The following is a 57,514-nucleotide window of genomic DNA, read 5'->3' on the forward strand; positions in this document are numbered from 1 at the left end:
CCGCCGACCTCGGAGCCGCGGGCGATCAACACGACGCCGAAACGTACGGTCGATCGCCCGTCGGACTCCTCGATGTGGTCGGTCAGCATCTGCCGGTAGCGCGGCTCGAAGACGCGCAGCGGCAGCTCGCCGCCCGGCAGCAATGCGGTGCCGAGCGGAAAGATCGGCGAGACGAATCGCTCGCCGGCCGGAATGGACGGGCTCAGAGGGCTACTCCGTCAGGCCTTGGGGCGCGCGTCGAGGACGACTTCGAACTCGAGCAGGTCGGCACCCGAGGCGACGGGCTTGGCACGCTCTCCGGCATGCGCCTCGCGGGCCGGGCCGGATGCCCACGCCTGGAAATCCTCCTCGGACTCCCACTGCGTCACCACGAAGTAGCGGTCGTCGCCCTTGACCGGACGGAGCAGCTGGAAACCGAGGAAGCCCTTGGACCCGTCGACGGAATGGGCGCGGTTGGCGAACCGCTTCTCCAGCTCGGGTCCGGCGCCTTCGGGAACGGTGATTGCATTGATCTTCACAACAGACATGCGTCCACCATAGGCGTTGTGGTTGCGGCCGTGACGGTGTTGCCCGGCTCCGAAGGGTGGTTCGGGCGGCTACAGTTTCGGCCATGTTCGACATCCAGGCGATCGGCGAGATCGGGCTCCGCGACCACGGCGGGCCGAGGGTCGCGGATGACGCACGCGGTTCGCTCGACGTCGATACGCCGGCGCGGCCGATCGTGCTGTTGCACGGGCTGATGGGACGGGGTCGCACGTGGCGGAGGCAGGTGCCGTGGTTGCGTCGTTACGGTCGGGTGTTCACCTACGACGCCGCCTTCCACACCGGGGCTGACGTCGAAGAGCCCGGCAACGCAACGGAACTCGCGACCGAACGGTTCGTCGCCGACCTCGCCGAGATCCTCATCTGGATCGACCGCGGGCCGGCGGTCCTCATCGGGCACTCGATGGGGGCGCTCCACGCCTGGTGCGCGGCGGCCGAGTACCCGGAGCTCGTCACGGCTCTCGTGGTCGAGGACATGGCCCCCGACTTCCGTGGCCGGACCACCACCAACTGGACGCCGTGGTTCGAGTCGTGGCCCGAGCGTTTCGATTCCGTCGACGAGGCGATCGCGATGTTCGGCCCGGTCGCCGGCCGGTACTTCTACGAGGCCTTCGACGACGGCCGGCTCCACGGCCGGATCCCGTTGTGGCGCGCGATCGCCGACGAGTGGGGGGTGCGCGACTTCTGGTCGCAGTGGCAGGAGGTCGCGGTGCCGTCGCTGGTGATCGAAGCCGAGCACACGGTGACACCGCCCGGCCAGATGCGTCGCATGTGCGAGGTCAACGAGCACGCGCAGTATCTGCGCGTGGACGGTGCCGGACACCTCGTCCACGACGATGCGCCGCACGTGTATCGCGGTGCGGTGGAGGCGTTTCTGTCGGGGCTCGACACCTGACCCGCCATATGGGTCGGGGCGCACACGATGGCTCGTGCGCGCCCCGAGAGGTGGATGAGGATCAGGCGGGATCGGCGGGTGCGATCGGTGCGCCGTTGAGTCGACGCCAGCAGTGCACCAGGAACAGCTGGGCGACCGGGGCGGCGACGATCAGTCCGACGTAGCAGACGAGTACGCCGACGAGGTTGATGGCGTACGTGACGAGCAACGTGATGATCGAGTCGCCGACCTTCGACTTGGTCAGCTCGAACGACGTCTTCATCGCGTTGATGGGCGAGAGGCTCTTGTCGATGGTCGCGACCACCGAGAACATCAGGAAGAACATCGCGATGATGCCGGGGATGATGCACAGTGCGTAGCCGATCGCGGTGATGATGCCGACCAGGATCGCGGTGCCGACGACCGGCCCGAATCGGATCGGGGTCAGGAACGACTTCGCGGTCACCGGTTCGCCGTTGGCAACGCGCACCGCGCCCGAGATGATGCTCGCCTGGATGTAGAGGAGGCCCACGATGAACACGGCGTACACGAGCGCGAGCAGGACCGAACCACCGAAGCCCAGCGACGTTTCCTCGTAGTAGAAACCGTTGCCGTAGTCGACCCTCTCGGTGGTGCCGAAGAGTGCCACCGCCGAGAATCCCACCGCGATGAGTGCAGCACCGAGCAGGAACACCGCGAGACCCGGCAGGATCATCGCCCCGGCGTTGTTCTTGAACTTGTTGAAGGCCCACGAGAACGCCTCGCCCACATCGACCTTGGTGCCGGGGACGCCCGGACCGCCGGGGTAGGCGCCCATTTCCCCGTACTGCGGTGCACCCGGGGGCGGCGGGGGCGGTGCCTGACCGTACTGCGGCTGGCCGTACTCGGGCTGCTGGCCGTACTGAGGCGGTTGCTGCCCGTACCCGGGCTGCTGCCCGTACTGGGGCGGGGTCGGGGGCTGCTGACCGTACTGCGGAGGCTGGCCCGGCTGGTTCGGGTCCGACGGCGGGACAGGAGGATACGGCGGCTGACTCATGGATCGGGACATTAGCAACGATTCAGGCGTAGCGGGAGACTATGCCCGAACGATCAAATGACTGGTCATCGATGTTGGCACGGATTATGGGCGCTCGTGGGCGAGTTGTCTTCTCGGCGTCGCCCGGTGTTTCCCGACCTGCGGTGACGCCGGTGGTCGGGCGGACTCAGCACTCGCCCGCCAGACAGTAGCGGCCGTCGGCGGTGATCTCGACGAGACCGTCGACGAGCAGGGAGTCGAGGGCGCGGTCGCGCTGTGCGGTGTCGCTCGTCCACACCACGTCGAGCTTCGCCCGTTCCACCGCACCCGTGGTACCGCGCAGCACATCCAGCAGCAGGCCACGGACCTGGCGGTCGGTGCCGGCGAACTTCTGGGTCTTCCGCGGTGGGCCGGTGTGAGCGGGCCGGCCTAGTCGGACCCAGGTGCAGTCGACGAGAGGACAGTTGTCGCACTTGGGGTTCCGGGCCGTGCACACCAGCGCGCCGAGTTCCATCAGTGCCGCCGAGAACCGCGGTGCGCTGGCTGCGTAACCGGTGGCGGCGGAGCGGGGGAGGAGCACCTCGGCGTCGTCGAGGTCGCGGCGCGACGGGTTACCCGGCTGCTCGCGACCGTGCACCGCCCGCGCGATCACCCGGCGGACGTTGGTGTCGACGACGGGAACGGCCTGACCGTAGGCGAAGCAGGCGACCGCCCGTGCGGTGTAGTCACCGATTCCGGGGAGGGTCAGCATCGTCTCGACGTCCTCGGGCACCCGGTCGTCGTGATCGCTCGCGAGGACCTTCGAGCACTCGTGGAGGCGTAGCGCGCGTCGGGGATAGCCGAGTTTGCCCCAGGCACGGAGAACCTCGCCGGCGGACTCGGCAGCCATCGCCGACGGCACCGGCCATCGCTCGACCCAGGCCCGCCACGGCTCCAGGACGCGGGACACCGGGGTCTGCTGGAGCATGATCTCGCTGACGAGGATCTGCCACCCGGTACATGCCGGATCCCGCCACGGCAGGTCGCGCTCATGGGTATCGAACCAACCGATCAATCGTTCGGGTGGCACACTATTGAGCATGATCGGAAAGACACCACGTGAGGCCTGGCGCATTCTGCGCGATGGAAACGACCGTTTTGTGGCCGGAGAATCTCAACATCCGAGCCAGGGTATCGAGGATCGAACACGACTCGCCGACGGGCAGTACCCGCACGTGGTCCTGTTCGGTTGCGCGGACTCCCGCCTGGCCGCGGAGATCATCTTCGACCAGGGACTCGGCGACATGTTCGTGGTCCGCACCGCCGGTCACGTCATCGACTCGGCGGTGATGGGCTCGCTCGAGTACGCCGTCGAGATTCTCGACGTCCCGCTGATCGTCCTCCTCGGCCACGACAGCTGTGGCGCGGTGAAGGCGACCCTCGACGCCCTCGACGACCTCCAGATCCCCGGCGGCTACATCCGCGACGTCGTCGAACGCGTCACGCCGAGCATTCTGGCCGGACGCAGTGAGGGCCTGACCCGGGTCGACGAGTTCGAGGCCCGCCACGTCGTCGAGACCGGACGTCTGCTCATGCAGCGCAGCCGGATCATCGCCGACCGCATCAGCACCGGCAAACTGGCGATCGTCGGCTTGACGTACAAGCTGAGCGAGGGCCGGGTGAGCCTCCAGGGCGTGTTCGGTGACATCGGCGAACATCCCCGGGCCGAAGCGGTGCCCGAGAGCGCCTGACCCTCCGAGCGGCCCCGAGCCTGAAGGCGAACTCTAGACTTTGCCTGTTCGGGGCCGCTTTTCGGCCGCGACACGCCGCACGTGATCAACCGGAAGTCAAGACCCGGCCGTTAGCGTTGTGGGCGTGATCGAACCCCAGGGCCCGCTGCCACCCGAGATCTACTGGCGACGACGCGTTGTCGCCGGGGGTGGTGCGCTGGTCATCGTGGGGCTGGTCGTCGCCCTCATCGTGTGGATGACCTCCGGTGGAGACGCTCCGCAGAACACCGCGGCCACCGCGTCCGCGTCGAGCAGTGCGGCTCCGTCCTCGGAGTCGGCACCGCCGTCGTCCGAACCGTCCGCCGCCGGCGACGCCGGTGCCGGGGGTGCTCCGGGCGGCAATGCTCCCGCGGGTGGAGGAGTACCGGGCGGTGCGCCCGCATCGGCGTCCTCACCTCCGGAATCGGCGAGTCCAGCCGGTGCACCGGGAGGTCCCGCGGGACCCAACCTCTGCCCGGATCAGGCAATCTCGGTGGTCCTCTACACCGACAAGCCGACATACACGATCGGTCAGCAACCGGTCTTCACGATCGTCACCACCAATGCCGGGCTGTCCGAATGCACCCGCGACGTGGGCAAGTCGGTCCAGAACGTCATCGTCCGGACTCTCGACGGATCGCGCACCCTGTGGTCGGCGCGGGACTGTTCGCCGCTGGACACGGTGAACAACGTGGTCCTCAAGCCCGCACAGCAGGTCAAGGACACCATCACCTGGTCGGGTACCACCAGTAGCCCCGGCTGTGAGCGTCCGCGGACCCAGGTGCCCGCCGGTTCGTACTCCGCCATCGGCAAGATCGGGGAGCGCGAGTCGTTCCCGATCACCTTCAACGTGGTCGCCCCGGCGCAAGAGCCCTGATCGTTCTCGTCGGGCCGCTAGTCGTAGCGCTCGATGCTCGTCTCCGCGAGGCGGGACAGTCCCTCGCGGATGTGCCGCGCCCAGATGCTCCCGATGCCCTCGACGGCCTGCAGATCGGCCGACGTGCTGGCGAGCAGCGCCTGCAGGGTGCCGAAGCTGCGAACGAGGCGGTCCACGTGCGCGAACTGCAACCGTGAGATGCGGGCGAGCAGCCGGTAGCCGCGCGGACTCATGGCGTTGTCCTGGGCCTCGATGGTCGTCGGGTAGCCGAAGGCGCCGGCGAGCTGGGTGAGGTCGAGCAGATCGGCGTCGCTGAGTCCCTCGATGACCTCGAGGGCTTGGCGCACATCCTCGGCGGTGGCCGGTTCGGGGCTGGCGAAGTAGTCGCGGACGAGGAGTTCGCGCATCGTGTCGTTGTCGCTGATGAGCTCCTCGAGCTGCAGGCTCACCTGCCGGCCGTTGGTGCCGAGCTCGAGGACGTACTCTTCGATCTCCACCGACACGCGCCGCACCATCTCCATCCGCTGTGCGGTCGACATGGCGTCGCGCAGCAGCACGTAGTCCTCGATCTCGGCTCGCGACAGCGCGGCGATGACCTCGTCGAGGCGTGCCTTGTACCGCTCCAGGGTCGCCAGGGCGACGTTCGCGCGCGAGAGGATGGGGTCGGGGCTCTCCACGACGCGGCGAGCGCCGTCGACGTAGACGCTGACGATCGACATCGAGGCACTGACCGAGATCACCGGATGGCCGGTCTGGATCGCGGTGCGTTCGGCGTTGCGGTGCCGGGTACCCGACTCCTCGGTGGGGATCGACGGATCCGGCACGAGCTGGACGTTGGCGCGCACGATGCGTTTGCCGTCGGTCGACAGCACCACCGCCCCGTCCATCTTCGCCAGCTCGCGCAGCCGCGTCGGGGCGAATTCGACGTCGAGGTGGAAGCCGCCGTCGCAGATCTTCTCCACGTCGGAGTCGTGCCCGATCACGATCAGGGCGCCGGTGCCGCCGCGCAGGATCCGTTCCAGGCCGTCGCGCAGCGGGGTGCCCGGCGCGACGCGCGCCAAGGTCTCGCGCGTGAGCTCGGACTTCACCGCATCGGTCAGCACTGTTTTCCCTTCGGCAGCCGAATCTCCCCGGGACGGGCGACTCGCGTCTGCGCGGGTCGTCGACGGTGACTAGGGTACCGGGATGTGAAGAGCAGCAGTTTTGTGGTGCCCGACGAGCTCGACGTGCTCGAGCGTCATCCGAAGACGGCCAAGCCCGGTGAGGTCATGCGACCACACAACTTGATGTGCTTCGGCTGCGGCGCGGAATCCCCGCACGGTCTGCACCTCGAGATGTACGCCGGCGAGGGCTTCACCGTGGAGGCGAAGATGCCTGTCGAGCAGTGGATGGAGGGTGGGCCGGGCGTGATCCACGGCGGCATCCTCTCCAGTGCGCTGGACGACGTCATGGGTATGACGCCGCGACTCCTCGGCCCGCCCGGGGTGACCGTCCACCTCCAGGTTGATTTCTTGCAGCCGATACCGGTGGGCAAGACGCTTCATCTCCGCGCGGAGATCCTGGGCCGGCAGCGGCGCAAGATCTACACCGAAGGTGTTGCGCACCTGGGTGATCCGGAGCGGCCGGTGGCGCGTGCGAACGGTGTGTTCGTGACCGTCGACGTCCGGGAGCACTTCGCCGAGCACGTCGAGAACAGTGCGAAGGCGGCGGAGTATCTGGGCGGCAAACCGCAGCTCTGACGAGGGGTCAGAACGGCGCGTCCACCGGGTCGGAGTCGCGCAGGTGAACGGCGTCGCCGAGGTTGGCGACCCGGAGGATGCGAATGCCCTTCGGGAGTTCCTCGTCGGTGGCCGCGGGGATGATCGCCTCCCGGAAACCGAGTCGCTTGGCCTCCGCCAGGCGGCGAGCGACCGCGGAGACCCGACGGATCTCGCCGCCGAGACCGACCTCCCCGATGACGACGGTCGACTGGGGGACCGGTCGCTGGGTCAGGGTGGAATAGACCGAGAGCGCGATCGCGAGATCGGCAGCGGGTTCGGTGACTCGCATGCCGCCGACGGTCGAGAGGTAGACCTCGGACTTCGCCAGTTCTTTGCGGCCGGCGCGCGCCTGGAGGACGGCGAGGACCATCGCCACCCGGTTGAAGTCCAGACCTGACACCGCCCGACGGGGGTTCGACATCTCGGTGCCGTTGGCGAGTGCCTGGACCTCGCCGACGAGCGCGCGTTTGCCGTCCATCGTCACCATGGTGACGCTGCCGCTCACATCCGAATCCCGTTGGTGCAGAAAGATTCCCGACGGATCGGGAACCTGGTGGATGCCGTCGTCGCGCTGTTCGAAGCAGCCGACCTCGTCGGCTGCGCCGAAGCGGTTCTTCACGCCCCGGACCATGCGCAGCGTCGAGTGCTTGTCGCCCTCGAAGGCGAGTACGACATCGACGAGGTGCTCGAGTGAGCGGGGGCCGGCGACCGCGCCCTCCTTGGTCACGTGGCCCACCAGGATCACCGCGATGCCCCGGTTCTTCGCCAGTGAGACCAGCGCGGTGGTGACGGCACGGATCTGCGTGACGCCACCGGTGACGCCGTCGGCGCCGGATGCCACGACGGTCTGGACCGAGTCGATGATCATCAGCGTCGGGCGCACGGTGTCGGCGTGGCCGAGGATGGTCGCGAGATCGGTCTCGGCGGCGAGGTAGACGTTGGGGTGCACCGCGCCGGTGCGCTCGGCCCGCATCCGGACCTGTCCGGCCGATTCTTCGCCGGTGATGTACAGCGCGACGCGATCCTTGGCGGCCCAGTGTTTGACGGCTTCGAGCAGCAGCGTCGACTTGCCCACGCCGGGTTCTCCGGCGAGCAGGATGACCGACCCCGGGACGACGCCGCGCCCGAGGACGCGGTCGAGCTCACCGATACCGGTCGGCACCGCCGCCGACGACTCGGCGTCGACCTCGGTGATGCGCAGAGCCGGGCTCGACGGTGCCACCGCGGCGGTCGTCCGCGAGGACGTGGGCACGCCGGCGACCTCGTCGATCGATCCCCACTCGCCGCATTCGGGGCAGCGTCCGACCCATTTGGCGACCTGGTGACCGCAACCGGTGCAGCGATACGAGGATTTGGGTTTTGCCACCCGGTCAGCCTAGGCGGGCGCACCGACAAAACAGACGAGGCCCGGCGGATGCCAGGCCTCGTCGTGTGTGTTCCGGGGAGGGGTCAGTGCCCGCCGCCCTCTTCGCTTCCGGTCTCCGGAGCGCCGCCCTCGGAGTCCCCGGGGCCGGCCTCGCCGTGATGCTGGTTGTAGAACGTCGGCTCCGCGTTGCGGGCGACGTCCTGGCGCTCGAGCTTCGCGCCGGCATCGACCGGGGGCTGCACGGTGGTCTCACCGGCGGGGACCCACGAGCCGTTGCCCTCGCGCTTCTCGAAGACGAACGTCAGATCGGTGGTCAGTCCGCTGGCGACGGTGTCACCGGCGTTGGTCAGCTCGGCGGTGACCTTCTTCTCGCCGTCACGCGTGGCGCCGACGGGTGTGCCGCCGCGCAGGGCCTGGCCCGGCGGGATGACGCGATCGGCGGAGTCGCTGCCCTCGACGAACTCGATCGACCCCTTCTCGGGCTTGATCTCCTTCAGGCGGTAGTAGACCGTCGGGTCGGAGTTCGCGACGACGAACGCGATCTCGAAGGGCCCGCCGTTGCCGAAGACGGTCGGTGCGTCCTTCTCCGGGTAGAGGATCTGCACGTCCCGCAGCTGCAGCGAGTCGATGTTGACGTTCGCGCCGTTGACGGCGGGCAGCTGGTTGGCGGTCTGCGAGATCTGTCCCGCACCGCAACCGGTGGTGCCCAGGGCAACGGCGATGCCGATCGTGGCTACTGCGGTGGCCAGACGAGATGGCCGAACCGCCGACCGCCGTGCGGATAGTGGAAGCACTGACACCCGATCCTCCCAGGTCAAACGAAGTCGAATTGCAGCGCGCGAAACCCTGCACTACGCAGCGTAGTGGGGGCCGTGCGGAAAAGTCCGCCCGGGTGCCCGATTCGTGTCCGCGCGGGCGTGTCCACCGGGTCGGCGAAGGGGTCCGGTCGGCTGCCCCGGGCCAGGTGTTGCGTGATGCCCAACACGCTGCTACGGCACCCCTTGCCACCTCGGAAGAGGCGGCACTGAAACCGGTTCACCGCGTTGACCTGCACCGTTGGGTGGGGCCCTCGGAACGCCCGTGCTAGACTGGGTTCACTCGAAAGGGGCAAGGAACATTGAATTTCAAAGTTGGCGACACCGTCGTTTACCCCCATCACGGTGCTGCTCGGGTCGAAGACATCGTTACCCGGACCATCAAGGGTGAGCAGATCGAATACCTTGTTCTCAAGGTTGCCGACGGTGACATGACCGTTCAGATTCCCTCGACGAAGCTGGAATACGTGGGCGTCCGCGACGTGGTCGGGCAGGAAGGTCTCGACCAGGTCTTCCAGGTGCTGCGGGCCCCGCACACCGAAGAGCCGACCAACTGGGCACGGCGCTTCAAGGCGAACCAGGAGAAGCTCATCTCGGGCGACATCATCAAGGTCGCCGAGATCGTGCGCGACCTGTGGCGTCGTGAGCAGGACCGCGGACTGTCGGCGGGTGAGAAGCGGATGCTGACCCGTGCCCGTCGGGTCCTCGTGGACGAGCTGTCGCTCGCGCAGAACACCGATGACGAGAAGGCGACCAGCATTCTGGACGAGGTCCTCGCTGCCGCCTCCTGACGTCGGGTCGTGCCTGGCTCAGGAAACCAATTGACCACCACGCCGGACGATTCCGGCGCAAAAGTCTGCGTCATCATCCCGGCTGCCGGGTCGGGAACCCGACTCGGCGAGCCGGTTCCCAAGGCTTTCGTCGACCTGTGCGGTGTCACCATCATCGAGCGTTGCGTCGACAACATCCCCGACTCGCTCGGGGCGTCGATCGTCGTCGTGGTACCGGCCGACCTCGTGGAGCGTGCTCGAGAGCTGCTCCCCGGGGTCGTCGTCGTGTCGGGCGGTGCCCATCGGTCCGATTCGGTGCGCGCGGGTATCGCCGCCGCCGACGCTGCACAGATACTCCTCGTCCACGACGCGGCGCGGCCGCTCACACCCGCTCATGTCTTCACGAGCGTCGTGCAAGCCGTGGCCGCCGGTCACCCCGCAGTGGTTCCCGGGGTACCCGTCGTCGACACCCTCAAGCAGGTCGCGCCGGACGCGAATGGACTCGAACTCGTGACCCGGACCGTCGACCGCGAAGAACTCCGCGCGGTGCAGACCCCGCAGGGTTTCACCCGCGAGGCGTTGCTGCGGGCACACGCCGACGACTCCGGTCTCGCGACCGACGACGCCGGCCTCGCCGAACGCTGCGGAATCCCCGTTCACGTCGTCCCGGGAGACCCTCTCGCCATGAAGATCACCACACCGTGGGACCTCCGTATCGTCCGGAGCGTCGTCGGGGAACCGACTCCCGGTCCCGAGGCCCGACGATGAGGGTCGGGATCGGTACCGACGCGCATCGGGTCGACTCCTCAGCCGAATGCTGGATGGTCGGCCTGCACTTTCCCGACGAGCCCGGTTGTGAGGGCCATTCCGACGGCGACGTCGGCGCTCACGCACTGTGTGACGCGGTGCTCTCGGCCGCCGGACTCGGCGACGTCGGCTCGGTGTTCGGCACCGGGCGGCCCGAATGGGAGGGCGTCTCGGGAGTCGCGATGCTCACCCATGTGGCCGAGCTGATCGCCGCCGAAGGGCTTCGCGTCGTGAACGCCGCCGTCCAGGTGATCGGCAACCGGCCCAAGATCGGTCTGCGTCGTGCGGAGGCGCAGGAAGTGCTGTCGGCGGCCGTCGGCGGACCCGTGTCCGTGTCGGCGACCACCACCGATGGTCTCGGGATGACCGGTCGGGGCGAGGGGATCGCCGCGGTCGCCACCGCGCTCCTCGACGACGCCTAGTTCGGTTCGTCGACCGCAGCGCGGGGAGTCGGCTCAGCGCGACGCGGTGTCCAGCAGAATCTCGCAGGCACGGTCGACGGCATCGGCCGGCGGCGTGAGTTCTCGGCCGAGACGCGCGGCCGCCGCGGCCACCGCCGGATCGGTGAGCGGGTCGAGGTCGGATGGACCGAAGCGTGCCAGCTTGTTCCCGGAACCGGCGCCCGCCCGCCGAAGGGCTGCCGCCCACATCGGCTGATCCGCACTGAGCCAGGCGATCACCGACGGGATACCCGCCCGGGTCGCCGCCGCAGTGGTGCCGGCGCCCCCGTGGTGCACCGCGCCGCGACACCGGGGCAACAGGGCCTCGTGGTCGACCGGCTGGTCGAGGTGTAGAAGCCGCTCATGTCGGGGGAGTTCGTGATCGGTGTGCCCGATGACCCGCAGCCCGCGATCGAGGAGAGTGGTGACGATTCCGCCGATCTGTTCGGCGGTGATCTTCATGCTGCCGAAGCCGACGTAGACGGGTTCCTCGCCGGCGGTCGCCCACTCGACCGCATGTGAGGTGGCGTCGTCGCCGTTCAGGAGCGCGGCACGAGTGTCCTTGTCCGGCAACAGGAATCCGACGAGCGGACGTTGCGGCCCCCAGTCGCTCTCCAGCCCGGGGAAGAGGGCGGCATCGTAGGCCTGGACCTCCGGTCTGCCCTGACGCCGAAGTCGGCTTCCCAGTGGGCCTTTCGCCGGCGGGAGGCCGAGTTCGGTGCGCAGTCGGCGATCCGCCGAGCGCGTGGTCATCCAGTACGTCTGGTCGGCCAGCCACCACAACGCCCGGGAGACCGGGCGCGGGTTGCTTCGGTATCCGACGTCCACTCCCGCATTGGGCCGCAAGGGGCAGTAGTGCAACGGCGCGAACGGGATCCCGCGGCTCTCGGCGATCGCATCGGCGCGATCCTGTGCCAGCGGGCCGGTCACGAGAATGTCCGAGACATCCGCGAGTTCACTCATCACCTGCTCCGAGGTGGCGCGACCGTGGTCGGCGACCTCGCGTAGGGCCGCTAGTCGCACCTTCGGGTTCTTCGACTTCAGTCGCTGCTTGACCAGCGGGCCGGCCAACAACTCGCCCGTCGAGGGCGCGAGCACCCGGGTGTCCAGGCCGGTGGCGGCCGTCAGCTCAACCAGATCCTCGGGGACCGCGAACCGGACCTCGTGCCCGCGCCGGGCGAGTTCGGCGCCGACGGCCACCGCCGGCTGGATGTCGCCGCGGCTGCCGTGAACCGTGAACGAAATCCTCATGCGCCCCAACCGGTTCCGTGCAGCCCCCAGGCTGCGAGCTCGTCGGTCAGCAGGCTGCGCATCATCGAGGTGTCGGGGATGCGCACCGGGTCGAGCGAGCTGACACTCAACATCACGTGGTCGTCGTTGATCCCGAGCCATCCGCTGATACCCCCCTTGCGGTCGCGCAGTTGGGTCACGTCCTCGGTCACGGTGACGGCCCGGATCGCCATCGTGGCGCGGGTGCCGGTGCCGAGCGTGACGAACTCGTCGGGCATCGGACCGAAGTTCGACGCCAGACACAGCGGGGTAGTGGCGTTGGCCGCGAGGCGTCGGGCGATGGAGTCGTTCACTGCTTGCAGGATGACCGCGCTGTTGGCCACCGCGCTGGACTTCTCCGCCAGACGGCCGTAGGCCTCTTTGCAGGCGACGCGGACATCGGTCAGGTCCTCGTACCGGCCGGGCGCAACCTCGACGAAAGCCGTCGCACCCGAGGTCGCGTTGGCGCGTCGGTCGCCATCCGTACGGGTGGAGACCGGCAGCGACACCGGAACCACGTCGCCGTCGGAAACCCGGCCGCAGCGTTTCAGGATGCCGACCATCAATGCTGCGAACAGACTGTTGTCCGTGCCACCGCGCGACGTCGCCGCTGCCGCGTAGTCGGCGTGCGGGATGAGCACGGTCGCGTTCGGCGTGGCTTCGGCCTTGGTCAGGTCGGTGTCGGGGGCGGGGTTGTCCGTCACCCGGGCGGGCGATTCCGGTGATCCCCCTCGGCTCTCGCGCCACACGCGGTAGGCGGTCGTGCCCGCGGTGCGGAGCAGGTCCGCTGCGTCGAGCACGTCGTCGGCGATCCCGGGCGTGGTGCCGGGGAGATAGGGGGTGGCGTTGACCGCCTCGACGATCGCGGAGGTACCCGCACCGCCGTCGGCGATGACGTGAGCAATCGTCAGCGATACCACGACCGAGGCATCGTCGACGGTACGCGCGACGGACAGCCGCCAGGCGGGACCGTTCACGATGTCGAGCGGGTCGAGAGCCCGGGCGCGACCCCACGCCTCTTCTCCGCCGGCCGGCAGGGGCTCGGTGTCGATGGCGAAGTCGCCTGCGTCGTGCGTGTAGCGCCAGTAGGCCCGTCCCGGCCCGCGGCGACCCCCGACCAGCCGGCCGAGACGTCCGCGACGCAGTCGCTCGGCCACCGACGCGATGGCGTCGACGTCGATCGTGCCGGGGAACCGCCAGAGCGTCTGCGTGACGACGGGAAGATCGAGCACGACGTCCATCTTCACGAAGAGGTCGTCGTCGGGTGTGAGCCGATCCACAGGGACGTCCCGGCTGACCCGGGTGGACCGGTCAAGGGGTGCGAGTTTCATGTCTGCAGCTGCCGTTCGTGCATGCAAAAGTTCGGTGATCGATGTAGACGATGGTCCAGGAATCACGGTCATCGGTCCCGGCGGCTGCGGTGCGGCGCATGGCCGTACAGGCCGACAGGACACCGCAACCCTACCCGAGGCCCTCGGGTTCTCCGGGTCCACGGCGGCTCGGCGTCGAGTCACCCCGAGCGGGCGATTACGTCCCTGATTTTCGCTGATCCCCCGGGCGTTTCTTCGTTTGTTCAACTATCAATTCGACGCGAAGCAGGTTACTGTCGTCATCACTGTGAGGCGCGCCTAACTTCGGTGGCCTTCAGCATCTTGTTGCCATCGGGTCATTCCATTGATCCTTTCGCAGAATCCGGAGGACGCGACGACATGACGGGTGCCGCCCGCCGTACATCAGATCGCCGCGTGGCATCGCAGACCACCGCTCTCATCGCCGTACTGGCGGCTGCGCTGACGGCCTTTGCCGGTCTCGCGCAGGCGGGCGGGGCGAATGCGACGCCGGCTCGTTCGACCATCGAGCGCGTCGTGGCGGAAGGCCCGCACTCCCACGGTGTGTACGTCTACTCCGCAGCCATGCAGAAGACCGTCAAGGTGCAGGTCGTGACACCTGAGGCATCGGCTGGGCCCCGCCCGTCGCTGTACCTGCTCGGTGGTTTGGGTGAGGAGAACCCGGAGAAGAGCATCTGGACTCTGAAGACCGACGTCGCGGGCTTCTACGCCGACAAGAACGTCAACGTCGTCATGCCCATCGCGGGCAACGGCAGTCTCTACACCGACTGGCAGCGCGACGATCCTGTGCTCGGTCGCTACAAATGGGAGACATTTCTCACCCGCGAGTTGCCCCCGCTGATCGACGAACGCTTCGACGGCAACGGTGCACGTGGTCTCGCCGGACTGTCCATGGGGGCCGGCGCCGCGCTGGTCCTCGCCGTCCGGAACCCCGGTTTCTACGACGCGGTCGCCGCCTACAGCGGGTGCTTCACGACCACCGGACCTGCTGGTCAGGCATACCCGCGAGGCATCGTGACCGCCTTCGGCGGCAACCCCGACAACATGTGGGGGCCGCCCTCCGACCCCGCCTGGGCCGCGCACGACGTTCTCATGCGGGCCGCCGGTCTGAGAGGCACCGAGGTCTACGTCTCCACCGGGACCGGACGGCCTGGCAAGTACGACGCTCCCGGTTATCCTGGCAACGACAATCCGACCGATCGTCAGGTCGTGGGTGGTGCGATCGAGCTCGGCGCGCTGTGGTGTACGCAGCAGCTGCAGGCCCGACTCGGACAGTTGAAGATTCCCGCCACGATCCGATATGTCGATCCCGGCACGCACTCGTGGCCGTACTGGGTGGACCAGCAGCGTCAGTCCTGGCCCACGATTGCACGCGGATTGGGTCTGTGACAGTGCGCGGATCCCATACGGACCGGATGAGGAGGTGGGTCTCCGACGGCTGTCGCCGGCGGAACTGACCGGTACTCGACGCGCCGGGGCGGCTTCAGGGGAGGAGCCGAGCATGAACCATCAGGGGGCCAGAACGTGTGACAACACGAGAGGTTGTGATGGAATACACCGAACTGACCGACTACTCGATGCCCGGCGGAACCGTCACCGCCTGGGAGCCCGCGGTTGACGCGTCCGAGTGGCAGAGCGATTCACGACAATTGTCGTACATGCACCTCGAGCACGCCCGACGTGCGGTTCGTGAGGGCTCCGACTGGTACAGCCAGTGGATCGGGACCGCTTTCCGGATTCAGCGTCCGCTCGATCGTGATGCGTTCTCGCGCACGCTCGTTGCGTGGTACCGCAGGCATGAGGCGTTCCGGACCTCGGTGCGCGTCCACGATGCCGGGCACCCGCAGGGCGACCTGACCCGCATCACCGTCGCCGCCGATACGATCTCGGTGCACGAGCGGGCGTTCGGGTCCGATCTGGAACCCGCCGAGGTCTCCGAACTCGTCACCGAATACTTCAACACCACCGTCACCCCGCTGGCGTGGCCGCACTGCATTGCGGTGACGGTCGAGACGCCCGGCGACGACGATGGTTTCCTCGTCGTGTTCGCCGCCGATCACACGGTGATGGACGCCTACACCCAGGTGTTCGCGATCCGTGAACTGACCGCGCTGTACCTCGCCGAGGTCACCGGCGAGCCGCACGGACTCGCGGCATTCGGCAGCTACCTGGACTTCAGTGACGCCGAGCGTCGTCTCGGTGAGCAGATCGACGCCAACAACGCAGCGGTGAGCCAGTGGCGCACCTTCTTCGACGACACCACCACCGCCGTACAGCCGGAGTCGATCCCGCGGTTCCCGCAGTTCGACGTCCCCACCGATGCACCGCGCACCATCGCGGCTCAGCGGACCCCGGACGAGGGCTTCCAGGCCACCCTGTCGGACTGGCTGCTCGACGCCGCCGACACCAAGCGATTCGACGCGATCTGCAAGGCGGCCGGGTCGTCGATGACCGCCGGCATCTACACCGCGCTGTCGATGACATCGGCGGCCCTGACCGGTTCCGCGGATCTCCGTTTCATCAGTCCGATCCACACCCGCAACGCGATCGAGTGGGGCGAGGCGGTTGGCTGGTTCGTCGGGATCATCCCGGTGGCCGTCCGTCCGGGCCGGCCGCTGAAGTTCACCGACGCGCTGACCGCCGTCGCGGCCACCGCGGCCCAGTACAAGGATGTGGGCGCTGCCCCGTTCGCGCCGGTCGCCGAGCTGATCGGTGGGGACGTGACACCTCCGGGATTCGTGGTGTCCTACATCGACCTTCGACACGCGGAGGGCTCGACCGAGTGGGAGCCGCGTGCGGCACGGGTGCTGCGCAGCGCGACCCGCGAAGCCGACGAGGTCTACTTCTGGATCAACCGCATCCCCACCGGCGTCAACGTGTCTGCCCGTTTCCCGGCCGCGAACGCACCTGCTGTCGAGGTCTTCCTGTCGACGTTCCACGCGACGCTGAAGGAGATAGTCGCCGAGGGCGATTGCGAGTATTCCTACCGTGCGGGTGCGGTGGACGGACCCACCGGTATCGACCGCGCGGTCCTGTCCGCCGGAAGCCCGACAGGCGTCCTCGGCAGCTGATGTCGGGAACGCTGCAGTCACGCGACATCCCTCCCCGGTTCAGCGATTCCGGGTCGCTGGTCGCTCGGCTCCGCCCACACCTGACCGGTGGGCGGGCCGTCGAGTGGGAGCTGCGCGATCCGGACCGTGTTGCGAAAGCAGCGCAACGCTGGGGCGACGGGGTGTCGTTCCTGCAATCCGACCATCTGGCGACGATGGCCGCCAAACGCCGGGAGGGCGAGGCGCACCACGGATTCATCGTCGCCGCAACACGATTCGATACTCCCTTGGTGCCCGATGCCATGTCGGCCGCGCTGACCGACTTCGTTCGGCGCCATGAGGAGTTGCGCGCGCACTATCGCTCGGGTCCGGCAGGGCACGAGCGATGGGTGTCGCCACCGGACGAGGTCGAGATCGTCACCGCGGACCGTGAATCCGTCCACGTGGACGACGCCGAACTCGGTGACTGGGTGGGCGGCCGGGCCGTCGAGACCGCTTGGTCCGATCTGGTTCCGGGTTCGTGGTGGGGCGCGACCTGCGACGACAACGGCTTCACGTTCTTCGTCTCGACGGATCATGCCCGGGGCGACGGATATTCGTTGGTCCTCGCGATGTTCGAGATCGTCGAGCTGTACCGGGGCCACTGTGCCGGCGAGCCCGCAGAGCTGGCGCCGGCCGGATCCTTCGGGGACGCGGTGCTGGCGGAACGCCGGATCGCGGCCTCACTCGACCCCGCCGACGATCGTGTCGCGGTCTGGCGGGACGCACTGGTGCACAACGACGGTCGTACGCCGAGCTGTCCGCTCGACCTCGGGCTCACCGACGGGCTGCCGAAGCCGTCGGTCACGGCACAGACAGTGCTGCTCGACGCCGAGGCTCTCGCTCGCTGCGATGCCCGGATCGCCGCGACCGACGGCAGCTTCTCCGGGCTCATCTATGCGGCGCTCGCGGAGTGGCACCGTCGAATGACCGGTCGTGACCGGTTCTTCGTGTCGACCGTGCTGGCCACCCGTGCGCCGGAGCACTTCTGGACGCAGGGCTGGCTGTGCAACTTCGCGCCGATCTCCGTCGAGGTACCGAACATCGGAGACGTCGATTTCGACGACCTGGTGCGCGCGGCCGCCCAGAGCGTTCGACTCGCCCGCGGCGCGGCCGAGATCCCCGCGCACGCGGTGCTCGCGCAACTCGCCGGAGAGGGCGTCTTCCGCGGACTCGACGGAAGTCCGTACATGGTGTCCTACACCGACCTCCGCCGCCTGCCGATCGGTGACGACCCGGTTCTGAACGGGACACAGCTGTTGACCGGACTCGGTCCCACGCGCAACGCCAACCTCTGGTTCACGCGGACGGCGACCGGACTCGACGTGGTGTCGCAGATCCCCGACAACGACGTGGCGCGAACATCGATCCTCGAGCAGTTCGCGACCCTGCGCGAAATCCTGGCTGAGTACGCGGATGCGGCCGAGTACGCGACGGAATCGGTTGTGCGATGAAGCTCTCGAGTTCCGAATCGTGGGCGGTCGAGCCGGGCGAATTGGTGTGCTGGCGTGCCGTACCGGGCGGGGCGGCCGCCCGGTCGAGCGTACCGGTGTCGGAGAACGAGCGATTCCACCTCGCGTCGATCGCCGCGGGGCAGCCGGGCTGGATGGCGCTCACCCTGGATTTCCCGGAACGGATCGACGTCGACCTGCTCGGCGAGGTCGTCGGGACGATCATCGCCCGCCACGACGCGCTCCGCAGTCACTACGTGCAGACCGGTGACCTCGTCACCCGCCTGTTGCACCCGGGCGTCGACGTCAAAGAAGAGTTCCGGCAGGCGGACGACGGGCTCTCGGCACCGGCATTCGCCTCCCGACTGGCCGAGTACATCGGCGCGACCTGCAATCCCTTCGAACCGATGCCGCACTTCCTCGCGGCGGTGACCCGCCCCGGCGGCACGACGCTGGTGTGCGCCTTCGACCACTGCTACGTCGACGCGCGATCACTGGCCGTCGTGTCGACCGAGATCTGCGAGCTGCTCGCCGGTCGCGCGCCGGCACCGGCGGAGTCCGGCCTCGACGCACTCCGGATCGTCGCGGAAGCCGAGGCATCGGTGACCGCCGACGATCCGCGCCTGAGTGGCTGGGAGCAGTTCCTCACCGCGACCGGCTGGACGGTTCCCGAATTCCCGCTCGACCTCGGGGTCGCCGCCGGGGAGAGCCTCCCCGTCCACACGATGGTGCGGACGCTGATGTCCGGCGACGACGCCGCGACGTTCAGCTCGACGGTCCACCGGCGCGGGGCCCGTACCTATCCGGCCGTGCTCACCTGTGCCGGCATGGCCATCAACGCCGCCGGCGGACCCGATGAAGTGGCCACCGTGGTGCCCACCGGGGCCGGGGCGGGGCCGGGCTGCGTGAGTTGGTCGGTGGGCAACGCGCCGATGCTGATCAGCGCGACCGGCGACCTGTACGCGGCCATGTACCGGAACACGCGACGCCTCGCGGCGGCGCTCCCGCTGGCGGAGATCGGACTGACGCCGGTGTACGCGGCCTTCGGCGATCGCCTGCGCCCCGGCCGAAGTGACGTCTTCATGATGTCCTACGTCGACTACACGCGGCTGCCCATGCCGCGTGGCGACGTCGTCGTCCGGCAGATCTCGAGTCAGAAGCCGACCGACACCGCCCAGTGGTGGTTCTGGCGTGACCGCGACGGCATCCACGTCCGGGTGCGGTACCCGCACACCGACCGGGCCGTGGCGGTCCTCACCGACACACTCGACACGATGCAAGCGCTGGTCGGCACCGTCCTCGACCCGGTTCTCGCCGCCGACGCGGGCTGATGGCTTTCCGGCTCCGGAACGGGTCTCGTCCGGCCACTCGGGCGGTCGGTGGCCCGTCCGTGGTCCGGTAGGATGGCCGGTCGTGACCCTGCGCCTTTTTGACACCAGCTCCCGAGAGGTGCGCGACTTCGTGCCGCTGCGCCCAGGCCAGGCATCGGTGTATCTGTGCGGCGCGACGGTGCAGGGTGTTCCCCATATCGGCCACGTCCGCAGCGGTATCGCCTTCGACATCCTGCGCCGCTGGTTGAGCCACCAGGGCCTCGACGTGCTGTTCGTCCGCAACGTCACCGACATCGACGACAAGATCCTCCGCAAGGCCGCCGACGCGGGCCGTCCCTGGTGGGAGTGGGCCGCCACGCACGAGCGCGCCTTCGACGACGCCTACCGCGCGCTCGGCGTCCTGCCGCCGTCGGCAGAACCGCGGGCGACCGGCTTCGTGACCCAGATGGTCGAGTACATGCAGCGCCTGATCGAGCGTGGCCACGCCTACGTCGCCGACGGCAACGTCTACTTCGACGTCCGGAGCCTCCCCGACTACGGCGCACTGTCCGGGCACAAGCTCGACGACGTGCACCAGGGCGAGAGCGCGGGCACCGGCAAGCGCGACCACCGCGACTTCACGCTGTGGAAGGCGGCCAAGCCCGATGAGCCGTCGTGGCCGACCCCCTGGGGCCCAGGACGCCCCGGCTGGCATCTGGAGTGCTCGGCGATGGCCACCAGCCTGCTGGGGGCCGAGTTCGACATCCACTGCGGCGGCATGGATCTGGTGTTCCCGCACCACGAGAACGAGATCGCCCAGGCGCACGGCGCCGGAGACCCGTTCGCGCGGTACTGGCTGCACAACGGCTGGGTCACCATGGGTGGCGAGAAGATGAGCAAGTCGCTGGGCAACGTGGTGTCGATCCCCGCGATGCTGCAGCGCGTCCGTGCCGTCGAACTGCGGTACTACCTCGGCAGTGCGCACTACCGGTCGATGCTGGAGTACTCGCCGGGTGCGCTCACCGAGGCGGCCGCCGGTTACCGGCGGGTGGAGTCCTTCGTCGAACGTGTCGCCGCCCGCGTGGGCGATGTGGTCGTCGGCGACATCGACCCCGATTTCGGTGACGCGCTCGATGACGATCTCGGCGTCCCGGCGGCTCTCGCGGTCGTGCACAACGTCGTCCGTCAGGGCAACACCGCACTCGAATCGGGTGACGGGGCGGCCGCGCTGGCCGCCGCATCGTCGGTGCGGGGCATGATGGGGATCCTCGGCGTCGACCCGCTCGACGATCAGTGGGCCGGTGCGGCCGACGACTCGGCCGCCACCTCTGCACTGGACGTGCTGGTGCGCGCCGAACTGCAACGGCGCGCCGACGCGCGTTCCGCCAAGGACTGGGCGACCGCGGATGCGGTCCGGGATCGTCTGGCCGAGGCCGGCATCGAGGTGACCGACACCCCTGATGGTGCACAGTGGGCATTGAAGGGTGAGGCGTGATGGCAGGAAATTCCAAGCGTAAGGGTGCGATCCGCAAGTCGGGCACCAAGAAGGGGCAGGTCGTCGGGTCCGGCGGCCAGCGGCGACGCGGTCTCGAGGCCCGCGGCGCCACCCCGAAGGCGGTCGACCGCCCGTACCACCCCGCTCACAAGCGGGCGAAGGCCGCGGCGAAGTCGGGCACCGGCCGGGGCGGCGTGCGCGGGAAGGACGAGGGTCCCGAGTACGTGCTCGGCCGCAACCCCGTCGTCGAGTGTCTGCGTGCGGGCGTGCCCGCGACGGCGCTCTACATCGCCACCAACTCCGAACCGGACGAGCGTGTCGCCGAGGCGGTCAAGATCGCCGGCGATCAGGCGATCTCCATCCTCGAGGTCGGCAAGCCGGAGCTGGACCGGTTGTCCACCAACGGAATGCATCAGGGCATCGCCCTGCAGGTGCCGGAGTACGAGTACACCCATCCGGACGATCTGATGGCCGACGCCAAGGCCAGCGGCACCCCGCCGCTGCTGGTGGCGCTCGACAACATCACCGACCCGCGCAACCTGGGTGCGGTGATCCGCTCGGTGGCCGCCTTCGGCGGGCACGGCGTGGTGATCCCGGCGCGACGCAGCGCGAGCGTGACCGCGGTGGCCTGGCGGACCAGCGCCGGTGCCGCCGCACGACTCCCGGTCGCGCGTGCCACCAACCTCACCCGGACGCTCAAGGACTGGGCCGACTCCGGGGCGCAGCTCGTGGGTCTGGACGCCGGCGGCGACGTGACCCTCGATGACTACGACGGCACCGGTCCGACGGTGATCGTCGTGGGATCGGAGGGCAAGGGCCTGTCGCGCCTCGTGCGCGAGAGCTGCGACTCGATCCTGTCGATTCCCATGGCCGGGGAGGTCGAGAGCCTCAACGCGTCGGTCGCGGCTGGCGTCGTGCTCGCCGAATTCGCACGCCAGCGCCGGCGGTAGTCCGCGCGCCGGTTCACGACCGGGTGAGACCGACCTCGACACCGGCCTGCGCGAGTGCTTCGCGAACCGCACGGGCGTGGCCGACCGCGCCCTGGGTGTCGCCGTGCAGACAGATCGAATCGGCGTCGACCGCGACGACCGTGCCGTCGATCGCCGTCAGGCGTCCGGTGGTGGTCATCTCGACGACCCGCCGTGCGATCTCCGCGCTGTCGGAGAGGACGGCGCCACGCTCGGTGCGCGGAACGAGTGTCCCCGTGGGGGTGTAGGCGCGGTCGGCGAAGGCCTCGGTGATGATCCGCAGCCCGGCGCGTTCGGCGCGGGCCAGAATCTCCGAGTTCGGTAGCCCCATCATCGCCAGACCCGGGTTCACGTCGCGCACCGCAGCGACCACCGCGTCGGCCTGTTGCTCGTGGTGGACGACCGTGTTGTACAGCGCGCCATGGGGTTTCACGTAGGTCACCGATCCGCCGACGGATCGGGCGAGGGCGTCGAGCGCGCCGATCTGATAGACGAGGTCGGCGATCAGGTCCGGCGTCGACATCTCCATGAACCGGCGGCCGAAGCCGGCGCGGTCGGGATAGGAGACCTGGGCGCCGATGCGGACACCGGCGGCCACGGCCGCCCGGCACGTCGCCAGCAGGTCCGCGGGCGTCCCCGCGTGGAAACCGCACGCGATGTTGGCGCTGGTCACGATGGTCAGCATCGTCTCGTCGTCGCCGACTCCCTCGCCGAGGTCGGCGTTGAGATCGATGCGAGCGCGTGCCGGTTCGACGGTGGCCTTGTCGGAGCGGGCCTTGTCGGCGGTCATGGGCCACATTCTAGATCTGCGCCGGTTGAGCAGACGTAACAGGCGATTCGTCTACGGTGGGGGTATGGCACTGCTCGACACCAAGGTCACCACGGTCAACGGCGTCGTCGGTGGCGCACAGGGAAGGCGGCTGCGCCGCGGCACGATCAGCTGGCGAGGCATTCCGTTCGCCGCGCCCCCGGTGGCCCACCGCCGGTTCCGCGCGCCCGAACCGGCCCACGACTGGCCCGGCGTGCGTGACTGCACCAGACTCGCCAAGGCAGCCATCCAGGAGAAGCGGTTCACCGCCGTCGCGCCGGGGAAGTTCGCGCCGATGGCCGAGGACTGCCTCACGCTCAACGTCTTCTCACCCGAGGTCGCGTCGTCGACGGCGCGGCCGGTGATGGTCTTCATCCACGGCGGCGCCTTCATCCTCGGTACCGCCGCGACCCCGCTCTACGACGGCGCCTTCCTGGCCCGTGCCCAGGACGTCGTCGTCGTGACGATCCAATACCGTTTCGGTCCCTTCGGTTTCCTCGATCTCTCGCAGTTCGCCACGGACGACCGGCCGTTCGACACCAACGCGGGTCTGCGCGACCAGATCGCCGCGCTGCGATGGGTGCAGGACAACATCGCCGCGTTCGGCGGTGACCCCGACAACGTGACCGTCTTCGGCGAGAGCGCCGGTGGGTCGTCGGTGCTCGCCCTGCTGTCCGCTCCGGAGGCCACCGGCCTGTTCCATCACGCCATCGCGCAGAGTCCCGCCCCGGAACTCGTGGTCGAGCAGGACGCCGCGACCGTCTACGCCGACGAGTTCGTCCGGATCCTCCGCGATCCGCAACGTCGGAACACCTCGATGGAGCGCACCGAGGACCCCATCGACCTGGCCGAGGCGCAACGCCTTCTCACCACACCCAATCCCGCATTGCTGCTCGAAGCGGGCAACCGTCTCATGCGGTTCGCGACCAAGTCCTCGGGCGGGTCCATCCCGTTCGCGCCCGTCGTCGACGGCGATCTGCTGCCGCGCTCGCCGCTCGCTGCGGCCGCCGACGGCCTGACGCTGCCGGTGCCGCTGGTGATCGGCAGCAACAAGGACGAGGGGAGACTCTTCGCGAAACTCTGGAATGTCCTGCCCGATTCCGAACGCATGCTGATGCGGGTGGAGGACGAGGAGGTCCGCCGCGAGATCGCCGCCCACTACTCCAACGGCGACCGCGACCGGATCCGCCTGGCCGGTGACTCGATCTTCTGGGCACCGATGAGTGCCTTCGCCGACGGGCACAGCAAGGTCGCGCCGACCTACGTGTACCGCTATGACTATCGGACCAAGGTCCTGGACGCGACGGGCTTCGGCGCGACCCACGCGACGGAACTGTTCACCGTGTTCGGTGCCTACCGCGCGCCGATGGGCGCGGGGCTCGCGATCGCGGACTGGCCGGGCACGCGTCGTGTCACCGACAGCGTGCAGGGCCGCTGGGCTGCTTTCGCCCGCACCGGCGACCCCGGTCTCGGCTGGCCGGGCTACACGACCGCCGAGCGGAAGGTCCTGGTCATCAACGACCCGGACCGCGTCGTCACCGATCCCGACACCCTGCGGCGCCAGGCCTGGAACCGGGTGCACGCACCGTCGCAGGCCTGACCGCCGACGCGACCGGTCACTCCGGTAGCCACTCGGTGGGCGGATCGGCCGCGAGGAACGACAGCACCAGCGGGTTGAACGTTTCGGGTGCCTCCACCGGGAGGATGTGGGTCCCCGGCAGCACCGCGAGCCGAGCGTGCGGCAGCGTTCGGACGATCTCCAGCGCGTGCTCCATGCGTACCAGCCCACGATCGGCGACCACCAGCAGCACCGATGCCGGTACGTCGGCGAAATCGGCCACCGCATAGTCGGGTTCGGAGGCGAGCATCCGGATCGTCTTGTCGTAGACGACGGTGAAGTGCTCGGGACCATCGGGGGATATCTCGACGTGGTGGGTACGCAGGTACTCGACGGTCACCGGATTGCGGTCCATCACCAGTTGGACGAATCGGTCGATCCGGCGACCACCGGGATTGAGGTAACCGCCGACGGCCACCACGCGGTTCACCAGATCGGGACGGTCCCGCGCGATGACGAGTGCGACGGCCGCACTGTCGCCCCAGCCGACGAGATTCGCCGGACGTCCGACGACCGTTTCGAGATAGGCGATCGTGCGTTCGGCGATGGACGCACAGGTGAAGTCGCTGGCGGTGTCGGGACTGTGACCGTGACCGGGCCGTTCGGGCATGAACAGCAACAGTCCGGCGTCGAGGAAATCGGAGACCTGCGCGCCCCAGGATGCCGCCGAGGCGAAGATGCCGTGCAAGAGCACGGTCGGCGCGCCCTGTGGGTTGCCTTCGGAGAAGTGCCACAGCGTCGTCCCGGCGACATCCACATACACGCCGCCGTCGATCTCGTCGCCGACGTGAACTGGGCGCATGCTGGTCCTCTGGTCGGGTGTTCTCGGGTGCTCCGAGGCCATCGTCGCAGACAACGCTGCGGCTCCGTGGAACGTTCGCGACTCGCAACGACATCGGTGCGCGGATCGGATGAAAGGTGTCGAATCGGACACCCTGCGCCGGCTTCCCTACTCAGGTGTGGTGCGATGTGAGGGTCGGGGTCGCGTGAGGAGAACGGAGAATTGCACGTGTCCTGCCTGGGTCGCTGGAAACATGCGGTGGGCGTCGGATTGGCGGGCCTGCTCATCGCGGGTAGTGCATCGGTGGGAGCCCTCTCGGCGTCACCCGCGGTCGCCGTGCCCGGTGACCCGCCACCGCCGTTGAGTCTTCGAGATCTCGGCTCGTCATCGACGATCGCATTTCCGGGGCAACAGGGAGAGGTCAGCCTCTCGCTCGCCGTACCGCCGAACCTCACCCCCACCGAGATCCGCGGGACCGTCCAGTTCCCGTCGTTCGTCACCGGCGGGAATGTCGATGTGCTGCAAGGTGATCGACTCATCTCGCGGACGCCGATCGACCCGGCGGTGAATTCGCCGATCGCCCTGTCCCTCCGAGGTCTGCGCCTCGACCGGAATTCCGCCGACATCGTCCTGCGCACCTACCTGCGCACCGCCGGTTCCTGTGAGTTCGACGCCGACAACCGATTCCGGATCGTCAACGCGGTCGTGGCCTACGGCGGCCGGGAGGCGACACCGGCGAGAGTCGCCGGATTCCTGCCCCCGATCCTGCGCGCCCTGACCATCTACGTCCCCGAGGATGTGAAACCCGCGGAAGGTGCCGCGGCCGTGCAACTCGCGACCGCGGTGGTCGCGAACTACGGTTCGGCGGCCGTCGACATCCGGACCGCGTCGCTGCCCCGGAACGAGACCAGGCCGGCCGCTGCCGTCGGCCCGCTCGAACGGCAGGTCGTCATCAGTACCGATGCGCCGACCGGCCTGAGTCTCGGACCGGGAGCGGGATGGCCGGTCCTGAGAATCGGCGGCAACCCCGAGGAGCTGGCGACGCAGGTGCAGTTCCTCACCTCGGATCTGTCGAGCATCGCGATGAGTTCGGCTGCCGTGGCCGGAGCACCGTTTGCCGCACCGCAACTCGCGCCGGCGGTCAGCACACTGGCCGACCTGGGTGTCGGCGATCAACTGGTCACCGCTGCCGCGGGATGGCCGTCGATCTCCTTCGGGATCGACCAGGCGAGACTGGGACGACCTTCCAAGGACGTCCGAGTCCAGTTGTCGGGCACCTACACCCCGCTCGGCGGTCAGATCGCGGTGACCGTCGGGCCGCGGGTGATCGCCTCCGTGCCCGCGGAGCCGTCCGGCAGGTACAACACGTGGGTCGACATCCCGCACGATCTCCTGGCGCGGTTCACCGAGATCACGGTGACCTACAACCATCCCGACGTCGGGGAGGGATGCGGCACCGGGACACGGACTTCCCTCAGCCTCGCCTCGAGCGGAGAGGTCCGATCCGAGGTCGCCGACCCGCCGCAGCCGTCCGGCTTCGCCTCCCTCCCGCAGGCACTCATGCCCCGTACGGCGCTGGCCTGGACCGACGGCGGCGTCGACGACGTCCGCCGCGCGGTGGCGCTGATGACCGGATTGCAGCGACTGTCGACGGTCCGACTCGGCATCGACGTCATGCCGGTCGCCGACGCCATGTCCTCGAACGGTCCGGTCGTGATCGTCGCCGCCGACGGACAGGGGGTACCCGAGTTGCCGCTCCCCGTCGAGGCGACCGGGGGCACGCTCTCGGTGCTCGACGCCGACGGCGAACGCTCGAACGTCGTCCTCAATCCGGCCGTACGTTTCGGATCGCTACAGGTCGCGCGGCAGGACGGACGGTCGGTCCTGCTGGCGACGTCCACCGGGACCGCAGCCGACCTCGATGCCTTACTGACCTGGCTGGACGCCGACCCCGACCGGTGGCCGTCCCTCGCGGGCGACGCCGTCCTGCAGGTGGCCGGTCAGCAACCGGTCGTCGTGGTCGCCGACCAGGTGGCACCGGATCGATCCGAGTCGTCGAGCGGGACCTCGTGGGGCACCGTCGCCGTGGCCGCGGTGGGCGTCGTGGTGGTGGCGGCAGCACTGGCGACCTTCCTGCTGCGGCGTCGGCGGCGCACCTCTCCCGGGGACTGAACGCGCATGGCCGTGACCGCCTCACAGGTCGTCGCCATGGCGACACTCTCCCGTCCCGAGACGCCGCTGTTCGGCGGTCACCCATGGCGGGTCATCGCGTTCCGGTGGGTGCTGCTGGTGGCGTGCACGGGGTTGGGCTTCTGGAACACCATCGCGGCGGTGATCGACGAACTGCGGGCACAGACACTCATCCTGTACGTGCCGGTGCTGGTGGTCCTGAGCCTGATCGCCGTCGTCGGGGTCTCGTGGCGCGACTTCGACGAGCCGCCCATCCACGACCGGCAGACCGACGTGATCGTCGGGATCGTGGTGATCGTCCTGGCGGTGACGGGCAAACTTCTCGTCACGCCGCGCTACGGGCGGGCCTATCTGACGTCGCACATGGATCTGCTGGCGCTGTGGATGTTCGTGCTCGGAGCGTCGATCCTGCTGTTCGGTCTGCGGCCGGTCTCCCGCTACAAGTGGGCCTGGCTGGTGTTCCTGCTCATCTTCCCGATCCCGGTGCGCGTGTTGGTGCTGACACTCGGCGGCACGTCGCTGGCCGCCGGATTCGTCCTGGTGCTGATGGCTGTCGCCGCCACGGCGGTGGCGGTGGGCCGCACCTGGCGACGCAAGGCGGTCGCGGCGCTCATCGCCGGTGCGGTGGGTCTTCTCGCGCTGCTCGTGCTCAACGCACTCGAGGCGCCGCGCACCGTGCTCGTCCCCGGGCCGGCTCTGATCGCGGCCGTCGTGACCGTGGGGATCATGCTGGTCAGCTACCGGCGCCGCGGCGGACGGAGATGGTCACCGCCGGCGCGGGGGGAGGTCGAGGAACCGACGGTCGTCTTCGTCGGGCGGCCCGTGCTGGTGGTGGTCCTCGCGGCGATCGTGCTGGCGTGCATACCCACCCCGCCGGTCGGCAGCACCTGGCAGAGCAACACCTACCCGCAGCTCGAGATCGGCGGACAGCTCGACATCCCGCCGGGCTGGCGGCAGGAATCGGTTCGCACGTACGGCTGGGTCACCCGCTTGTACGGTCCGGGTGCGGTCCTCAACCGACAGGTGCTCGTCCAGAGCCGGGGGAGCCGGGCGTTCGACAAGTTCGCGCGCCCGCGCCGTGTCGTCGTCGACAGCGTCGACACCCGGCGACCGCTCGCGCTCGAGGTGTATCCCGACATCTTCCGCTACGACCTGTCCGACGAACGCTCGAGCGAACCCGTCGACGTCGCGTTGCCCTTCGGAGTTCGCGGGCGGATGTGGAGTGTCGTCGACGACGCGAGATACCTGACCTACACGGTGGTCTCGTGGTGGTGGAACAACGGGCGCCGGACGCAACAGGTGATGATCTGGGCCGTCGACGATCATGAGGCGACGGCGTACTTCCCGGAGCCGCGGATCACCATCCTCGCCAACCTCAACTCGCTCATGACGATCATGTTGCGCGGCAACGCCGTTCTCCTCGACACCGATCCGCAGTTCAAGGATCGCGATCTCCTGGTGGGCCTCGCCGGCGGGCTGGTGCGGTCACAACTGGTCGACTCCGCGAGGGCCGAGCCGTGACCATCGACGAACGCGACGCCGACGCGCCGGGGGTGGCACGCAGCACGCGGCCCCGGCGGCCGGTCGCCGAACTGCTCGCCGACGAGGACTACCGTGCGGAAGCGCTCCGCGACGCCGTCGACCGGTTGCGCGAGGCCGATGCGGACATGTCGGCATCGATGGCGTTCAACCGGATTCAGAAGATCATCGGGTTCACACTGCTCGGCGTCATCGCGGTGCTGATGGTCTTCTTCCCGGTGGGGACCTGCGCGGTACTGGTGTCGACGGCGACCGTCGCCTACGTCGTCACTCTCGCCGATCGGCTGGTGATCTTCCGGCGGGGACTGGTCAACGGGGCCATCCGGGTCAGCGACGAGCAGGCCCGGTCGATCCCCGACGAGGAACTTCCCCGCTACACGGTCCTCGTCCCCGCATACGGTGAGCCCGAGGTGGTCGGCGACCTCGTCGCCGCGATGGAGACCATCGAGTACCCCCGCGAGAAGCTCCAGGTCCTACTGCTGCTCGAGGAGGACGACGAGCCGACGATCGAAGCCGCACGCGGGGTCGAGGCGAATGGCCTTGTCACCGTGGTCCTCACACCGCCGGCACAACCGCGAACCAAACCCAAGGCGTGCAATTTCGGCATGCACTTCGCGACCGGCGACATCGTCACCATCTTCGACGCCGAGGACAAACCCGATCCCCTGCAACTGCGTCGTGCGGTCTACGTGCTGAACAACTCCGACGACGAGTCGGTGGTGTGCGTCCAGGGCAAGCTCAGCTTCCACAACGTCCGCGACAACATGCTCACCGAGTGGTTCACCGCGGACTACGGGATCTGGTTCGGCTTCCTGCTGCCCGGGATGATGGTGAGTCGGGCTCCGATTCCGTTGGGCGGCACGTCGAATCACTTCAAACGCGATGTGCTCGACCGGATCGGGGCGTGGGATCCCTTCAACGTCACCGAGGACGCCGACCTCGGGGTGCGGATCGCCGACCACGGTTACCGCACGGTCGTGCTGGACTCGATCACGCTGGAAGAGGCCAACGTCGACGCCATCAACTGGGTGCGCCAGCGATCCCGTTGGTACAAGGGCTACATGCAGACCTGGCTCGTGCACATGCGTCACCCGGTCAAGCTGTGGCACATCCTCGGGCCCGTCGCGTTCGTCCGGTTCACGCTACTCATTGCGGGCACGCCGTTGATCGCGTGCGTCAACATGGTGTTCTGGCTGATCCTCGCGCTGTGGATCGCGGGGCAGCCGCTGATCGTCGTCGACCTCTTCCCGGGACCCATCTACTACCTCGCGCTCGTCTCGATGCTGCTGGGCAACGGTGCGGCGATATACATGAACCTGATCGCGATCCGGGAGGACGACCGGAGCGAACTGCTGTTCTCGGCGTTGCTGATCCCGCTGTACTGGCTGATGATGAGCGTCGCGGCCATCAAGGGCATGTGGCAGATCCTGGTCAATCCGTCGTACTGGGAGAAGACCTTCCACGGCCTGTCGACCAGCCATCAGGGATCCGCGGCGGACGATCCCGGTGAGCAGGGCGCACACGGCACGAGTGGGGAAGAGCCCGGAGGCGCCACGTGAACCGGCGGCTTCGGGTCGGGGTCCTCATCTTCCTGGCCGCCTGGTTGCCGTATCTGATCATCGGGGTCTATCTGGCGACCGAGGTGCACCTCTTCTTCGGTGATGCGTTGTCCAGGGTCCAGTCGGCGCAGAGCGTGTTGTTCAGCCGGACACCGCATCTGTCGGCCATCGGCTTCGTCTTCACCCCGCTGACCGCGGTGGTGCAACTGCCCCTCGTCGCGTTGAGCCCGTGGTGGCCGGAGATGACCACCCACGCGCTGTCGGCGGTGATCATGTCGTCGATGTTCATGGCCGGTTCGGTCGTCCAGATCTCGGGTATCGCTCGCGATCGGGGTCTCGATCCGGTTGTCGCCGCGGTCTTCACGATCTGTTATGCGGCGAATCCGATGGTCGTGCTGTACGGCGCCAACGGGATGAGCGAGGCGCCGTACCTGTTCTTTCTCGCCTGGGCGTCGCGCCGCCTGATCCGCTGGGTCTCCACCGATGACGTACATGAGCTCGTCGTCGCGGGAATCGCGCTCGCACTGTCCTACCTCACCCGCTACGACGGCGGGGCGGCCGCGCTGGCCGCCGGATGCGTCGTCGGATGGGTCACCTACCGCCGCCGCGACGGGCGAAAACGTCTGTCGCGAAGCCTCGTCGACATCACCCTCGTCGTCGCCCCGAGCGCGCTGGCCTTCCTCGCCTGGGCGGCGACCGGCTGGCTGATCACCGGGAACGCGTTCGCACAGTTCACCTCCGAGTACGGCAACGCCGCCATCATCGCGCAATCCGGCGGCAGCGGATCGTCGACGACGAGCGAAGCCATCTGGTTCTCCATCACCGAGTTGGCCATTCTCGCGCCGCTGTTGCCGATCCTCGTCGTGGGGCTGATCGGCGTGCGTGCGCGGCGCCACCGGCTGTCACCCCTGTTGCCGGGGCTCATGATCGTGGCGGTACTGGCCTTCCAGGTCTTCGGCTACGCGCGGGGTTCGACCTTCGGCTTCCTGCGGTTCTACATGACGGTGATCCTCCTCGCCGCCATCGTGGCGTTGATGTCGGTCCCGCTGCGCCGGCCGATCCCGATGCGTCGCGCGGGCGCCCACGCGGACCCGGCGCCTGTGCGGCCCTACGCATCGCGGTGGGGGTACACGATCGCGTGCACCGTGGCCATCGTGGTGATGGCGTCGGCGCTGCCCGTGACCGCGATGGGGATGACGTCACCGAAGTACGCCCCGCAGGAATTCGCGCTGGGATCGGTGGTGAACCCGCAACCGGATTCGGTTCAGCAGAAGTACCTCGACGAACAACGCGTGGTCCGCTCGTTCTCCACCGAACGTGCTCTGGCCGAGTACCTCGACGGGCTTGCCCTACCGGACGGTTCGGTCCTGTGCGACACCGTCTACGGATTCGCGGTGGTCGTGCAGTCCGAGCGGCCGCGACAGTTCGTCATCCCGTCGGACCGGGACTTCGCCCAACGGCTCAACGCTCCCGCGGACCTCGGTGTCAGGTACTTCCTCACCGTTCCGGTCGAGGGTCGAGGTGTGGCGGATGCGATCAACCAGCGATATCCGACCATGTACGAGAACGGTGCCCAGATCGGGGCACTCGTCCTCGAGGCGCGCAACGACGGTGCGGACCTGCCGGATTGGCGTGTCTATCAGATCATGAGATGACGACGATCAGCGCGCGTGGTCGCGCACGACCTTCCACGCGGGATCGTGTGGGCCGATGTCGTAGGTGCATTCCGATGTGCGGGGGTCGGGTACATACGACCACAGCAATGCGCCCGCGGTTCCGGCGTCGCGCTGGCGGGTGATGATGGCGTCGAGCTGCCGCGCCCGGGTGGACAGCGGCAGGCACGATCCGGCTTCGATGCCGATCTCGTTGACCACCAGTGGTTTTCCGAGCTGACGCGACTGTGTGATGCGTGTGGGCAGATTGCTGCCGCGCGCTCCGGAGTGCGTGCCGGAGCTGTAGTCGTGGAAGTCGAGTACGTCGATCCCGCTCGACCCGGCGACCTCCGCATAGGCGTCCCCGGCGATCCCGCACTGGTCGCCACCCACCAGTCCGGAGAAGATCGGTCGTGCGTCGTCGAAGGAACGGAGGTGCGCACCGGCCTGATCGAAGAAGTCTCGCAGCACCGCGGTGGCGTCGTCGGGGCACACCCGGTTCCGCCAGTCGCAGGCGGTGCCGCAGCTGCTGGCCTCCGGTTCGCCGACCAGTTCCCAGCCGATGATCGACGGTTCGTCATGCCACCGGTTCACGGCCGTCTGCACCCACTCGGCATAGGTCTGGTGACTTCGCGACTTCTGGGTGCGCCAGCCGTTCACATAGAAGCCACGGTCCTTGAACCGGCCGTCCTCGCAGTCTCCCGATCCGCCCGTGAGCACCGGCAACACCAACTGCCGATGACGGGAGGCGGCCGCGAAGACCCGGTCGAGCGGTCCGAAATCCATAAGCCCACTGCGCTTGTCGACGACAAAGGACGAATACAGGTTGAAACGGGTGAGCGCGCGCGGCGGCAGTTGCGCGAAATAGTCGTCGAGATCGACCTCCGCGCCACAACCGGTGTTGACCGACCAGTCCGTGCCGAGCTGGTAGGCGTTGAAACCGACGGGCCACCAAGGCTTCCCGTCGAGGGTGAGGCCGGTGGGCGTGGCGCGGACCCGGTGGGACTGGGTGGACTCCGGTGGACCGGCCAGCGGGGTGAGGGCGCAGCCGGTCATGCAGATCAGTCCGCCGAGCACGACGACCAGGGCGGCGGCGAGCATCCGCATCGTGCGCCGGTGTCTCACAGCTGCAGGCTACTCGTCGCCTAGGGTGGCGTCATGAGGAGTACGTCGATGGCACAAACGAGGGCGCGGATTTTCGCTTCTGCCTGCGCCGGTGGTGTCGGCGTCGCGATCGTCCTCGGCGGATGTGGTTCGACCGAACCCGCCGGTACCGGTGCCCCGATCAGCGCGACCGCGAGCAGTACGACACCGGGCGGTGTCACGTCCAGCGGTGTCACGTCCAGCGGTGTCACGCCCAGCGGTGTCACGGCGGGAGCAGCCACGACGACCCACGGTGCGAGCGACTCGCCGACCACTCCGACGGTGATTTACCGGGCACCCTTCATCGAACGCGTCGAATGGACCGACACCGAGGTCGGTCCCAGCCTCTCGGTGTTCCCGACCACTTCCGGCCGGTACACGCAGGACCCCACGGCCATGGCCGCGGCATGGCGGGAGGTCGTCGGACTCGACGCCGGCGCGGACACCCCCGGCATGCAGGCACAGTTCGACTGCCACTGGCGTTTCGCGCGGATCGTCGAACCCGAGAAACCGAGCTGGAACCTCGAACCGGGACGCCCCGTCGTCACCGAAGAGGACATGATCGGCGCCCGCTGCAATCCAGGGTTCGCCGAGGAGTACTGACGCCCAGGAGTACTAGCGCGTGGCGTGCACGCGGCGTGAGCCGATGAAGCGGCACACGACGTAGATCACGAACGAGATGATCGTGACGAACACCGAGACCGGGAGTTTAGGCGCGAGTGACATCAGCAACCCGCCGACCGCGGCGATCTCGGCGAAGACGACCGACAGCACCAGAGCCCGAGCCGGATTCGCGGTCACCCGCGCCGCCGCCGCACCCGGGGTGATCAGTAGCGACATCACCAGCAGCGCGCCGATGATCTGGACGCCCTGGGCCGCCACGAGTCCCATGATGACCGCGAAGACGACGGACAGTGTCCGGACGGGCACGCCATGCGCTTGCGCGACCCGCGGATCGGTGGATGCGAACAGGAGCGGTCGATAGATCACCGCCAGCACGGCGACGACCACGGCGGTGGTGATCGCGATCGCCACGAGGCCGTCGATCCCGACGCTGACGACCTGTCCGGTCAGCAGCGCGAAACCGGTACCGATGCGGCCGTAGAGGGCGAGGAACAGGACACCGATTCCGAGGCCGAACGCCATCACGACACCGATCACGGAGTCGCGTTCGCGGGCCTTGTTGCCGAGGAACCCGAACACCGCGGCCGCGATCACCGCACCGATGACACCACCGAGATTGACACTGAAGCCGATCAGCAGAGCGGCCGCCGCACCCGTCACCGACAACTCGCTGCAGCCGTGGACCGCGAACGACATCTGCCGCGCCACGATCAGCGGTCCCAGCAGCCCGCCGAGCAGTCCGAGCAACATCATCGCGAGCAGCGCCTGCTGCATGAAGTCGTAGCCGAGCAGGTTCACGGTTTCGGAGAAGTCCCAGAGGTCGCTGAACTGACGTTCGACGGCCAGCGAGGTCACGCTCATGCGGACTGGCTTCCGGTCTCGGCGATGTCGACGCAGTGGTGTGCGTCCTCGCCGCCGATCACGATGAGTCGACCGTTGACCCGGAGCACCTCGACGTCGCTGCCGTACAGCTCGCTGAGCGTCTCGGTGGTCATCACCTCGTCGGGGGTGCCGATGCGGAACCGTCCGCCGACCAGATAGAGCACACGATCGACGTAGGGGAGGATCGGGTTGATCTCATGCGTGACGAACACGACCGCGGTCCCGGCCCGACGTCGACGCTGGTCGATGAGGTCGACCACGACCTGCTGATTGGTGGGATCCAGGCTCGCCAGCGGCTCGTCGCACAAGAGCAGAGCGGGATCGCTGACGACGGCCTGGGCCACGCGCAGTCGCTGCTGTTCGCCGCCGGAGAGGACGCCGAGCGGGGCGTCGGCGTAGGGGAGCGAATCCACCGCGGCGAGCGCCCGGTCGACGAGTTCGCGCCTGCGCGACCGGCCGCGCAGGCCGAGTCCCCACCGGCCGCCGTCGACTCCGAAACCGACCAGGTCCCGGCCGCGGATCGCCATGGGGTCGGCGTCATCGGCGTGTTGTTGCGGGATGTAGCCGATCGCGTCGGTGGTCGCGACGGTGCCGCTGTCGAGGGGGTACTCGCGCAGCAGGACACGAAGGAAGGACGTCTTGCCGGAGCCGTTGGGACCGAGCACGGCGACGAACTCACCCGGGCGGATCGTCAGGTCGAGGTCGTCCCAGAGCACGCGGTCGCCGAAGCCGAGTCGCGCACCCGAGAACGTCACCACCGGGTCGGTGCCCACCGTCATCGCGGTCACTTCTTCTCGGTGCCGAGGGCTGTCGCGAGCGCGTCGATCTGTGCGCGCTGCCAGGCGAGGTAGTCGGTGACGCCGTCCGGGAGGGTCTCGGTGAACTCGACAACCGGCACCTTCGAGGACTTCGCGACGTCGAGCATCGCGTGGGTCACCGGGTCGATGGCCTGGACGTTGTAGATCAGGACGGCGACACCGCGAGATGCGAGAAGATCCTGCATGGCGGCGCGGTCCGCGGCGGACGGCGACTGGCCCTCCTCGACGGCCTGGGTGAACCCGGCGGGAGCCGCGTCGACCAGGCCGGCCTCGGTGAGCAGGTAACCCGCGAGCGGTTCGGTCTGGGCGACCTTCGTGCCGTCGTGCGCCTTGCGGATGGCGGCGAGCTCGGTCCGCAGACCGTCGATGCCGGAGGTGAAGGTCTCGGCGTTCGCCCGGTAGGTCGCGGCGTTCTCCGGGTCCTGCTCGGACAGCGCATCGGCGATCTTGCCGGCGACCTCCGCGACCACGGGCAGGTCGTAGAAGACGTGCTCGTTCTCGGTGCCGTGGTCGTGACCTGCGTCGCCATGGTCGGTGTGGTCGCCCGCATCGTGCTCGTCGCTGCCGGCGAGTTCGAATGCGTCGACGACGGTCGCGCCCGAGGACTTCGCGGCCTGCTCCATGTAGGCGTCGTAGTGACCGCCGTTCATCACGAGGATGTCGGCGTCGGCGACCGTCGCGGTGTCGGCGGCGGACGGCTCGAACTCATGGGGATCGCCATCGGTGCTGGTGTACAGGGAGGTGACGGTGGCCTTGTCACCGGCGACCGCGGAGGCGACGGAGCCCCAGACGTTGGTCGACGTCACCACGGTCGGGGTGCCGTCTCCGTTCCCGGAGTCGCTCGAGCAACCGGTGAGCACCAGCGCGGCGGCGGACAGAACTCCGGCCGCGGCCAGAAGCGATTTCCTCATGAGACCCTTTACGCAAATGACAATCGTTACCGAAAACAGTGTAGGGGATCGTCGGGCCGGACGCGAAGCCGAGGGAATGCTCGGGTGAGCGCTGGTGGAAGCGGAGGGCGCGCGTCACCGTCGATGCCATTTCTCTAAGGTGGAGGCCATGACCTCCAGCCCGTTGCCACGGCGTGTCGCGTTGATCTCCGTGCACACCTCGCCGTTGGCACAGCCGGGCACCGGTGACGCGGGTGGGATGAACGTCTACGTGTGGCAGACCGCGATCCGGCTGGCGCGGCGCGGTATCGAGGTCGAGATCTTCACCCGGGCGACGTCGTCGTCCGATGCGCACTCGGTCGCGGCCGCTCCGGGCGTGACCGTCCGTAACGTGGTCGCCGGACCGTTCGAGGGCCTCGACAAACGCGACCTCCCTGCTCAGCTGTGTGCCTTCACCGCGGGGGTGTTGCGGGCCGAGGCGGCACAGGCGCCCGGCCACTACGACGTGATCCACTCGCACTACTGGCTGTCGGGACAGGTCGGCTGGCTCGCGCGCGACCGATGGGGTGTGCCGCTGGTGCACACCGCCCACACCCTGGCCGCCGTGAAGAACGCCGCACTGGCCGAGGGCGACACCGCCGAGCCGCAGCTGCGGGTCATCGGCGAGCAGCAGGTGGTCGGCGAGGCCGATCGGCTGGTCGCGAACACCGAAACCGAAGCGGCGGAACTTCTCTCGATGTACGACGCCGACGCCGACAGTATCGACGTGGTGACGCCGGGCGCCGACCTCGAGTGCTATACCCCCGGATCGTCGGCGGAGGCCAGATCGATCCTCGGACTCGGCCCCGACGAGACGATCGTGACATTCGTGGGTCGAATCCAGCCGCTCAAGGCGCCCGATCTCCTGGTCTCGGCGATCGCGCCCCTGATCAAGGATGCGTCCGCGTCCGGGCGACAGCTGCGGCTCCTGATCGTCGGCGGGCCTTCGGGTTCCGGGCTTCAGCGGCCGACCGCGCTGATGGATCAGGTCGCCGAACTCGGGATCTCCGAGTCCGTCACCTTCCTCCCGCCGCAGCCGTCGGACCGCCTGGTCCAGGTGTACCGCGCGTCGGATGTGGTCGCGGTGCCGAGCCATTCCGAGAGTTTCGGGCTCGTGGCCATCGAGGCGCAGGCCTGTGGGACGCCGGTCATCGCCGCCGACGTGGGAGGCCTCGGCGTCGCCGTCGACGACGGCCGCACCGGCGTGCTGGTCAACGGTCACGCGGTCGGTGACTGGACGAATGCGCTGGAAAAGCTTCTCGCGCAACCCGATCGGCTGGCTGAACTCGGCCGCAACGCCCGTCGGCACGCCGAGAAGTTCTCCTGGGAGCACACGGTTGATCAGCTGATCGAGAGCTATCGCCACGCGATGCGTTCCTTCGCCGCCCAGTCGGATGCCGCCCACGCAGAGGCCGAACAGGCGGCGGCGCAAGGCCCGGGTGGGCCCGCACGAGTACGCCGGCGCTGGCGTCGGCGGCGTAACCGGGTGACCGTCTGAACGGTCTCGCCGAACCCCGTTCACCAGCTGAGAGGATGTCGTGAGTCGCACCGAGGTCGTCGACCTGCTCGAAAAGACACTGACCGAGAACGAGATCGCCTACTCGCGGAAGAGCGGCGGTGGCGCCGACGTCGACCACGTCATCCTGGAACTGCCGGGTGAGCAGAAACTCAAGACGACGGTGCTGCTCACCGCCAGTGAACACGGGGTCAGGGTCGAGGCCTTCGTGTGTCGCCGGCCGGACGAGAACCACACCGGCGTCTACCGATACCTGCTCAAGCGCAACCGTCGGCTGTACGGCGTCGCCTACACCATCGACAACACCGGGGACATCTACCTAATCGGCCGGATCTCGGCCGACGCGCTCGGCTCGGACGAACTCGACCGCGTCCTCGGGCAGGTCCTCGAGGCGGCCGACGGTGACTTCAACACCCTGCTCGAACTCGGGTTCCTCACCTCGATCCAGCGCGAATGGGCGTGGCGCGTCTCGCGTGGCGAATCCCTGCGCAACCTCCTGGCTTTCGAGCACCTCATCGACAAGGAGACGCTGCCCGAGGCCGGTGCGCCGCTCGAGGGGCGTTATGTCCCAGGAGAATCCGTGGTCGAGGGGGCTCAGACCTCCAGTGACGAGGTTTCGTCCGAGGAGTGACGGACGCTCCCGCCACATCGCAGCCGGCCGGCGCGGAGAACCATTGTGAACACTGTGGAGTTGTCAAGGAACGGATGCGGTCCCGGCTGGTCTTCGGTGAACGCCGGGTGCGGAAGGTGCTGCGCGTGAGTCTGTTTCGTCAGGCGGCGATGTCGTCTAGGCGCATGGTGCGGCGGTTATAGGCGGGTAGTGGGCGGCGCTGGGGGTCGATGTCGGTGGGTGGGATGAGCCAGGGGTGGCGGTCGTAGCCGAGGATGATGTCCCAGCCGTGGTGGTGGACTTGGGTGTGGCAGCGTTGACAGAGTAGGCAGCCGTTGTCGAGGTCGGTGTCGCCGTCGTCGGTCCAGTGTTGGATGTGGTGGACCTGCGTGTGTGAGGGTGGCGCACCGCATTTGATGCAGGTCTGGTCGCGGATGATGATTGCTTTGCGTAGGTGGGCTGGGAACAGTCGTCGTTCGCGGCCCATGGCCAGGGGCACGGTCTCGTCGTCGATGATGATTTCGGTCAAGGAACCGTCACACGACAGTTGTCGGGCGATGGCGTGGGTGACAGCGCCCGTCCAGGGGAGTGTGGCGGGGTCGCCGTCGGCGGGGATGGTCAACGCCACTTGGGTTCTGGGGGCGCCGATGGTGTCCATCGCCGCTCCGACGGCTGCTTGATCCAGCAGTACTTCGAGTGCGTCTGCTCGTCGTTGGGTGGCCGAGCGTCGGTCGGGGGAGCCGTCGGGTTCGGGGTGCGGTGTGCTGCGTTCGTCGATCATGGCGATGAATTTCTCGCCCACGACTTGGGTGACGTTGGCGTGGATCTCGACGCGACTGTCGTCGGTCGTGTGGTGGGAGAGTGTGTCGAGGGCGCGGTCGTCGCCGGCGGCGATGCCACCTTGGTCGTCGGCGATGGTGTTGCCGATCATCTGGGCGTGTTTCTGGATGTCGGTGGGTGTGGCACCCGACAGGGCTTGGGTGAGGAGCTCGGTTTCGTAGATGGCGTGGTCGTCGTCGGAGAGCTCTGTGGGGGAACGTTTCTCGATGGTCGACATGCCGCGCACGATGGCGTCGACGACCTCGGCGGAGAGGCGTCCGTCGGCCGCGCAGGCCTCGACCTTGCTCAATGTGCCCATCGCGTCGGCGATGCGGGTGGTGCGTGTCGATACCGCGGGTGCGAATCCCATCTCGATCAACAGTTTCTTGGTGGTTGAACCGGCCTTCTGTGCAACGCGCAGATCATCGAGTTTTTCTGCATGCGTTGCGATCTGGTGGTCGGCGACGTTGCGTATCAACCGCCAGAACTCCAACTGTTCGAAAGTTGTTCGGCCGGTGGGGTCGTCGGTGGGTGGGGTGATCTCGATGAGCTGGTCGAGAAGTGTGGTGAGCTCCGCCATGACTCCACTGTACTCGAACATACATTCGATGGTCAGGTTTCTCCACAACCGATTAGTTGGCGAAACCATGCTTGTGTCAGGGTGTTTCACATTCGTGAAGGATGCTCGCGCCACTGGTGAACACCAGTCGCATGAGGCGCACGAGTCGCAGAATTCAGGGCGAAGCTGGCGCCGTGATGGCGGAAGTGCGGCGAGGGCAGACGGCAATGTCGAGAGATCGGAACCGGCCTGACTGTGGTGGCCGAGTGGTTCTCATGGTGCCGTCCGGAACTCTCGGCCGCGCGACTCGTCTCGAAATGCTCGACGCTGCGAACAGATTCGGGAAGACTGGGCGACGAAAGAGGTCCAGGTCACATCGTGTCAACGAGTGTTGATACGATGCGCAGGCGAAACCCACCCACCACTGGAGGTGCCATGAGCTTCACGAGTCCGTTCCCCGATGTCGAGATCCCCGATGTGAGTGTCTTCGATTACCTGTTCGGGTCGATCGCCGACGAGGACCGCGAACGGATCGCCCTGGTGGACCCGAAGTCGGGTACGACGACCACCTACGGTCAGCTCGTCGGGCAGATCGAGGCCGCCGCCGGGGCCCTCGCGTCGCGCGGGATCGGGGTAGGGGACGTGGTGGGCATCCTCTCGCCGAACATCCCGGCGTTCGCGACGGTGTTCCACGGCATCCTGCGGGCCGGCGCCACGGCGACGACGATCAACGCGTTGTTCACCGCGCCCGAGATCGCCAAGCAGTTGCGGGATTCCGGTGCGAAGATGCTGGTCACGATCTCGCCGATGTTCGAGCAGGCCAAGGCGGCCGCCGACGAGGTGGGTCTGTCGGCAGAGAACCTGATCGTCCTCGACGGTGAGGGTCAGGACGCGTCGGGTCATCCGAATGCGATCGACCTGTTGGGCGCGAATCTCCCCGCCCCGGATGTCTCTTTCGACCCGAAGACCCATGTCGCGGTGCTGCCGTACAGCTCGGGGACGACCGGAAATCCCAAGGGCGTTGCACTGTCTCACCGCAACCTCGTGGCCAACGTCGCCCAGCTGCGTCCGCTGCAGGGCATGACCGCCGACGACGTGGTGATCGCGGTGCTGCCGTTCTTCCACATCTACGGCATGACGGTGCTGCTCAACGCGGCTCTGGCCGCCCGCGGATCGCTGGTCATCATGCCGCGTTTCGACCTCGTCGAGTTCCTGGAGAACATCCAGAACCACAAGGTGACGATGGCCTACATCGCGCCGCCGGTGGCGGTCGCGTTGGCCAAGCATCCGATCGTCGACAACTACGATCTGTCGTCGTTGCACACGATGATGTCGGGTGCGGCCCCGTTGGATGACGAGCTCGGTCAGGCGGTGGCCAAGCGACTGGATCTGCACATGCTGCAGGGCTACGGGATGAGTGAGCTGTCGCCGGTGTCCCACATCATCCCGTTCGACACTCAGGCGACGCTGGGGCGTGAGGATCCGCCGCTGTCGTCGACGGGGTGGCCGGTGCCGAACACGGTGAACAAGATCGTCGATCCGGCCACCGGCGAGGACCTCCCGCTGCCGCAGGAAGGGCTCTCGGAACCCGGTGAGCTGTGGGTGAAGGGCCCGAACGTGATGCTCGGCTACCTCAACAACGAGCAGGCCACCGCCGACACCATCGACGCCGACGGCTTCCTGCACACCGGCGACCTCGCTCAGGTCGACCCGACAGGGTGTGTCTACATCGTCGATCGGCTCAAGGAGCTCATCAAGTACAAGGGTTATCAGGTGCCGCCGGCGGAGTTGGAGGCGTTGCTGTTGACCCATGAGGGGGTCGCCGATGTTGCGGTGATCGGGGTGATCGATGCGGAGTCGGGGGAGGAGATTCCCAAGGCGTTTGTGGTGCGGCAGCCGGATGCGCAGCTCACTGCTGATGAGGTGATGGGCTTCGTGGCGTCGAAGGTGGCCCCGCACAAGAAGGTTCGTGCGGTGGAGTTCATCGAGGCGATCCCGAAGTCGGCGTCGGGCAAGATCCTGCGCAAAGACCTGCGCAAGTAGAGGCCCAGGCCTCGCTCGGGCGACCGATTAGGTCTGCTGCCGTCCCGCCGATAGTGTTGCTCACTGCAACGCGGGGTGGAGCAGCTCGGTAGCTCGCTGGGCTCATAACCCAGAGGTCGCAGGTTCAAATCCTGTCCCCGCTACGAGAACACCGACCCCCACCCGGGTGATCACATCACCGGGTGGGGGTCGGTGTATCGGCCCGGTCCGCGTTGGCCGCGAGGACGGTCAATTCATCTGATGCGGCGGCACCTCGTCGTAGCTGACGGCATGGTCGCCGGACCGCTTGCGCCACCAGTACGTCAGCGCCCAGAGGAGCACGCCGAGCAACAGGAGCCAGCCGGCGATCACATACTGTTCGGGGTCGCGGCCGGTGACCGGCAGGGTGAGGTACCCGCACGTGATGGCGCCGAGTACGGCGACCGGGGTATAGGTCCGGAAGTGCTTGTGCTCCACCTTGTCCCGCCGCAGGACGAGCACCGACACGTTGACCACGGTGAACACCGCCAGCAACAGCAGCGCGGTGGTGCCACCGAGCAGTCCCACGACCGAACTCTTCGGATCGGAGGTCACATAGGTGAGCAGTAGCAGGGCGATGACCGTGGTGAAGAGGACGGCCGCGAACGGCGTCCGGCGACCCGGGTGCACGTACGACAGGAACCTGGGCAGCACGCCTCGTTTGGCCATGCCGTAGAGCAACCGGCTGGCCATCATCATGTTGATCAGTGCGGTGTTGGCGACGGCGAACATCGAGATCCACGGCAGCAGGTCCGACATCGGGAAGTCCGGTGCCGCCGTCTGGACGACGTCGACGAGCGGGGTCTCGCTGTCGGCCAGCACGCCCACCGGCACGATGGCCACCGCGCAGATCGCGATGAGGACGTAGACGAGGGCGGTGATGCTGAGGCCGCTCAGCATCACCTTCGGGAAGATGCGGGTCGGCTCCTTGCACTCCTCGGCCATGTTGACCGAGTCCTCGAAGCCGACGAGTGCGAAGAAGGCCAGCGAGGTCGCCGCGGTGACGGCGACGAAGACGTTCTTGTCGTCGGGACTCTCGAAGGCCACCACCGCATCCCAGTGTTCGGCGTTGCCGCCGGCGATGAACCAGTACCCGATGAACAGCACGAGCAGCAGACCGGAGAGCTCCACCAGCGTGAGCACCACGTTGGTGCCGACGCCCTCGGCGACGCCGCGGAAGTTGATGAACATGACGAGCAACAGAAAGCCGACGGCCACCGCGTACAGAGCCGGATTCGTGGCGTCGGGGGTGTCGCCGCTGAACGCGGTCAGCATGTTGACCGCGAAGGCACGAGACGCCGTCGTCGCCGATGTGATGCCCGAGCACATCACCGTGAACAGGACGATGAAGGTGACGAAGTGGATACCGAAGGCCTTGTGCACGTACAGCGCTGCGCCCGCGGCCTCCGGATATTTCGTCACGAGCTCGAGATACGAGAACGCGGTGAGCGTCGCGACGGAGAAGGCGATGAGGAAGGGCAACCAAGCCGCGCCCCCGACCTCGCCGGCCACCTGGCCGGTCAATGCGTAGATGCCGGTGCCCAGGATGTCGCCGATGATGAACAGGAGCAGCAGCTTCGGACCCAGTACGCGTTTGAGTTCGGGCTGCTGTTCGGCATTCATGCCGGTCTCCCCGGCATTTGCGCTGGCAGTCATGGGATCACGCTAGCCCTCGGATACCAGGGCCGCAGAGCGAATTGCGCCGGTCACCGTCGATTCGTCGGACGGGCCGATCCGGGGGTGGGAGGGGTCGGGGCGACGGGAGAGGGCGGGGTCGGGGGCGGTGGGAAGAGGGCCCAGCGCGTCTGTGCGAAACTATCGCCCATGAGCAACGGCACCCTGATCCTGATGCGTCACGGCGAGAGCGAATGGAATGCGTCCAACCAGTTCACCGGATGGGTGGACGTGGCGCTCACGGACAAGGGAAAGGCCGAGGCCGAGCGGGCCGGCGAACTGCTCGTCGAGCATGACCTGCTGCCCGACGTCCTGTACACCTCGGTTCTGCGACGCGCGATCTCGACGGCGCAGATCGCCCTCGACCGCGCCGACCGCCACTGGATTCCGGTGGTCCGCGACTGGCGTCTCAACGAGCGTCACTACGGTGCGCTCCAGGGCCTGAACAAGGCCGACACCCTGGAGAAGTACGGCCAGGAGCAGTTCATGCTGTGGCGTCGCAGCTACGACACCCCGCCGCCGGCCATCGAGCCCGACGCGAAGTACAGCCAGGTAGGCGATCCGCGGTACGCAGACCTCGACGAGGTGCCGCTGACCGAGTGCCTCAAGGACGTCGTGGCGCGCATGATCCCGTACTTCACCGAGACGATCGCCGCCGATCTCCGGGCGGGCAAGACCGTGCTCATCGCCGCACACGGCAACTCGCTGCGGGCGCTCGTGAAGTACCTCGACGACATCTCCGACGAGGACATCGCGGGCCTGAACATCCCGACCGGCAACCCGCTGCGCTACGACCTCGACGAGAACCTCAAGCCGCTGAATCCGGGTGGCACCTACCTGGACCCCGAGGCGGCTGCCGCCGGCGCGGCTGCCGTTGCGGCCCAGGGTCAGAAGTAGGCCTTCTCGGCGGCGAGTCCGCCGTCCGCGGGGCTGCGTGAGGACCGTGTAACATAATCGTCATAGCTTCTTTGGTGTGACCCGCGCTACATTAGACGCTATGGCGGATGTGGGCACCCTGCGGATCGATCATTCTCCTGCTCAGGAACGGTACGAGGCGGTTCTCGTCTCTGATTCCTTCGGCGAGGACGAGGTCGTCGGCTATCTCGACTATGTCTCCGAGTACTACCAGGTCGTGCTGACCCACACCGTGATCCGTGAGCAGTACAGCGGGCATGGCTATGCGGGACAACTCGTTCGGTTCGTCCTCGAGGACATCCGGGCGAGCGGCAAGCAGGTGGTCCCGGTGTGTTCGTACGTTCAGCGTTTCATCGAGCGCCACCCGGAGTTCGCGGACATGGCGGTCCCGGTCCCGCAGTGACCTCGCGCCGGCGGCGGGGTCATCACCCGTCGACGGTTCATCCGCGCCGACCGCCACCTCTTCGGCCAACGGCGCGTGAACAGCTGCCGAACAGCTGCGACCTATGTGCGACCGGAGTTGGTTCGGCCGTAAGCTGAGCGGGTGGCCGCCGCAATCTCAGCCGCGACGATCGCGTTCTTACTCGCGCTCATCCTCGGAGTCATGCTGGGCCGTCGACTCGACGCACCCCGGCGGTCCCGACGCCTCGCGCTCCGCTCACTGTCCAGCCGGGGACGTGCACCCGCGGAATCCCAGCGCTCTCCAGACGCTGCTCTGCCGGTTCCGGCCACCGACCGCGCGCTGGTGCCGCGGGCCGTGTCGGCATCCGCCGAGATCCGCGACTCCGACGTCGCGTCGACGACCGCCGACGGACGCATGACCAAGGCCGGCCTGTTGAGCATGGTGGTCCGCCATTCGTCGACCGCCGTTGCGGTGGTCGACGAGTTCCGGGACGTCGTGATGTTCAACCAGCGGGCAGTGGAACTGGGCATCGTCCGCGAGATGCTGCTCGCCGACCCCGTCTGGGATGCGGTCAAGGACGTCCTCGACACCCACGTCGATCACCACTTCGAGTTCAACCCGCCCACCTCGACCCTCGGCTTCGTCTCCACCGGCCGCACCCCGCGTCCCATCGTCGAACACGTGCGGTGCCTCGCCAAGGTGGTGGCACAGGACGACGAGCGCTACGCCGTGGTCTACGGCCTCGACGACACCGAACACAAGCGTCTGGAGGCCACCCGGCGCGACTTCGTGGCGAACGTGTCGCACGAACTCAAGACGCCGGTCGGAGCCATCGGATTGCTGGCCGAGGCCCTCCTGGAATCAGCCGACGACGTCGAGTCGGTCCGGCACTTCGGGCAACGGGTGGTCGGGGAGACCAAACGCATGGGCAGGCTGGTGAGCGAGCTGCTGGCCCTGTCCCGCCTGCAGGAGGGCGACACCCCCGAGTTCACCCCGATCGGTGTCGACGAACTGATCGACGACGCCCTCTCGGCGGCGACGCTGACGGCGGAGGCGGCCGCGATCGAACTGCGGTCCGACGACCCGATCGGCGCGACGATCCGCGGCGACCGGCTCCTGCTGCTCACCGCTCTCAACAACCTGATCACCAACGCCATCGCCTATTCGCCTCCGGACACCGTCGTCTCGATCAGCCGCCGCATCATCAAGATCGACGGCCGGCCCATGGTGGCGATCGCCGTGACCGACCGCGGCATCGGCATCGCGCGCGCCGACCAGCAGCGTGTCTTCGAACGGTTCTTCCGCGTCGACAAGGCGAGGTCGCGGATGACCGGTGGTACCGGACTGGGCCTGGCCATCGTCAAACACGTGGCCGCCAATCACGGCGGCACGATCAACCTGTGGAGCGAACCCGGTACGGGCTCCACCTTCACGCTGTGCATCCCCGAGGACCTCTCCGACATGGACTGGTCCACCGAGGATGGGGAGTCCATGTGAGTCCCCACCATCTGCCGATCCGATCGGCCACCCCTGCGGTGACGACAACGAAGGAATCTGAGAGTTGACCCACGTGCTGATCGTCGAGGACGAGGAATCGCTGGCTGATCCGCTGGCGTTCCTACTGCGCAAGGAAGGGTTCGAGGCCAGCATCGTCAACGACGGTGCGCAGGCGCTGCCGACCTTCGACCGCGTGAGCCCCGACATCGTGCTCCTCGACCTGATGCTGCCCGGGATGTCGGGGACAGAGATCTGCAAGGCCCTACGGGCCCGGTCGAATGTGCCGGTGATCATGGTGACGGCCCGCGACACCGAGATCGACAAGGTCGTCGGCCTGGAACTCGGTGCCGACGACTACGTGACCAAGCCGTACTCGGCACGGGAACTCATCGCCCGCATCCGGGCGGTCCTGCGACGCGGAGGCGACACCGCCGAGGAGGACCTCGATCTCGGTGTCCTCGAGGCGGGCCCGGTCCGGATGGACGTCGAGCGTCATACCGTCGCGGTCAACGGGGAATCGATCACCATGCCGCTCAAGGAATTCGATCTCCTCGAATACCTTCTGCGCAATGCCGGCCGTGTGCTGACGCGCGGGCAGCTGATCGATCGCGTCTGGGGTGCCGACTACGTCGGCGACACCAAGACCCTCGACGTGCACGTGAAGCGACTGCGCTCCAAGATCGAGCCGGACCCGGCCAACCCGAAACACCTCATCACCGTTCGCGGACTCGGATACAAACTCGAGGCCTGAGCCGGGTGCGCGGGGTGTCCCCGCGCACCCGTGTCACTCCGGCGGCTGCAGCTCGTATTTGACGTCGGTCTCGCGACGCGCGGTCGCGGCTGTCGTCGCCGGGTGAACGGCGATGAGCCCCAACCCGTTCCGGCGCCGGCACGCGGCTGCGAGGGCCTCGTAGGCGGCGGCGCCGATGAGCTCGGTCAGCTCGGGCGCATAGGACTCCCAGACCTGCTTCGCGCCGACATGTGCGTCGGGCGATCCCGAGCAGTACCACTTGAGATCGTGCCCGCCCTCGCCCCAGCCACGGCGGTCGAACTCGGTGATCGTGGTCTGCAACACCTGGGTGCCGTCGGGACGTTCCACCCAGTCCTGCTCACGGCGCACCGGCAGCTGCCAGCACACGTCTGGCTTGACGGTGAGCGGCTCGAGGCCCTTGCGCAAGGCCATCGAGTGCAGTGCACAACCCACGCCGCCGGCGAAGCCCGGACGGTTCAGGAAGATGCACGCGCCCTTGTGAAGTCGCGTCTTCAACGCGGGCTCGTCATCGAGGTCGCCCTCTTCGAGGTAGCCCTTGGGGCCTAGTGGGTTCTTGCCGGAACCCTTGTTATGGAACTGCCAGTCCTCGGGGGTGAGCATCGAGACGCCGTGGGCGAGACGTTTCCGGTCGTCGGAGTCGGACAGGTAGGCGCCGTGGCTACAGCAGCCGTCGGTCTCGCGTCCGGGCAGGATGCCCTGGCAGGCCGGGGTGCCGAAGACACACGTCCAGTGCGACAGCAGCCAGGTCAGGTCGGCTCTGATGTGGTGTTCGGGATCGGCCGGATCGACGAATTCGTACCATTCGCGCGGAAAGTCGAGTTCGACTTCCGGGGCGGGGGTGATTCGTGGCGCGGACGGCGAGATGGCGGTCACGACCACAACGGTAGCCGGGATCGTGCCGCCACGACGCCTGCACTACCGTTGACGCGTGCGCTTAGGAGTTCTGGATGTGGGTAGCAACACTGTCCACCTCCTGGTGGTCGACGCCCATCGGGGCGGTCACCCGACCCCCATGAGTTCGACCAAGGCGGTTCTACGGCTGGCCGAACAGATCGACGACGACGGCCGGATGAGTGACAAGGCCGTGGCGAAGCTGATCGATTCGGTCGAGGAGTTCACCCACATCGCGGCCACCTCCGGGTGCGAGCAGATGATGGCCTTCGCGACGTCGGCCGTCCGGGACGCCACCAACTCCGACGATCTGCTCGACGAGGTCGAGAGGTGCACCGGTGTGCGCATCGCGGTCCTGTCCGGCCGTGACGAGGCGCGGCTCACCTCGCTTGCCGTCCGCCGCTGGCGCGGGTGGAGCGCGGGACGCATCCTCGCGCTCGACATCGGCGGTGGGTCCCTGGAGATGTCCAACGGCGTCGACGAGGAGCCCGATGTCGCGCTGTCGCTGCCCCTGGGTGCCGGCCGGCTGACGCGTGAGTGGCTGCCGGACGACCCACCGGACCGGCGTCGGATCGGTGTCCTGAGGGACTGGCTCGACGCGGAGTTGCGTGGACCGGCCAGGGAACTCCTCGGGCCCGGTTCACCGGACCTCTGTGTGGGCACCTCGAAGACCTTCCGCAGCCTCGCCCGGCTCACCGGGGCCGCGCCGTCGAGCGCGGGACCCCGCGTTCGACGCGAACTGACCACAGGTGGGCTTCGTCAGCTGATCTCCTTCATCTCCCGGATGACCCGCTCCGACCGCGCCGAGCTCGAAGGCGTCAGCGCCGATCGTGCCGGTCAGCTGGTTGCGGGGGCGCTCGTGGCGGAGGCGGCTATGCGGGCCTTCCAAGTCGATACACTGGAAATCTGTCCGTGGGCTCTGCGGGAGGGCGTCATCCTGCGTCGACTCGACGCGGAACCGGCCGACTCGTTCGAGCCCTCACAGACGACTGGCGCCCGTGGCGGCGTCGGCTGATCCGGTCTGCGATGCCCACGGGTGCGCGGGATGGGGGAGAAGGTCGACGGTGTGGTCCACGAGCGCCGAGAGTTACCCAAGCGGATGCGCTCGACCGGCATCCGGTGACGTTCGAGGACGGAGAGCCACTTCATGTCGAAGGATTCGGAACCCGAATCTCGACCCATTTCGGTATCGGAACTACTCGCCCGGTCGCAGGCGGCCGGCGGTACGACGCCGACCCGGCGTGACGGTCGGGGACGGCGGCGTGCGGGTCGCGACGGCTCGGTCTCGGTTTCCGAACTGACCGGAGAGATCCCGAAGATCAACGACGCGTCCGCAGCGCAGGCCGACGAGAAGACCGCGCCCGCAGACAAGGGTGCGCCCGCGGAGGCCCGGGGGACCGAAGCCCCGGCGGTCGAGGCCCCGGAGGCCGAGCCCACCGAGGTGACCACCACCGAGGCCGAGGCCACCGAGGCCGCGCCCGAACCCGCCGCGCCCGAATCCGCCGCGCCCGCCGCGTCCGAGGCGAAGGCCACCGAGACGAAGCCCACCGAGGCGAAGGCCTCGGAGCCGAAGGACACCGGGACCCCCGCCGACAAGACCGCAGCCGGGCCCGCGACCCGCGGATGGAGCCCCACGGGCCGGTCGGGGACCGAGACCCAGGGCGGTCCGTTCCCACGGTCGGGGAATCCCGTCGCACGTCGCGCCGCCGACGACCGCCCGGTGGCCGATCGGCCGCGCCCGGACCGGCCGTTCGCGCCGGGAGGTCGCACCGCCAGCGGGATGCCCGGCTTCGGCGCGACGCCGCCGGCCACCCGTGACTTCAGCTCGGACGCCGTGGCCCGCCGCATGAGTCCCCCGCGCGATTCGGAGCCCGTCGACGAGGAGTCGGCGAACGCGGTCACCGGGATCATCCCGATGGTGGACGGGGCCGATGGCGGCACCGACGAAGGTCTCGTCGTCGTCGAATCCGATGATGTGGTGACCCACGACCTGACCGAGGTCGACTCCGGTTCCGGACCGCGTGAGCGCGGTGACAGCGGTTTCTCCGATGTCATGGACTTCGACGCCTACCGCAACTTCGCGGACGTGGAAGGCGACGCCGGCCCCGGTGCACAGCCGACCGGTACCAGGCTCAAAGGCGCCAAGGCGCTCGGCGGGCTCGCACGCAAGCTCTTCGGCCGGAAGGCGGCCGCCGCTGCCGTCGGTTCCGGAACCCAGGCCGGCACGTCGGCCGAGGACACCGTCACGCAGTCCGTTCCGGGTGGCCGTGCGCGAGCCGCCGCGGCACGGGCACGCCGTGACGACGACAACCCGACCGAGATCATCGAGCCCATCGCGTCCCCGGAAGACGACTCCACGCGCGAGGACACCGCGCCGGACGAGACCCGGCCCGAGGAGACCCGGGCCGAGGAAACAGAGGCCTGGCAGGCGTCGGCCCAGTGGTACGACACCGAGGCGTGGTCGGCGCCGGTCGTGGACGAAGAGGACAACCAGCAGGACGAGACGACCCCCGAACCGGCCGAGGGTTCCGAGGCGGTGGTCCTGTCCAAGCACGAGACCGCACGCGTGGAGGAGACCACCGATCTCGACGAGACCCCCGATGTCGCCGACGGGTCGTCGGAGGAGACCGCCGCCATCTCGGCGGCCGCCGCGGACTCCGAGCGTGGCAAGTCCGAGAAGCCCGCGGTCGCCGGCAGCCAGGTCGACGAACCGGAGGCCGGGGAGGAGCGGTCACCGGCCCTCGCCTGGTTCCTGATCCTCGGTCAGGCGGTCGTGGGTCTGCTGGTCGGCATCGGTCTGTTCTGGGGATTCACCGAGCTGTGGCGCTGGAACCCGTACTTCGCGCTGGTCCTCGCGGTGCTGGTGATCTTCGGGATCGTCACGCTGTCGCACGTCGTGCGGCGCACCAAGGACCTGGCGACCACGCTGCTCGCGTTGGGCGTCGGACTGTTGGTGACCATCGGTCCCCTGGTGTTGCTGGCCACGTGACGTCGTCCGAGCCACCCCTGCTCCCCGGACCCGAGATACCCATCGGTCTGTCCACCGCCTCGGTCTACCCGCAGAACACCGAGGCGGCCTTCGCCTACGCGGCGGATCTCGGTTACGACGGTGTCGAGCTGATGGTCTGGGGCGACCCGGTCAGCCAGGACATTCGGCGCGTCGGATATCTGTCGGACCACTATCAGGTTCCGGTGTTGTCGATCCATGCCCCGTGCCTGCTGATCTCGCAGCGCGTCTGGGGCCGGGACCCGGTGGTGAAACTGGCGCGATCGGTGCAGGCGGCCGAGGATCTGGGTGCCCCGACCGTGGTGGTGCACCCGCCGTTCCGCTGGCAGCGCGGTTATGTGTCGGCCTTCGACGACCTCGTCGGCGAGCTCGAGGACGACAGCGGGGTCGCGATAGCCGTGGAGAACATGTTCCCGATGCGCGCCGATCGCTTCTTCGGATCACGTGAACCATCCGTGCGACGACTCCAGAAGCGGGGCGGTGGGCCCGGTCTCGCCGCGTCCGCATTCGGCAAGTCGATCGATCCCACCGACGACGGGTACGCGAACTACACCCTCGACCTCTCGCACACCGCGACGGCCGGGGTGGACGCCCTCGATCTGCTCGATCGCATGGGACGCAACCTCAACCACCTCCATCTCGCCGACGGGCACGGTGCGGCGACCGACGAACACCTCATCCCCGGCGACGGTGGACAACCATGTGCCGAGGTGTGCCGCCGGATCGCGGCGAGCGACTTCGCCGGTGCCGTGGTGCTGGAGGTCACCACCGGCAGCGCCCGGACCAAGCCCGAGCGCGGTGCACTCCTGGCCCGTTCGCTAGATTTTGCGCGGCAGCATCTCAAACGGGAGCTGCACCCCGAGAGCGCCGGCCGGCGCAACAACTGACGCCGGAGATCGTCGCGTTGCGGTCTTCGCCGGCGTCGGGGTCGGCACGACGAAAGCGGGACCATGACCAGCAAGATCACCGAGGTGCAGATCCTGACCGAGGTGGACCGCGGTGGTCCCGACGCCATCACGCTGCGCGCGCACATCGACGAGACCTTCACCATCGGACCCAAGGTGCACGGCGGCACCCTGCAGATGGTCGTGGCGAAGGCGGCGCGCACCGCACTCACCGCCCTCACCCCGTCCGACGATCTGAAACTCGCGGATGCGTCCGCCGCGATGATCCCGGTCGCCATCGCCAGTGACTACCTGACCGCCCCGGACGCCGCGGACATCGATTTCACGATCACCGTGCGCAAACGCGGCCGGACCGTGACGGTCCTGCACGTCGACGCGGTCCAGCAGGGTCGTACGGTCGTCTCCTCGTCGGTGACGATGGCGCGTCCCGACTCCGGGACCCCGCACCACTCCGGTCCGAACGTGCTCGACGGCACGCCCGTCGAACCGCCGTCGACCGGCATCCCCCTCGACGGTTCGCCGATCGCCGAGGTCAACCACCTCGGCGCGGCGATCGATCTGGTCCTCGACCCGGAGACGTTCCCGATCGTCCGCGGTGAGACCGGTGACCCGCTCGTGCGCGGGTGGATCCGTCCGAAGGACGTCGATCCCGACGAGTACTTCTCGGTCCTCGTCTGCGACATCTCGCCGCCGGTGGTCATGAATCTCGCGTTGTTCGGTTGGGCGCCGACCGTGCAGCTGACCACCTATGTCCGACGGCATCCGGCGCCCGGGTGGCTGCGCTTCGCCGCGACGAGTACCGAGGTCGGGCCCGGAATGTTCGAGGAGGATCATCTCGTGGTGGACTCGACCGGGACGGTTGTCGCCCAGTCCCGTCCATTGGCACTCATTCCCGCAGGAAGGTAGACATTCGTGACCGAACGCATCGCCATCATCGGTGGAGGCAAGATCGGGGAGGCGCTCCTGGCCGGCCTGATCGGCGCCGGAACCCCGACGAAGGATCTCGTCGTCGCGGAGAAACTCGAATCCCGGGCGTCCGAGATCGCCGACGAGTACGGGGTCCTGGTCACCGACGTGAAGACGGCCGCCGAATCCGCGCACTACGTCTTCCTGGCCATCAAGCCGGACGACGTCGACTCGGTGCTCCGCATCCTCGCCTCGGCCGAGGACAACGCCGAGAGCGAACGCGTCACCGTGACCCTGGTGGCCGGCATCCCGCTGGAGCGCTACGAAAGCGCCCTGCAGGCCGGTTCGCCGGTCATCCGTGTCATGCCCAACACCCCGATGCTGGTCAACGAGGCCATGTCCGCGGTCGCTGCCGGCCGCTACGTCGGCGAGGAGCAACTCCAGGCGGTCGTCAGACTCCTCAAGACCGTGGGTCGGGTGGCCGTGGTACCGGAGAAGCAGATGGACGCGGTCACCGCCGTGTCCGGGTCCGGACCCGCCTACGTCTTCCTGCTCGCCGAGGCGATGATCGACGCCGGTGTCGGGCTCGGACTCACCCGCGCCCAGGCGTCCGAGATGGCCATCCAGACCATCCGCGGTGCGGGGGTCCTGCTCAGCGATTCGGGTATGTCACCCGTCGACCTGCGGGCCGCGGTGACCTCTCCGGGCGGGACCACCGCCGAGGCGATCCGCGAGTTCGAGGCGAACGGTCTACGGCATGCCGTCTACCAGGCGACTCGCGCGTGCGCGGCCGCCAGCGCACGAGGCGGACGTCGAGTGGAAGTCGAGGGTTTGGCGTCGGGACACGCGGTTTCCGACACCCCATGAGTAGTGGTCGGGACGCAGCTAAACCCCAGCATGTTGGGGTCGAGTCACAGAAATCTCAGGAATCACGGTCCCTCACGTCGCTTTTTTCACATCTGCCACGCTAAGCTGCTTTAAGCACGTGCGTGTCTGATGTCCGCAGGAGGGGAAGCCTGCGGCCGCGACGCGTGCACCGGAGGTATGAGTGATCAATGGCACCTGCAGACACTCCTGGTGACAGGACGGCCTCGGTGAGCAACGCGACCTCTGGGTCGCAATTCCTCACCGTCGCCGAGGTTGCGTCGCTGATGCGCGTTTCGAAGATGACCGTCTACCGTCTCGTCCACAACGGCGAATTGCCTGCGGTTCGGGTCGGACGCTCGTTCCGTGTGCACGCGAAAGCGGTGCACGACTACCTGGAGACGTCGTACTTCGACGCCGGATAGGTTCGGTCTCGGCTGACGCGCCGATCAGCAGTTTCACACAGCACTCCCGAGGGTGGCCCCGTCGCCGACCCGGGAGTGTTGTGTCTGGAGCGGGTGTTCGCCGGTGCCGGCAGCCGGTTTCGCGCCGTCATTTCGGACACCGCGATTTCCTGATCCGACACACGGCCCGGTAGGCTCAGTGGTCGCGTACCTGGATGTGCCGGTGAGCTCCTCGACCCGGGTCGTCGACGCCAGTCGACGATCACTGACGAAGCCGATCGAGTGCAGGCCAGGGTCGGTCAAGTACATCAGTGTCAATCGTGAGGAAGCGCCCCGATGGGTTCAGTGATCAAGAAGCGCCGCAAGCGCATGTCGAAGAAGAAGCACCGCAAGCTGCTGCGTCGAACCCGGGTGCAGCGCCGCAAACTCGGCAAATAAGCACTCGCATGGCACCAGGACCCGCCTCGGCGGGTCCTTTTGCTGTTGCGGACCCGCCTCGGCGGGTCCTGGTGGTGTCCGGGGCTGTTGCCGCTGGGGTCATTTGTCACACGAATGATGTGGTTTCGGGGTCGTTCGTCACCGATGACGCCGATCTCCGCCCCTCGGCGGGCTGAAACGGGTTGATGCCGTTAGCCTCGACGCCATGGCCGAATCCTCCGCAGTGCTACCTCGGGTCGTCCTGGTCACGGGAGCGTCGACTTTCCTGGGCGGGTATCTGGTCGCGCGGCTCGCAGCCAATCCACAGATCGAACGTGTGCTGGCCGTCGACTCCCGGGTCCCGCGCAAGGACCTGCTGCGCCGGATGGGGCGGGCGGAGTTCCTGCGCCTGGACATCCGGCGTCCCACGATCGCGAAGGCCCTGGCGTCGTATGGGGTCGACACGGTGGTGCACGCCGCGACGTCGATCGCCGACACCGCGCCGCACTCGGCGGCGATCAAGGAGTTCAACGTTCTCGGCGCGATGCAGGTCTGCGCGGCCTGTCAGCGGACGCCGTCGGTGAAGCGTCTCGTGCTGCGGTCCACGGCGATGGTCTACGGAGCCAGTGCACACGACCCGTCGCACTTCTCGGAGGAGACCCGCGCGCGCCGCGAGCCCACGCGCGGCTACGGCCGCGACCTCCTGGACGTGGAGGGCTACGTGCGCGGTCTCGGGCGCCGGCGCCAGGACATCGACATCACGATCGTGCGTCCGCAGGCGATGTTGGGTCCGCGGATCACCACGCGTATGGGTTCGTATCTGTCGGCGCCGGTGGTGCCGACGGTCCTCGGCTACCAGCCGCGTCTGCAGTTCCTGCACGAGGAGGATGCGCTCGCGGCGATGGAGCATGTCACCCTGGCGGGCAAGCCGGGCACGTTCAATCTCGCGGGCGAGGGCGTGGTGACGCTGACGCAGGCGATCCGGCGACTCGGGCACATCGAACTACCGGTCCCGAGCGGTCTCCTCGCGCCGATCTCCGGCGTCTTCCAGGATCTGCGTTCGGCGAAGCTGCGTTCGTCGCAGACCGAATTCCTGACCTATGGCCGGGTGCTGGACACCACCAGGATGCGCACCGAACTGGGTTTCGTGCCGCGGTACACGACCATGGAAACCCTCGATGACTTCGTCGAACGCAGCGGCGTGACACCGGTGATCGGGTCCGACGCGTGGCGTGCGTTCGAGCAGCGAGTCGTGTCTGCCGCACATCAACTCCAGTGAGATGCGAGACGAGATTTGTACGACGAGTTCCGGTCAAGGTGCGCAACGTCACTGCTACCTCTAGACTGGGTCATCAGACCCACACTGCGCGCAGGGGCAGCCACTCCACCGCGGGCGAGGGTGAGGACTTCGGGAACATGCGGGCGATCACGCGGGGAAGATCGTGGCCGTTCCCAGGTTCCCGTTTCATGTCATCGACAACGCGACGCTGCGTCTGTAGATCCGAAGGAATGGCCTGTGACGGAACGATTGCCAGTAGTCCAGGCAGCCCCGGTTCAAACCGTCGAGCGGGGGTTCGCCGACACACGGACGATCCTAGGAACAGGAACAAGGGGTGAGCGCCTTGGCAGGTAGCGGAGCGACAGATGCACGTACCGCGAAAGTCATACAGCTCTATGCGTCACCGTCGGGACCAGACGCCACCGCGGATCGCCGCGGTGCACGTGATTCCGGCCGTCGCCGACATCCGAGCCAGCAGACGCCCGAGCGGCGTGTGAAACACGGTGTCACGCAGGGAGATCCGACGGGCCTCGGTCATCCCAACACCGATGGGTTCGGACGTCCGCCCGCGCGGGTGACCCCGATCAGCAGCGAGATCGCCCTGTCGGACGAGGCGCTCGGTGTCGAACACCGAGGGCCGTCGAAGTCGAGCCCGCTGTTCAGTCTCGGTGGCATTCGGAACGCCGTCGCCGACACCTTGACCTCCACCGCCGGCTTCATCCGCGAGCGGATGACAGGCGAGTACGAGGTCGACGAGTTCGGATTCGATCCCCATTTCACCGAATCGGTGTGGTTTCCGGCAGTCCGGCAGGTCTATGAGAAGTGGTTCCGCGTCGAAGTGACCGGCATCGAGAACCTGCCCCTCGAGGGCGGTGCGCTCCTCGTCGCCAACCACGCCGGCACCATCCCGGTCGACGCGATCATCACCTCGCTCGCCGTCCGCGACAACCATCCCGACCATCGGTACCTGCGTGTCCTCGCCGCCGACATGGCCTTCGACTCGCCGGGCATCAGTGAGGTCGCGCGCCGGATCGGTGCGACGCTCGCCTGCAACAGCGACGCCGACCGGTTGCTGCGTGCCGGGGAGCTCACCGCTGTCTGGCCGGAGGGGTTCAAGGGCATCGGCAAGCTCTACAAGGACCGCTACAAGCTGCAGCGGTTCGGCCGGGGCGGCTTCGTGACCACCGCACTGCGCAACGCGGCGCCCATCATCCCGGTGTCGATCGTGGGCTCGGAGGAGATCTATCCGATGCTCGCCGACCTCAAGCCGCTCGCCAAGGTGCTCGGCCTTCCGTACTTCCCGATCACGCCGCTGTTCCCGTTGCTGGGCCCGCTGGGCATGGTGCCGTTGCCGTCGAAGTGGCACATCCACTTCGGCCGCCCGATCGAGACCGGTTCCTACGACGAATCGTCGGCCGACGACCCGATGGTGGTCTTCGACCTCACCGACCATGTCCGCGAGGAGATCCAGCAGACCCTGTTCCGGATGCTGAGCCGGCGGGGGAGTGTCTACTTCGGCTGACGGG

The 57,514-nt window shown here is 67.9% G+C and carries 53 protein-coding genes and 1 tRNA gene (1 of these 54 cut by a window edge); 36 read left to right on the forward strand and 18 right to left on the reverse strand.

The annotated features are described in order from the left end of the window. Together NWF34_RS07115 and NWF34_RS07120 are read right to left on the reverse strand one after the other, a co-directional pair. On the reverse strand, nt 1-164 hold the 5' portion of the coding sequence (locus NWF34_RS07115; RefSeq protein WP_258324606.1) for an LON peptidase substrate-binding domain-containing protein. The gene continues 472 nt to the left of window position 1, outside the view; 164 of the gene's 636 nt are visible here — the first part of the coding sequence; it begins with the start codon at nt 162-164; its stop codon lies beyond the left edge, outside the window. A 54-nt stretch (nt 165-218) separates the two neighbouring features. Further along, complete coding sequence (locus NWF34_RS07120) at nt 219-527, reverse strand: antibiotic biosynthesis monooxygenase (protein WP_024500076.1); 309 nt, start codon at nt 525-527, stop codon at nt 219-221. A gap of 83 nt (nt 528-610) precedes the next feature. Here NWF34_RS07120 and NWF34_RS07125 point away from each other — a divergent pair, with 83 nt between their 5' ends. Further along, nucleotides 611-1,438 (forward strand): alpha/beta fold hydrolase, encoded by an 828-nt coding sequence (locus tag NWF34_RS07125; protein ID WP_024500075.1) that lies wholly within the window; start codon nt 611-613, stop codon nt 1,436-1,438. Nucleotides 1,439-1,499: 61 nt separating this feature from the next. On the opposite strand, the gene NWF34_RS07130 is transcribed toward NWF34_RS07125, so the two are convergent. Beyond that, the gene (locus tag NWF34_RS07130) at nt 1,500-2,453 is read right to left on the reverse strand and encodes a hypothetical protein (protein WP_258324511.1); all 954 of its coding nucleotides are present in this window, start codon (nt 2,451-2,453) and stop codon (nt 1,500-1,502) included. Between the two features lie 166 nt (nt 2,454-2,619). After that, nucleotides 2,620-3,513 carry an A/G-specific adenine glycosylase gene (locus NWF34_RS07135; RefSeq protein WP_006435679.1) on the reverse strand — a complete coding sequence of 298 codons (894 nt, stop codon included), beginning with the start codon at nt 3,511-3,513 and terminating at the stop codon, nt 2,620-2,622. On the opposite strand from NWF34_RS07135, the gene NWF34_RS07140 reads away from it, so the two are divergent. Both NWF34_RS07140 and NWF34_RS07145 read left to right on the forward strand, forming a co-directional pair. After that, nucleotides 3,512-4,162: a carbonic anhydrase gene (locus tag NWF34_RS07140; protein ID WP_024500072.1), complete on the forward strand. Its 651-nt coding sequence runs from the start codon at nt 3,512-3,514 to the stop codon at nt 4,160-4,162. The two genes, NWF34_RS07135 and NWF34_RS07140, sit on opposite strands and share 2 nt — an antisense overlap. A 124-nt stretch (nt 4,163-4,286) precedes the next feature. Continuing rightward, nucleotides 4,287-5,057 (forward strand): hypothetical protein, encoded by a 771-nt coding sequence (locus NWF34_RS07145; protein WP_258324512.1) that lies wholly within the window; start codon nt 4,287-4,289, stop codon nt 5,055-5,057. A gap of 17 nt (nt 5,058-5,074) precedes the next feature. Here the strand turns inward: NWF34_RS07145 and disA are convergent, their stop codons facing one another. Continuing rightward, entirely contained in the window at nt 5,075-6,160 is a 1,086-nt protein-coding gene (gene disA, locus NWF34_RS07150) for a DNA integrity scanning diadenylate cyclase DisA (RefSeq protein WP_159404454.1), read from the reverse strand. 105 nt (nt 6,161-6,265) lie between these two features. On the opposite strand from disA, the gene NWF34_RS07155 reads away from it, so the two are divergent. Then, nucleotides 6,266-6,796: a PaaI family thioesterase gene (locus tag NWF34_RS07155; RefSeq protein ID WP_159404696.1), complete on the forward strand. Its 531-nt coding sequence runs from the start codon at nt 6,266-6,268 to the stop codon at nt 6,794-6,796. Between the two features lie 7 nt (nt 6,797-6,803). Here the strand turns inward: NWF34_RS07155 and radA are convergent, their stop codons facing one another. Beyond that, nucleotides 6,804-8,183: a DNA repair protein RadA gene (gene radA / locus NWF34_RS07160; protein WP_159404453.1), complete on the reverse strand. Its 1,380-nt coding sequence runs from the start codon at nt 8,181-8,183 to the stop codon at nt 6,804-6,806. An 83-nt stretch (nt 8,184-8,266) separates the two neighbouring features. After that, the gene (locus tag NWF34_RS07165; RefSeq protein WP_258324513.1) at nt 8,267-8,977 is read right to left on the reverse strand and encodes a hypothetical protein; all 711 of its coding nucleotides are present in this window, start codon (nt 8,975-8,977) and stop codon (nt 8,267-8,269) included. Nucleotides 8,978-9,300: 323 nt separating this feature from the next. On the opposite strand from NWF34_RS07165, the gene NWF34_RS07170 reads away from it, so the two are divergent. From NWF34_RS07170 to ispF, 3 genes are read left to right on the forward strand one after another with little or no spacing between them, the layout of a single operon-like run. Then, complete coding sequence (locus NWF34_RS07170; protein WP_006435671.1) at nt 9,301-9,789, forward strand: CarD family transcriptional regulator; 489 nt, start codon at nt 9,301-9,303, stop codon at nt 9,787-9,789. A 30-nt stretch (nt 9,790-9,819) separates the two neighbouring features. Next, a complete protein-coding gene (gene ispD, locus NWF34_RS07175; protein WP_258324515.1) occupies nt 9,820-10,536 on the forward strand; it encodes a 2-C-methyl-D-erythritol 4-phosphate cytidylyltransferase in 717 nt (238 codons plus the stop codon). Continuing rightward, nucleotides 10,533-10,997, forward strand: a complete 465-nt coding sequence (gene ispF, locus NWF34_RS07180) for a 2-C-methyl-D-erythritol 2,4-cyclodiphosphate synthase (RefSeq protein ID WP_258324516.1) — start codon at nt 10,533-10,535, stop codon at nt 10,995-10,997. Before ispD ends, ispF begins: the two co-directional genes overlap by 4 nt. Before the next feature lie 33 nt (nt 10,998-11,030). Here the strand turns inward: ispF and NWF34_RS07185 are convergent, their stop codons facing one another. Further along, nucleotides 11,031-12,266 (reverse strand): nucleotide disphospho-sugar-binding domain-containing protein, encoded by a 1,236-nt coding sequence (locus NWF34_RS07185; protein WP_258324517.1) that lies wholly within the window; start codon nt 12,264-12,266, stop codon nt 11,031-11,033. Next, nucleotides 12,263-13,615 carry a hypothetical protein gene (locus tag NWF34_RS07190; protein ID WP_258324518.1) on the reverse strand — a complete coding sequence of 451 codons (1,353 nt, stop codon included), beginning with the start codon at nt 13,613-13,615 and terminating at the stop codon, nt 12,263-12,265. The genes NWF34_RS07185 and NWF34_RS07190 overlap by 4 nt, the downstream gene beginning before the upstream one ends. A 378-nt stretch (nt 13,616-13,993) precedes the next feature. Between NWF34_RS07190 and NWF34_RS07195 the strand changes: the two genes are divergently transcribed. From NWF34_RS07195 to rlmB, 6 genes are all read left to right on the forward strand, one after another. Continuing rightward, nucleotides 13,994-15,022: an alpha/beta hydrolase family protein gene (locus tag NWF34_RS07195; protein ID WP_258324519.1), complete on the forward strand. Its 1,029-nt coding sequence runs from the start codon at nt 13,994-13,996 to the stop codon at nt 15,020-15,022. Between the two features lie 158 nt (nt 15,023-15,180). Continuing rightward, nucleotides 15,181-16,704 (forward strand): condensation domain-containing protein, encoded by a 1,524-nt coding sequence (locus tag NWF34_RS07200; protein ID WP_258324520.1) that lies wholly within the window; start codon nt 15,181-15,183, stop codon nt 16,702-16,704. Further along, nucleotides 16,704-18,176, forward strand: coding sequence for a condensation domain-containing protein (locus tag NWF34_RS07205; protein WP_258324521.1), 1,473 nt, complete (start codon nt 16,704-16,706; stop codon nt 18,174-18,176). The genes NWF34_RS07200 and NWF34_RS07205 overlap by 1 nt, the downstream gene beginning before the upstream one ends. Further along, entirely contained in the window at nt 18,173-19,504 is a 1,332-nt protein-coding gene (locus NWF34_RS07210; RefSeq protein ID WP_258324522.1) for a condensation protein, read from the forward strand. The genes NWF34_RS07205 and NWF34_RS07210 overlap by 4 nt, the downstream gene beginning before the upstream one ends. Nucleotides 19,505-19,586: 82 nt before the next feature. Then, nucleotides 19,587-20,978, forward strand: a complete 1,392-nt coding sequence (cysS, locus tag NWF34_RS07215) for a cysteine--tRNA ligase (protein ID WP_258324523.1) — start codon at nt 19,587-19,589, stop codon at nt 20,976-20,978. Further along, complete coding sequence (gene rlmB / locus NWF34_RS07220; protein ID WP_006435661.1) at nt 20,978-21,928, forward strand: 23S rRNA (guanosine(2251)-2'-O)-methyltransferase RlmB; 951 nt, start codon at nt 20,978-20,980, stop codon at nt 21,926-21,928. Before cysS ends, rlmB begins: the two co-directional genes overlap by 1 nt. Before the next feature lie 13 nt (nt 21,929-21,941). Here the strand turns inward: rlmB and NWF34_RS07225 are convergent, their stop codons facing one another. Beyond that, complete coding sequence (locus tag NWF34_RS07225; protein WP_258324524.1) at nt 21,942-22,736, reverse strand: LamB/YcsF family protein; 795 nt, start codon at nt 22,734-22,736, stop codon at nt 21,942-21,944. A gap of 64 nt (nt 22,737-22,800) precedes the next feature. Between NWF34_RS07225 and NWF34_RS07230 the strand changes: the two genes are divergently transcribed. Continuing rightward, the gene (locus NWF34_RS07230; protein ID WP_258324525.1) at nt 22,801-24,354 is read left to right on the forward strand and encodes a carboxylesterase/lipase family protein; all 1,554 of its coding nucleotides are present in this window, start codon (nt 22,801-22,803) and stop codon (nt 24,352-24,354) included. A 16-nt stretch (nt 24,355-24,370) separates the two neighbouring features. Here the strand turns inward: NWF34_RS07230 and NWF34_RS07235 are convergent, their stop codons facing one another. Next, entirely contained in the window at nt 24,371-25,174 is an 804-nt protein-coding gene (locus tag NWF34_RS07235; RefSeq protein WP_258324526.1) for an alpha/beta fold hydrolase, read from the reverse strand. Between the two features lie 201 nt (nt 25,175-25,375). On the opposite strand from NWF34_RS07235, the gene NWF34_RS07240 reads away from it, so the two are divergent. The 4 genes from NWF34_RS07240 to NWF34_RS07255 are packed head-to-tail and all read left to right on the forward strand — an operon-like array spanning nt 25,376 to nt 32,096. After that, entirely contained in the window at nt 25,376-27,325 is a 1,950-nt protein-coding gene (locus NWF34_RS07240) for a hypothetical protein (RefSeq protein ID WP_258324527.1), read from the forward strand. A gap of 6 nt (nt 27,326-27,331) precedes the next feature. Continuing rightward, a complete protein-coding gene (locus tag NWF34_RS07245; protein WP_258324528.1) occupies nt 27,332-28,864 on the forward strand; it encodes a hypothetical protein in 1,533 nt (510 codons plus the stop codon). Beyond that, complete coding sequence (locus NWF34_RS07250; protein WP_375295630.1) at nt 28,861-30,441, forward strand: glycosyltransferase; 1,581 nt, start codon at nt 28,861-28,863, stop codon at nt 30,439-30,441. The genes NWF34_RS07245 and NWF34_RS07250 overlap by 4 nt, the downstream gene beginning before the upstream one ends. Continuing rightward, complete coding sequence (locus NWF34_RS07255) at nt 30,438-32,096, forward strand: glycosyltransferase family 39 protein (protein ID WP_258324530.1); 1,659 nt, start codon at nt 30,438-30,440, stop codon at nt 32,094-32,096. Before NWF34_RS07250 ends, NWF34_RS07255 begins: the two co-directional genes overlap by 4 nt. Nucleotides 32,097-32,102: 6 nt before the next feature. On the opposite strand, the gene NWF34_RS07260 is transcribed toward NWF34_RS07255, so the two are convergent. Then, complete coding sequence (locus tag NWF34_RS07260) at nt 32,103-33,194, reverse strand: beta-mannosidase (protein ID WP_258324608.1); 1,092 nt, start codon at nt 33,192-33,194, stop codon at nt 32,103-32,105. A 72-nt stretch (nt 33,195-33,266) separates the two neighbouring features. On the opposite strand from NWF34_RS07260, the gene NWF34_RS07265 reads away from it, so the two are divergent. Next, complete coding sequence (locus NWF34_RS07265; protein WP_258324531.1) at nt 33,267-33,839, forward strand: DUF2599 domain-containing protein; 573 nt, start codon at nt 33,267-33,269, stop codon at nt 33,837-33,839. A gap of 12 nt (nt 33,840-33,851) precedes the next feature. Here the strand turns inward: NWF34_RS07265 and NWF34_RS07270 are convergent, their stop codons facing one another. Genes NWF34_RS07270 through NWF34_RS07280 form a run of 3 tightly spaced genes read right to left on the reverse strand, consistent with a single transcriptional unit; the run spans nt 33,852 to nt 36,471 of the window. Then, nucleotides 33,852-34,721, reverse strand: a complete 870-nt coding sequence (locus tag NWF34_RS07270; RefSeq protein ID WP_258324533.1) for a metal ABC transporter permease — start codon at nt 34,719-34,721, stop codon at nt 33,852-33,854. Then, nucleotides 34,718-35,521 carry a metal ABC transporter ATP-binding protein gene (locus NWF34_RS07275; RefSeq protein ID WP_258324535.1) on the reverse strand — a complete coding sequence of 268 codons (804 nt, stop codon included), beginning with the start codon at nt 35,519-35,521 and terminating at the stop codon, nt 34,718-34,720. Before NWF34_RS07275 ends, NWF34_RS07270 begins: the two co-directional genes overlap by 4 nt. Before the next feature lie 5 nt (nt 35,522-35,526). Continuing rightward, nucleotides 35,527-36,471, reverse strand: a complete 945-nt coding sequence (locus tag NWF34_RS07280) for a metal ABC transporter solute-binding protein, Zn/Mn family (RefSeq protein ID WP_258324536.1) — start codon at nt 36,469-36,471, stop codon at nt 35,527-35,529. A gap of 148 nt (nt 36,472-36,619) precedes the next feature. On the opposite strand from NWF34_RS07280, the gene mshA reads away from it, so the two are divergent. Further along, complete coding sequence (mshA, locus tag NWF34_RS07285) at nt 36,620-37,987, forward strand: D-inositol-3-phosphate glycosyltransferase (RefSeq protein WP_258324537.1); 1,368 nt, start codon at nt 36,620-36,622, stop codon at nt 37,985-37,987. 40 nt (nt 37,988-38,027) lie between these two features. Continuing rightward, the gene (locus tag NWF34_RS07290; RefSeq protein WP_258324538.1) at nt 38,028-38,636 is read left to right on the forward strand and encodes a YbjN domain-containing protein; all 609 of its coding nucleotides are present in this window, start codon (nt 38,028-38,030) and stop codon (nt 38,634-38,636) included. 139 nt (nt 38,637-38,775) lie between these two features. Here NWF34_RS07290 and NWF34_RS07295 read toward each other — a convergent pair whose 3' ends face one another. Continuing rightward, the gene (locus tag NWF34_RS07295; RefSeq protein ID WP_258324539.1) at nt 38,776-40,014 is read right to left on the reverse strand and encodes an HNH endonuclease signature motif containing protein; all 1,239 of its coding nucleotides are present in this window, start codon (nt 40,012-40,014) and stop codon (nt 38,776-38,778) included. A 414-nt stretch (nt 40,015-40,428) separates the two neighbouring features. On the opposite strand from NWF34_RS07295, the gene NWF34_RS07300 reads away from it, so the two are divergent. Then, on the forward strand, nt 40,429-42,036 hold the full coding sequence (locus NWF34_RS07300; RefSeq protein WP_258324540.1) for a 4-coumarate--CoA ligase family protein: 1,608 nt from the start codon (nt 40,429-40,431) through the stop codon (nt 42,034-42,036). Between the two features lie 69 nt (nt 42,037-42,105). Next, nucleotides 42,106-42,179, forward strand: a tRNA-Met gene (locus NWF34_RS07305). Nucleotides 42,180-42,264: 85 nt separating this feature from the next. On the opposite strand, the gene NWF34_RS07310 is transcribed toward NWF34_RS07305, so the two are convergent. Next, a complete protein-coding gene (locus tag NWF34_RS07310) occupies nt 42,265-43,710 on the reverse strand; it encodes an APC family permease (RefSeq protein ID WP_258324541.1) in 1,446 nt (481 codons plus the stop codon). A 168-nt stretch (nt 43,711-43,878) separates the two neighbouring features. On the opposite strand from NWF34_RS07310, the gene NWF34_RS07315 reads away from it, so the two are divergent. The 4 genes from NWF34_RS07315 (at nt 43,879) to NWF34_RS07330 (ending at nt 47,294) form a co-directional block, all read left to right on the forward strand. Beyond that, entirely contained in the window at nt 43,879-44,625 is a 747-nt protein-coding gene (locus tag NWF34_RS07315; protein WP_258324542.1) for a phosphoglyceromutase, read from the forward strand. Nucleotides 44,626-44,725: 100 nt separating this feature from the next. Continuing rightward, nucleotides 44,726-45,046 carry a GNAT family N-acetyltransferase gene (locus tag NWF34_RS07320; RefSeq protein WP_006437542.1) on the forward strand — a complete coding sequence of 107 codons (321 nt, stop codon included), beginning with the start codon at nt 44,726-44,728 and terminating at the stop codon, nt 45,044-45,046. 141 nt (nt 45,047-45,187) lie between these two features. Continuing rightward, nucleotides 45,188-46,543: a cell wall metabolism sensor histidine kinase WalK gene (locus tag NWF34_RS07325; protein ID WP_258324543.1), complete on the forward strand. Its 1,356-nt coding sequence runs from the start codon at nt 45,188-45,190 to the stop codon at nt 46,541-46,543. 64 nt (nt 46,544-46,607) lie between these two features. Then, on the forward strand, nt 46,608-47,294 hold the full coding sequence (locus NWF34_RS07330; RefSeq protein WP_006437544.1) for a response regulator transcription factor: 687 nt from the start codon (nt 46,608-46,610) through the stop codon (nt 47,292-47,294). A gap of 33 nt (nt 47,295-47,327) precedes the next feature. Here NWF34_RS07330 and NWF34_RS07335 read toward each other — a convergent pair whose 3' ends face one another. After that, nucleotides 47,328-48,188: a hypothetical protein gene (locus tag NWF34_RS07335; RefSeq protein WP_024500053.1), complete on the reverse strand. Its 861-nt coding sequence runs from the start codon at nt 48,186-48,188 to the stop codon at nt 47,328-47,330. A gap of 55 nt (nt 48,189-48,243) precedes the next feature. On the opposite strand from NWF34_RS07335, the gene NWF34_RS07340 reads away from it, so the two are divergent. The 9 genes from NWF34_RS07340 (at nt 48,244) to NWF34_RS07380 (ending at nt 57,510) form a co-directional block, all read left to right on the forward strand. Further along, nucleotides 48,244-49,221, forward strand: a complete 978-nt coding sequence (locus tag NWF34_RS07340) for a Ppx/GppA phosphatase family protein (protein WP_258324545.1) — start codon at nt 48,244-48,246, stop codon at nt 49,219-49,221. Nucleotides 49,222-49,353: 132 nt separating this feature from the next. Continuing rightward, nucleotides 49,354-51,195, forward strand: a complete 1,842-nt coding sequence (locus NWF34_RS07345; RefSeq protein WP_258324546.1) for a hypothetical protein — start codon at nt 49,354-49,356, stop codon at nt 51,193-51,195. Beyond that, entirely contained in the window at nt 51,192-52,100 is a 909-nt protein-coding gene (locus NWF34_RS07350) for a sugar phosphate isomerase/epimerase (protein ID WP_258324547.1), read from the forward strand. Before NWF34_RS07345 ends, NWF34_RS07350 begins: the two co-directional genes overlap by 4 nt. A gap of 63 nt (nt 52,101-52,163) precedes the next feature. Then, the gene (locus NWF34_RS07355) at nt 52,164-53,024 is read left to right on the forward strand and encodes a thioesterase family protein (protein ID WP_258324548.1); all 861 of its coding nucleotides are present in this window, start codon (nt 52,164-52,166) and stop codon (nt 53,022-53,024) included. A gap of 6 nt (nt 53,025-53,030) precedes the next feature. Further along, on the forward strand, nt 53,031-53,891 hold the full coding sequence (gene proC / locus NWF34_RS07360) for a pyrroline-5-carboxylate reductase (protein ID WP_258324549.1): 861 nt from the start codon (nt 53,031-53,033) through the stop codon (nt 53,889-53,891). Nucleotides 53,892-54,079: 188 nt separating this feature from the next. Continuing rightward, entirely contained in the window at nt 54,080-54,313 is a 234-nt protein-coding gene (locus tag NWF34_RS07365) for a helix-turn-helix domain-containing protein (protein ID WP_006437551.1), read from the forward strand. Nucleotides 54,314-54,628: 315 nt separating this feature from the next. After that, nucleotides 54,629-54,730 (forward strand): 30S ribosomal protein bS22, encoded by a 102-nt coding sequence (locus tag NWF34_RS07370; protein WP_003402602.1) that lies wholly within the window; start codon nt 54,629-54,631, stop codon nt 54,728-54,730. A gap of 205 nt (nt 54,731-54,935) precedes the next feature. After that, complete coding sequence (locus tag NWF34_RS07375; protein WP_258324550.1) at nt 54,936-55,988, forward strand: NAD-dependent epimerase/dehydratase family protein; 1,053 nt, start codon at nt 54,936-54,938, stop codon at nt 55,986-55,988. 334 nt (nt 55,989-56,322) lie between these two features. Continuing rightward, entirely contained in the window at nt 56,323-57,510 is a 1,188-nt protein-coding gene (locus NWF34_RS07380) for a lysophospholipid acyltransferase family protein (RefSeq protein ID WP_258324551.1), read from the forward strand. The last annotated feature ends 4 nt before the right edge of the window (nt 57,511-57,514 follow it).

The sequence above is a fragment of the Gordonia sp. GONU genome, assembly GCF_024733855.1.
Lineage (GTDB): Bacteria > Actinomycetota > Actinomycetes > Mycobacteriales > Mycobacteriaceae > Gordonia > Gordonia amicalis.

Bases quoted from the DNA above. Each gene is read 5' to 3' on its own strand.
- NWF34_RS07245 (WP_258324528.1), top strand. From the start codon at position 27,332: ATGGCCGTGACCGCCTCACAGGTCGTCGCCATGGCGACACTCTCCCGT.
- NWF34_RS07210 (WP_258324522.1), top strand. From the start codon at position 18,173: ATGAAGCTCTCGAGTTCCGAATCGTGGGCGGTCGAGCCGGGCGAATTG.
- NWF34_RS07130 (WP_258324511.1), bottom strand. From the start codon at position 2,453: ATGAGTCAGCCGCCGTATCCTCCTGTCCCGCCGTCGGACCCGAACCAG.
- NWF34_RS07120 (WP_024500076.1), bottom strand. From the start codon at position 527: ATGTCTGTTGTGAAGATCAATGCAATCACCGTTCCCGAAGGCGCCGGA.
- NWF34_RS07195 (WP_258324519.1), top strand. From the start codon at position 13,994: ATGACGGGTGCCGCCCGCCGTACATCAGATCGCCGCGTGGCATCGCAG.
- NWF34_RS07265 (WP_258324531.1), top strand. From the start codon at position 33,267: ATGGCACAAACGAGGGCGCGGATTTTCGCTTCTGCCTGCGCCGGTGGT.
- NWF34_RS07300 (WP_258324540.1), top strand. From the start codon at position 40,429: ATGAGCTTCACGAGTCCGTTCCCCGATGTCGAGATCCCCGATGTGAGT.
- NWF34_RS07225 (WP_258324524.1), bottom strand. From the start codon at position 22,736: ATGACCGCCGACAAGGCCCGCTCCGACAAGGCCACCGTCGAACCGGCA.
- ispF (WP_258324516.1), top strand. From the start codon at position 10,533: ATGAGGGTCGGGATCGGTACCGACGCGCATCGGGTCGACTCCTCAGCC.
- NWF34_RS07345 (WP_258324546.1), top strand. From the start codon at position 49,354: ATGTCGAAGGATTCGGAACCCGAATCTCGACCCATTTCGGTATCGGAA.
- NWF34_RS07295 (WP_258324539.1), bottom strand. From the start codon at position 40,014: ATGGCGGAGCTCACCACACTTCTCGACCAGCTCATCGAGATCACCCCA.
- NWF34_RS07235 (WP_258324526.1), bottom strand. From the start codon at position 25,174: ATGCGCCCAGTTCACGTCGGCGACGAGATCGACGGCGGCGTGTATGTG.
- NWF34_RS07185 (WP_258324517.1), bottom strand. From the start codon at position 12,266: ATGAGGATTTCGTTCACGGTTCACGGCAGCCGCGGCGACATCCAGCCG.
- NWF34_RS07205 (WP_258324521.1), top strand. From the start codon at position 16,704: ATGTCGGGAACGCTGCAGTCACGCGACATCCCTCCCCGGTTCAGCGAT.
- NWF34_RS07230 (WP_258324525.1), top strand. From the start codon at position 22,801: ATGGCACTGCTCGACACCAAGGTCACCACGGTCAACGGCGTCGTCGGT.
- mshA (WP_258324537.1), top strand. From the start codon at position 36,620: ATGACCTCCAGCCCGTTGCCACGGCGTGTCGCGTTGATCTCCGTGCAC.
- NWF34_RS07370 (WP_003402602.1), top strand. From the start codon at position 54,629: ATGGGTTCAGTGATCAAGAAGCGCCGCAAGCGCATGTCGAAGAAGAAG.
- rlmB (WP_006435661.1), top strand. From the start codon at position 20,978: ATGGCAGGAAATTCCAAGCGTAAGGGTGCGATCCGCAAGTCGGGCACC.
- NWF34_RS07135 (WP_006435679.1), bottom strand. From the start codon at position 3,513: ATGCTCAATAGTGTGCCACCCGAACGATTGATCGGTTGGTTCGATACC.
- NWF34_RS07310 (WP_258324541.1), bottom strand. From the start codon at position 43,710: ATGACTGCCAGCGCAAATGCCGGGGAGACCGGCATGAATGCCGAACAG.
- NWF34_RS07190 (WP_258324518.1), bottom strand. From the start codon at position 13,615: ATGAAACTCGCACCCCTTGACCGGTCCACCCGGGTCAGCCGGGACGTC.
- NWF34_RS07355 (WP_258324548.1), top strand. From the start codon at position 52,164: ATGACCAGCAAGATCACCGAGGTGCAGATCCTGACCGAGGTGGACCGC.
- NWF34_RS07140 (WP_024500072.1), top strand. From the start codon at position 3,512: ATGATCGGAAAGACACCACGTGAGGCCTGGCGCATTCTGCGCGATGGA.
- NWF34_RS07320 (WP_006437542.1), top strand. From the start codon at position 44,726: ATGGCGGATGTGGGCACCCTGCGGATCGATCATTCTCCTGCTCAGGAA.
- NWF34_RS07200 (WP_258324520.1), top strand. From the start codon at position 15,181: ATGGAATACACCGAACTGACCGACTACTCGATGCCCGGCGGAACCGTC.
- NWF34_RS07365 (WP_006437551.1), top strand. From the start codon at position 54,080: ATGGCACCTGCAGACACTCCTGGTGACAGGACGGCCTCGGTGAGCAAC.
- NWF34_RS07275 (WP_258324535.1), bottom strand. From the start codon at position 35,521: ATGACGGTGGGCACCGACCCGGTGGTGACGTTCTCGGGTGCGCGACTC.
- NWF34_RS07260 (WP_258324608.1), bottom strand. From the start codon at position 33,194: ATGCTCGCCGCCGCCCTGGTCGTCGTGCTCGGCGGACTGATCTGCATG.
- NWF34_RS07125 (WP_024500075.1), top strand. From the start codon at position 611: ATGTTCGACATCCAGGCGATCGGCGAGATCGGGCTCCGCGACCACGGC.
- NWF34_RS07270 (WP_258324533.1), bottom strand. From the start codon at position 34,721: ATGAGCGTGACCTCGCTGGCCGTCGAACGTCAGTTCAGCGACCTCTGG.
- NWF34_RS07315 (WP_258324542.1), top strand. From the start codon at position 43,879: ATGAGCAACGGCACCCTGATCCTGATGCGTCACGGCGAGAGCGAATGG.
- NWF34_RS07375 (WP_258324550.1), top strand. From the start codon at position 54,936: ATGGCCGAATCCTCCGCAGTGCTACCTCGGGTCGTCCTGGTCACGGGA.
- NWF34_RS07280 (WP_258324536.1), bottom strand. From the start codon at position 36,471: ATGAGGAAATCGCTTCTGGCCGCGGCCGGAGTTCTGTCCGCCGCCGCG.